Raw genomic sequence first — 57,671 nt, forward strand, 5'->3', positions numbered from 1 at the left:
TCCGCAGATGCTCATGCTAACACCCGCCAATATGAGGCTGACAAGCCTAGGAATCCGGCTGACAAGCATAATATGCTGTTGTTGTTCTGTCATCGAGAACAATTGCAGTGGCGAGATATCTTTAACTCCAATAAATAATGAGATTATCGAGAGTACCACAACGGCTGCAAATAAGTATCTAATCTTCATGGCTCTTCCTTCTATGCGTATGTCTCTAAGTATCCGGGATCTTGCAATTTTCGTCATCATTCTCATTGAGATTGATTATCAATCGCGTTCTGATATGCATTATATCATCCTCATACTGGCTCGACAAGTATAATTGAGAATCAAAATCAATTAATTGGTTCATACATGTATATTTTGTTCATGAATTGTTCATAATATGAAGTTTCAAGGAAGCATAGCTCATATCCTCAGGAAGAACCACTCTTTAGTTAAATCTCCCTTTAATGTGGTTACTGTCATAATGAGACTTCTCTAAAAACTACACGGTTTCAATTCTTATTAAATGGATAAGAAAAATAATATTAAATATTAAAAGTCGTTGACAATCCCTCTAAGTTATATTAATATCCTAACATAATTATTATTTCTAACTAAACGTAAGTTAATATGGAATGATAATTGAAATTATGGCTAATAACGTAAAATGCATATTTGCTTGTAGTAAGGGACATCTTCTTATCAGGCGTATGCAAATTCGATTACACCAGGAGGTTTTTTTTCAATGTCTAAAGATTTTTCAGCTGCACTCAAAAATCGCCGTTCTTATTACGGGATTAGCAAAGAATCCGTTATCTCGGACGAGCGTATTCAGGAAATCGTAAACGAAGCGGTTAAGTATACTCCGTCTTCTTTCAACTCCCAAAGTGCACGCGTCGTTGTATTGCTTGGCGAACAGCACGATAAACTGTGGAACATCACGGAAGGCATCCTGAAGGAAGTTGTTGGCGATGAAGAAGCATTCAAATCCACTGCCGACAAGATGGCTTCATTCCGCGCTGGTTACGGTACGGTATTGTTCTTCGAGGACAACAACGTCATTGCCGGGCTGCAACAAAACTTTGCCGCTTATGCCGACAACTTCCCGGTTTGGTCCAACCAATCCAACGGCATGCTGCAATTTGTAGTATGGACATCCCTTGAAGCAGAAGGTCTGGGCGCATCCCTGCAGCACTACAACCCGCTGATCGACGAAAAAGTAAAATCCGAATGGAACATCCCGGAAAGCTGGAAGCTGATTGCTCAAATGCCTTTCGGCAAGCCGGTTGCTGAACCAGGCGAAAAAGAATTTGCACCGCTGGAAGATCGCGTGAAAGTATATAACTAATCAAACAGATGAAATAAGCCGCCTCCCTAAGTTCCTGCAACTGGGACAGGCGGTTTTTTTTATAAAGCAAAGATTGAAAATCCGATCGCAAAACGATACAATTACACAGGTAAGAACCCATGAACTTCTACGACAACATGAAGTTCGGGGGCAAAACTTGCGGTAACCAACTACATAAGATGTTGGCTGTACTAGGGGTGCCATGTGCTGAGAGACGGCGGGCTGCCGTTAACCCTTATCACCCGATCTAGGTCATACTAGCGTGGGGAAGTGTAGCATTTATGTTTATTTCCTTTCGTAGGCATAACTGCACTTTCTTCATGGGGTGCGGTTTTTTTGCGTGGACTTATATAATGGGGAGGAAATGACAATGAATGAGCTTGCTTGCGGAACCAGCCGGATCGTCGGATGCCGGTTCTCGGTATTTCCCATGACAGACCGGTTTGTGGAGGTCATCATGGGCGCGCTGCAATCTGTGGATACGGGGAAGGTGTGGATTCAGACTGATGATGTGAGCACCTGTATTCGCGGACGTGCGGAGCATGTCTTTGATGTTACAAGGGCGATATTCGCCCATGCTGCGGCGAGTGGCGTGCACACTGTTTTTAATGGTACTTATTCCATTGGCTGCCCTGGAGATACGGACGCCGATGTATATATGACTGAGGATTCGACCCTCTTGAACAACGACATTGGAGAACTTGCCGATATGGAGACTGCCTGCCAGTTCGCTCTTTACCCCATGGGTACGGATAACTACATGGATGTCATCTACGGTGAAGTAAATCGTGCGAAGGCAGCCGGTACATTCGCCGGAAGCGTTCATTACGCCAGCCGGTTGGACGGGTCCTTATCCCGGGTGTTTGGGTCTCTTGAAGAAGCGTTTTTGCATGCGATCCAATCCGACAGCAGTCATCTGGTCATGACTGCGGTTGTGTCTGCCCACAGCCCATCGGTCAAAGCCGCATCGAATTGAGTTATATTGGGGCAGACAAAAGCCCGGCAAGAGCCGGGCTTTCCTGTCACTAGCTGCCAAGAATCTTGACGGTTTAAACCCAAGCACTCAAGATGATTACGAGCAGGATAAAGAGAACCAAAATAATTCCTACTGAATTGCCCCATGCGCCGCCGTATTCTCCGCTCATGAAGATCCCCTCCTGGATTTAAAAAATGACGTGATGTAATCACACTATTATAGTATTTCCCGATTTGTGCTAGCGTCACGGCTAATGTACCTCTCTTTATCTATTCGCAAGGAAATTTTATTCCTCGTAACCAATGAGAAGTTTCCCTCCATACGGACGGAGCATTTCCTCGGTGAATGCCATCAGAGCTGAAGGATCATCCTGGCGATACATCGCCGCAAGCGCTGCTTCCAATCGTTCTCCCATGATTGTGTCATAGCGGCTGAACAGCCGGAACAGCGTTTTCCCTTCACCCGTCCACTCCCGGTTCACCCTAAGTACAAATTCACAGAGAATCGCCGCTATTTTGTGCACCGTAAACCATTTTTCGCCATCCCTTCGTGGACCCTCCAAGTCCAGCATGTACTCGGTTAGCATATAACGGTATTGGTTAATGTCGGTTAGCGTCAATGGCATGGGTCCGTAATTCAAATCGCTGTGGGCTTCCGTCCGCACCTCTTCTCCCTCGGGCAGCGCGCACAGCACCGTCCCTTCTGCGATCATCCGTTGAAATGACGGATTCGCCGCGATCACTCCCTCGTCAAAATATTCGCGATAGGAGGATAAAGACAATATAAAGATTTCCGCGATCCACCCATGCGCCTCTATCGTCTTCCTGCTGAAATCATAACCGTCTCGTTCAATGACCATGATGTCCAAATCGGATTGTTCATTATATTCGCCTCTGCTCGCGCTGCCGCCAAGCACGGCAAGCAAACAGTCGGGATAATCGTGTTGAATGACGCGTTCCGCTGCCTCTACCGGTTCCATCCTCATGACGTTTCCTCCATTATGACTCTGATCCTCCCGAAAAAAGGGCTCAAAATATCTAATTCAGCTAAAACCCTAAACGTACCTGAATCATATGGTAAATAAACGATTACCCTCATGTTGATGACAAGGAAGAAGGGATAGATAAGATGAACTACATTCATATGCTCTCCAAACTAGGCATGGGCAGTGCCCACCCGGGAGGATTCGAGGCAACCCTCAGAATGCTGAAGAATTATCCCATTCAACCGGGCAGCCGCATTCTGGAGGTGGGGTGCGGAACTGGCAGAACCGCATGCCATCTTTCGGAGATGGGGTATCAAGTGACAGCTATTGATCTGAACGAAAATATGATCAAAAAAGCACGGGCACGAGCCGAAGCGATGGAAATCGACGTACAGTTCCTTCAAGCGGATGTATGCGCATTGCCTTTCGAGGACAACCAATTTGATCTGATCATGGCCGAGTCTGTTACCGTATTTACGGATACTTCGAAATCGCTGCCCGAATATTACCGCGTTCTGGATCGCGGAGGCGTCCTGCTGGACAGAGAATTACTGCTTGATATGCCCATGCCGGAAGCAAAGCTTCAGGAACTGCTCGAATTCTTCGGAATACCTAATCTGATGATGAGAGAAGAATGGGCGGAATCCCTCTTGGCTTGCGGGTTTAAACAGGAAGAAATTCTGGAGTACAACCACTTCAATGAGCAGCTAAAGGAAGAGCAGACACGTCATCTGGATTCATTTGAACAGCGCGATAAAGGACTCCTGTTCGATGTTGCGCTCTGGGAAACGCTGTTTAAGCATGACCGCATGATTTTGGATAATACCGATTATCTCGCTTCCGCCTTATTCCGGGCAGTAAAATAAAATCATTTCATATTTGCGCATCAAGTGGGGATTCGCTTATTTGCTACGTATCCCCTCTCCCTTCTCATTTTCAGTTCTTTCGACCTAATCCAACACTTTTAGTCAATTCGTTCTATCTAGTTTTGCCCGTCGATGCTATAATTGCGGTAAATATATCCTATGTTGTTGAGGAGGACTCATTCTTATGGCATGGTTCAACAGACTCCCTATCTCACGAAAAATTACTGCAGCCTGTTTTCTCATTGCCGCTTTGTTTGCGGTACCAATGCTGCTTGCATTTATTCTGATGGGTAAAGCAATCATTGGCGTGGTCATCGTAGTGGTACTAATCGGTCTTACTTTTCCTCTTTCTCGTCTTATTGAGAAAACGCTTACTAACTCCTTTGCGGAAATCTCCAGCGTTTCTGCCAAAATCGCTAAAGGCGACTTCACCTTCCAGGTAGAAGAGGTTGGGGGCATGAACGATCTCAGCAGAACATTCAACAGCATGGTGGACAAGCTTCGTAAAATATTGCAGGAAACCTCGGATATTACGCGTCAGGTCATGACCTCAAGCTCCAATATCTCGATTAAAAACCAGGAGCTCATTCAAGTGATGAATCAAGTCTCCTTATCTTCCAATGAGTTGGCCGTCGGGGCTAACGAAATTTCGGATGACGTAGCCGAAATGACGCATTCCATTGGCGAGATCGAGGAGAAGGTCAGCAACTATACGCATACAACCCGGGAAATGAATACCCGATCGATCGAAACGCTGGGACTGGTTGAGCAAGGAAGGGACTCCGTCGCCAAACAGTCTGCAGGAATGCAGCGTAATATTGACGCAACGGCCAAAGTCGCGGAGTCCATTGATGCACTGGCCCGGAGTGCCAGAGGAATTACCCAGATCACGGAGACGATCTCGGAACTTGCCGATCAGACCAACTTGTTATCCTTGAACGCATCCATTGAAGCGGCAAGAGCAGGCGAGCACGGCGCCGGCTTTGCCGTTGTCGCCCAAGAGGTGCGTAAATTGGCCGAAGAATCCACGTCATCAACAAGGGAAGTATTCAATCTCGTACGGAGCATCGAATCGGACGTGAAACATGCGACCCAGAACATTAAAATTAATGAAGAGGTCGTCAGGCAGCAAACCGAAATGATCCGTGAAGCTGAGCTGGTGTTCATGGAGATTGTAAACAGTGTGCAGTATATTTCGGAACAGATCGCCGCTTTCTCCAAGGAGAGCGAATCCATGCTCGAAAGTGCGAAGAGCATTTCTTCCGCGATTCAGAATATATCGGCGATTACGCAGCAATCCGCCGCAGGAACGGAGCAGGTGTCGGCCTCCATGAATGAAGGCATCTCATCGATCCAGAAGATGGCCGAGGAGGCTGAAGCGATGAATAATGCTGTCTTCCGGCTGCAAAAAACGATCAACATTTTCAAATTTTAAGTAAGGTACAGTCTACATAATGTATACGCGCTTTCGAAGCGGCAACGAGCCGAAATGTAAGAAGTGGCTGTGCTAGGATAACATCCTGAGCACAGCCATTCTTCATTGGACACAATTTCGAGTATGACGAATCGTCCGTCAAGTGAGCAAACCTTCATAGGAGCAGCCCCCTTTTTTATCATATTGAGTGCTCCAGCATTATTGCTCGCTCCATAACCGAGCTATATTCACTAGCCGTCCTTCTTCAAACTCGACTCGGTATATATCCGGCAGCGTCGTTCCTTGCCAGAAATGATAGTCATATCGTTGATCATAATGCTGCAGCATGAGTGTCATAATGTCGCCATGCGTGCCAATCACGACACGCTTTCCGATATGCATATTCAGGATTTCCTCCAGCACCTGGACTGCTCGGCTTTGCGCGGTTTTGCTGGATTCCCCTCCGGGGAAGGAGGTAATTGGATCCTGAAAAAGGATCTTTTTGGCATCGAGGAATGAATGCCCCTGAAAATCTCCGACATTCCGTTCCCTCAAGTCCTCTTGTTCCGCAATCGGTAGTCCTAAAGCGTCCGCCAATGGTTGGACCGTATCCTTGGCTCGCTGATAAGGGCTTGATATGATAACGTCAATCCCTTCCCCCAGGAGCAATTCCTTGACTCGAACCGCTGCGAGGGAACCCTCGGCAGACAATCCCCTCGACCTTTCCTTCCCCTCGATAAATGGAGATTCCGCATGTCTCACAAAATATAAAGTCGTCATCTTTCAACCTCTGCTACTTTAGAAGTCTCACCTTTTAATACGGGTTCCATCATCATCTCTACAAACGGAGTTAACGGTAACAGCCCCAATGACTCCAAGGGAATCCATTTTGCTCCTAATGAGTCTTGACCGTCTCCGCCCGTTTTGATTACGGCGTTACCATTCAGCAGCTCGACATCATACATGATACCGATGTGATGCAGCTCTTCCATCTGATTCGCTTCATACTGGTATACGATCGTGTAGGATACGGCCGTCCGTATACTGCCCTTTATTGGTGAAAGCCCGGTTTCCTCTATAAATTCGCGCTGCAGCGTATGCTCCGGCTCTTCTCCGAACTCAATGGAGCCGCCCGGTAAATCCCACTTCCCCTTGTGCGGCCCTCTCGCTTTCTGGATCAACAGGATATGATCATGCTGAATCAATACTCCATAAACGCCGAGATGCGTATGTTTCACCACACTTAACACACTCCTTTTCTTGCAGTGAAGGTGATCCATTGACTTCGAAAAAGCACGTCTCTCCCACCCTTCACTTCTTGAATATCCTGCTGCACCTGCCGCCTCGTTAAGATCTCCCATTCCGAATACAGCTCATCGAGCATGGAAAAGGCTCTGTCCGAAGACAGATTCAACTCGATTAAACCTTCCTCCACCAAGCCCGTTTCCTGATCGATTTCCTTCACCTCTGTGCTCATCATGATGCAGTGTATGCCCTGGTGCACGGTTCCTGCCTGCATCTGTTCGATCTTGGATACGAAGGCATCCTCGGAGCTCATATGCTCCAGGCATGAGCATGCGATGACGTAATGATAAGTATCCTCGGCAATTTCATAGTGCTCAACGTCTGCCACAATCGCCTCAAGGTTTGAGCTTACGCCATGTAATACCGCATACTGCCGCAGCTTCTCGACTGCCGATGGCAGCAGATCCACGCAAACGACCTGCCCGTTCGCCGCTTGGATCCGCTGCGCAACCGGGATACTATTACGCCCGACGCCACAGGCCAGATCCAATACCCGCGTCTCATGAAACGATAATAATTCCAGATGATCCAGAACCGTCTGCACGGGCTTGGCTAACCAGCTCCCAGGCTGAAACAATACGGCTTCTTCGTACAGTGTCTCGTGATACAATATTTCCTTTTGACGTGCGCGGTTGAATATGTCCATGCGATAGCCCCTTGTTCCGGCCGTTATAAGGCCTACCTATAAATTCAATACGGTCAAGCTCATTTCCTATCTCACTAAAGCTTCTGGTTGGATGCCTTTGTCTAATCCTCGTTTATCGTTAGCTGCGGCCACTGATTCTTCCATTGCTTCTTCCCTACCCGTTCCAAATAATAGCTCCGCTTATGGAAATTAGGGCTTCTGCGAACCCGAAGCGCAAATAAATCCTCTAACCCGTAAGGACAACAGAGCTCAAGCTCTCCTTCGGCGTTCAGCCTTGCCCCGACCGCGGTAGCCGTCTCCGGCCAATAGGTTAACGCTGCATGGGTCGAGTCATAAGGCTCATCTCCATTCTTCACATGCATTCTGGCCTGATTCTTGACCGACCATTTCAGGTTCCCCGTTGTTGTTCTAAGAAGCTCTTCCAATCGAATGTCCCGCGCTTCAGACACATCTTCCGGATCGAAATACACCACATCAATATCCGTATGTCGATCCGTCCCTTCTAACCCATGAAGCAGGTCCCACACATAATTTCGAATGTAGCCCGCAGCAATATAGCATTGCGGCAGTCCTAAGTCGCAGACGCTGCCTAAATCCGTCATCAATTGCTTATGCTGGCTTATGTATTCCTTTAACCGCTCCTCTAACATCCATCCACCTCCAGTAACTTGATGTTTTTCCCCGCCTCTCGCCATTCTTTTTCCATAGGTTGTTACATTTGGTAGCCGCAACTGAATATGAGCGTAACCCTATAATCCTGTATCCGTGTAAGAAAAACCTCTATCGACGTACTTTTCTCAGAAGACAGACCGCATTTAGCGGAAGTTTTTCTTGCGAGATCAGGATGCTAAGCCTCGGATGTTTATACTTTCCTATCTCTTAAAAAAGCATAGACCGATTCACGAGGAATACGGTCTATGCACGCTCTTTGGTAAAACTATTATATTCCAAATAATCCCTGAACGGCAAGACAGGCAGGGATTATAGGGCGCAGCGGGTGCCACCCGAGCTGCATGCCGGACAGAAACCTGAGCATGCGCCCTAACAGTTGCGACTTGAGCCGGTTTGACTTCGGTATGTTCCTGTGAGGGAGCTTTATAAGCCGGATTTCGAAAAGCTATGCACGAGATGCACAAGATTATCCCATCGTTCGTGCAGTCAAGGCCGCTGGTATAACTACACAGCCGCGTCCACCCGCTCCTGCGAAGCGCCGTCACAGCGCTTGCACACTTTCAGGGCAGTCCCGTCCGATTTGGTCCGGGGATACAACAGTTTAGTCCGCGTACTCTTGCACACCGGGCATGTACCGCGGGCGCGAGTTGGTAGGTTCCACAAGGATTTGCCTCTTTTTTGTTTTGCCATAATCCAGATACCCCATTTCATAGATTCATTATCATCACTCTTACATATATGAAAGGGTTCGGCAGAACATGTCGGGCAGCTCCATTTAGATCTCACATGACATTGGTTCACAATCACTGCAGCCTCATCAAATCCGGAATGAATGGGGATCGCTGTTATGGTACGCCTGTGGCGCATATTCGCAATGCTAGGGGAAAATGACAAAAGCGAGAATGCATCGAAGACGCCCTCTCGCTTTTTGCAACGAATTATTTGTTTATAAAGTCCATAATCTCTTCCTTGGACGGTATGGAGGCTTGTGCGCCTGGCCGGGTTACCGTCAGTGCAGCCGCTGCAGTTGCAAACTGAAGGGCCTCTTCCGTTTCCAGTCCCTCCGTGCAAGCCGCCGCATAAGCACCGATGAAGGTATCTCCTGCCGCCGTGGTATCCACGGCTGCGACACGGAAAGCCGGAACGGTGTAACGGACGCCTCTGACATTCCCATAGTAGCAGCCTTGCTCGCCCAGGGTGATGATCACGTTGGAGGTGCCTCTGCCGATGATCGACGCTGCAGCTGCATCCGCTGTAGCAGCGTCCTCCACCTTCAGGCCGCTTACCACTTCTGCTTCGGTCTCGTTCACAATTAATGTATCGATCAGCGGCAGCACGTCATGAGGTACCTTTCGCGCAGGTGCCGGATTCAGCCAGACGCGAACGCCTGCCTTGTTGGCCGATTGGATAACGTACTGCGTCGTCTGCCACGGAATTTCATTCTGCAGCAGCACAGCGTATACTCCATCCCATTTCGCCTCTGTCGCTACGTCTTCTTCAGTCAACTGCCCATTGGCTCCTTCCGACAGCACAATATAATTCTCGCCTTCCTCGTTGACCGTGATAATCGCCATCCCCGAGGTGCCTGTCTTGGAGAGGACGGAAGCAACGCCAACGCCTCGTTCCTCCAAAGAAGCAACCAGGGTCTTCCCAAATGGATCAAGACCAACCGCGCCGACCATGGCGCAATCCGCACCTGCCGAGGCTGCCGCCACAGCCTGATTCGCCCCTTTCCCCCCGGGAAAAAAAGATGTGCCCCTGCTATGAATCGTTTCCCCCGGCCGGGGAAACTGCTCTACAGTACTCACAACATCCATATTAATGCTGCCAATGACAACCAGCTTCCGCAAAGCCAATCCGCTCCCTTCTCTTATACCGACTTCGGCTCTGATGTACGAATGCGAACATCCTTGATCTCATTCTCGCCGTCATCCAAGCAGCCAAAGCCGAACATGCCATGACCATAAGCGGTTTCCTTGCATTCCAGCACATTCTCTCCATTAATATACAGGATGAACCGATCTTTCTCGGAAACCAGCTTCAGGCGGTATTCTTGGCCTAATGCCCAATCGTATCTTGCCGTAATCAGACGCTTGATCCCGAAATCCTGTTTGATAAACGATACGGAATTCGGGCCGTCGAACCCGGCCAGATAATGACGCATAACGCCCTGTGCTCTTGTAATCAGACAATGGCTGGTGCCGGATATCGGTTTGATGGTCGCTTCAATCTCCATATCTTCGGCATAGTAATTGCCGGAATAGGACGAAGTATCACCTACCGAAGTACAATGCAGCGCTCCTTCACGCAGCTCCCATGTTCCTCGATGATGCGAGAATGGCGTGATCGAAGCGAATTCTTTGGCCTGCTTGGCAAAATCGATCGTATAATCCGCAGCTCCCGTGATTCGGAATTGCCCGACGAACAAACTTCCGATGGCACGATTCAATAGCGGCGACGGGCTCTCGAGTATCCAGCCGATCTCATCAATCATGGCACCTTCCGTATCCGGAATGACGAATTGAACAGGGTTCCACTCTCCGCACATAGGAGTAAACGGAGCCATTCGCACGTCCTCCTGCGTATAGGTATTGCGTACATACGGAGTCAAGGTAACCGGTTCGCCTTCCCACTGATCCACATAAATGCGGGCGGATACGGTCTGCCCGCTGTAGGCCAGAGGGGCAAAGGTCGGCTTATATTTCTCATCGTTAAACTCCGCCCGGCGATAGAACGGTTTATAATAAATCTTGCTGCTGTCCCCTTCCACCAGTCGATCAAAGACGACTTCCAAAGATCCTCTGCCATCATAGGCATTCTTGATGGAGTGGCGCAAGACAGGCGTCTTGAACGAATTACTCGTCCGAAAGCCGTGCGTAGATCCCGGCAGGTCGAAATCGAAGTACACCTCGCCCTGCCTCACCCGACGAGCCAGCTCTTCAGGTGCTTTCTCTCCGTTGAGGCGATAGCCAAGCAGTGCAAGCTCTTTGGCGAATGACGGAAAATCCACCAGATTCAAATAGCCGGACACGCTGGAAGCCACGATGAAGTCATTGATCGGCTTGCGGTAATGATCCGGGATCCCCGCCAGGCCGCAGTAAACACCGAGGATCGTTCCCACATTGCCTGCGTTGCAATCAGTGTCCCAGCCACACATCGAGGCGATTTCGACCGTGCGTGCAAAATCTCCCTCGCCATACAGAAGGGCAAGCACGCACACGCCCGCATTCGGGATAATGTGGCATACGCCCGTATATTTATCGTATCCCCAGTGGTCCTCCAAATACTGGCGGCAAGCGCGGAAATCGGAAGGCTGCTCCCGATGGAAGTCCATCACCGCATGGACCACGCGCGCATAGGTGGAGTCATCCGGAATCATGCGCAGGCCTTCCGCGATAATCTCATCCATGGACGAAGCATCAAAGGCTTTGGCGATGCAAGCGGCCATGAAGCGGGCGCCATACAGCCCGTTGCCGTCATGGGAGACGCTTGCCGCTTTTTCCGCGTAATCCGCCGCTTTCTCCGCCTGACCCGGGAACAGCAGACCCCAGGAATCGATGAAGATCTGGCCGCCGATCTGCTCCGCCATCTCCGTGCCGTTGACCTCGATCGAACCGGAACGAGGGGCCGGGATGCCTTTGCGCAGATTCACATAGGCGCGGTGCTCGGTGCTGATATCCTCGCCGCCCCACCAGAACATGCCGATCCCTTCCCGTGCGTAATTGAGCCATGCTTTGCCCACATCCTCCGGCTCAAGTTCACGGTCTGTCGCATCGTCATACAGCGCGCGGATAAAGAAAACCGGACCGTTGGCGTCATCGTCCGCGGCAAAGGTTGTATATGGCTTCACATAATCCCGGATATCGCCGTATACATCACGAATGCGTTCATACGTCCAAGCCACCGGTTCGATGGGAGCACCGAGCCTTATGCCAATGTTCATGCCGATGAATCCCGCATATACCGTCTCTACATAATGTTTAGGTATCATTTGCTCTCCCTCCTATTTAAAGCATTCTTCTTTATCCGTTGTGGTTCTCATTGCTTGTTTAACGCTAACGACTCAATATGGTCTTCCGAGACTCATTGATGCGAATATCCTCCTCAATGATCTTCGCGGCAATGCCGCTGAACCGGTCGGCGATAGCGCACAACTCCAAGCGGTTCACCTTATTCAGCTGTTCGATATCTTCCTTGCGGATAACCTCGCTGCCATACATGGCGCCCAGGATCACCCCGGCCATGACGCCGATGGAGTCGGTGTCACGTCCGGAGTTAACCCCGTCCAGAATCGAACGATAGTAATCACCGTCATTGAGAACGATAAACGCCAGTGCCATCGGCAGCTCTTCAATCGACCATAAACGGCTCGGCGTATAATGGTTGCTCGGGATACCAACCTTGTCGATATGGCGGCTCACGTCATCGCCCATCGGTGAATATTTGAGCATGATCGTCTGAAACACTTCGATCACTTTGTCCATGTCATCCCGCAGATGCCGCAGTTCGCGGGCAGCTTGCGTCATCTCTTGAATGGCAGCTTTCGTGCCGTCTTTCGCCAGGCTGATGGCGGTGCGGACAATATCGTCCACACTTACCCCCGGCACAAAGGCCTTCGCCACGCAAGCGGCCAGAACGCCCGCGGCTTCCAGGCCGTAGCTGCTCTGGTGCCCCATCGCAAACAGGATGGCCTCATCATAAGCCGCCTTTGGATTGCCCGCATTGACGATCCCGATCGGGGCGATGTACATCGCCGCCCCGCAGTTCACCATATTCCCGATGCCGCCTTCTCTCGGATCGCAATTCGCCAGCACATGACGCATAAAGATATATTTTTCCGGATAGAACAACCGGTCAATGATCAACGTTTCCTCATTCAGCTCAGGGACAAACGTCTTGCGGAACGCAATCTCCTTCACGAACTCGTTGCCCATATCATACGCATCCAGATGCCTGCCCTCGGTAAGATACACGTTCATGAGCGCAATTGTCATCAGCGTATCGTCCGTGACAATGCCATCGCCTCTTACACGGCCAAGCCTGACGTCGGCAGGCAGATCCATCTTATGCCATCTTGTCATCAGGGATTCCACGCGTCCGTATTTGGACTTGATCTCCCCATACGTCAATTTCTCGATTGGAGCTCCCATTGCGTCTCCGAGCGCGGTGGATATCACCACGCCCCTCACCCGGTCACGAAACGAAGTCATAATTATAAGCTCCTTACTTGATGTTTTCGTTGGCGTATTTCGTTATCTCTGCTCCGCCTGCAGCATTCCAGGCTTCGACGAATTGGTCGAATTGGGACAAGTCCTTCTTGCCTGTAATAAAGTCCGTGGAATATTCCTTGTACAGGTTGTTCATCGCGTCCCAATTCGCAATGAACTGCTCCGGAATGATAAAGTTGTTGTCTTCCGTGTAGAATTCGCCAGCCATTTTCAGCGATTCGGTACCCGGCTCTCCAAGGAGCGGCGTTTTCAATGGTGTTTCGGATTTGATCTCGGTCGGCTCCCAGAAACGCGCATACCATTCGCTGTAGTATTTCTCGTTCAGCTCGATTTCTCCGTCAACCACCTTGTAATGCTCCTCTTCGAAACCGAGGCGGTCCAGCATTTGCCCCTTCGGACTTGCAAGGTAATCGAAGACCTTGAACGCTACGTCTTTATGCGGTGACTGCGAAGAGATCGCAAGTCCTCTGGATTCCTTCGTCACATCGGTGGCCCCGAAGCCTTGAGCCTCGCCCTTGGCAGGCGGCAGCACGATCAGATTGGCGTCATCTCCGCCGAGTTCCTGCATTCTTCCGTCATACAAATCGATGATTTTGCCGGCCGTGCCCGTAATAACGGCAGCTTCACCTTTATAGAAGGCGTCTTCCTTCGTATCCCATTGCTTCGTAATGAATTGCGGGTCCAGCAGTCCTTCCTTGTAGAGCTTGTTGTAGAACGTCAACTTTTCTTTTTCCTTCTGAGAAACCTTGGAGTACTCATACGTTCCGTCTTCCTTCTTAAGCCAAGTCGTATCTAAACCGAAAGCCGTATTGAATATAAAGTTGATCTCGGCAATATCACCTGCTGCCGTCAGCGCGTAGCTCGGCTTGCCTTCACCCGGCTTCTTCTCCACCAGTTCCTTGAAGAAGGCATAATAATTGTCGACGGTCGGGTTTTCCATCAGGGCCTTGGAGCTCTCCATGGCATTAAACCAATCCGCCCGGATAACCGGCGTCTTCGGTGCGAGCGGTTTGATCCACAGCAGATACGGATAACTTGCCATCCGGGTCTTGTTGTGTGGCTCGATGATATTTTTAATGTAGGTTGAATTTTCAATGTAAGGCGTCAGATCTTCCAGCAGTCCTTGATCGGCAATTTGCTGGTCGCCGCCCTGGAAATAGATAATATCCGGAATGGTTCCGCCTAACAGCAAGAGATTCAGGTTCTCGGCATAACTCCCTTGAGCCAGATCCACAAGCTCGAATTTCACGTTCAATCCTTCGTCTTGAGCCAGGGATTTCTCCAAGGTCTCGAAGAATTTAACCGAAACAGGGTTCGCCGTTCCTTCATCCTTGTACACGATCTTCAGCGTAACGGGATCACCGCTTCCTTCAGGCTGCGCGGTCCCGGGTTCGGTTTGACCCGCTCCCGGCGTGTTTGATTTCGATGTGCATGCCGACATGACCATAACCAGCATGGCAACGATGAGTAAAAGGCTTAATTTTTTCATGTTCATCTTTCTCCCCTTTTTATGAATTTGAACATTCATGCCTTATAAGTAAGCTGACTTCGCCTTCCCGCTTAGTCCTTCACTCCGCCCTCCAGTTCGCCTTTGGCGTAATATTTCAAAATGAACGGATATAGGAATAACAGCGGCACAATCGCAATCATGATCGTACCTGCCTGCAGGGAAGCAAAATCAAAGTTGATCGAGCTGTCGAACATGTTCTGGTTGCCGATCAAGGACGTATTGTCCTTGCGGACAACGAATTGTCTAAGCACGACCTGCAGCGGCCATTTAGTCGGGTCCGAAATGTAAAGAGTCGCTCTGAAATATTCATTCCAGTGGTACACCCCGTAAAACAAGCCCAAGGTCGCCAGCCCCGGTTTGGACAGCGGCAGTATGATCCGGCTGTATAAGCGAAAATGACCTGCCCCATCGATTCGGGATGCCTCCAGAATCTCCTCCGGTATGTCCTGAATAAACCGCATGAGAATAAAGAGATAGTACACGTTGATCGCTTTGTACAGGATCAGTGAAGTTAACGTATTCATCAGTCCGAGATCCTTCACAAGCAGGTATTCGGGAATCATGCCCGGCTCAAACACCATAATGACGATCAGAAAGAACAACACAACCTTTTTACCGATAAAATCGGTTCTGGCCAGCACGTATGCCGCCATGGAGGTCAGCAGCAGATTCAGGAATGTGCCCGCCACGGTAATCCATACGGAATTCAGAATACTGCCCGTAATCAAGGGATTGGACAATAACAGTTGGTAATTGATCGTTGAGAATCCCTTCGGAAAAATGTCCAGTCCGCCCATCAGATGGGCTTTGCCGGGATCGGTTAAGGACAGCGCCAGCAGATTCAGGAGAGGAACCAATACCATGAGCGTAAACACAAACAACATGAGATAAATGACGATTTTGGATATTTCCAGCCGTCTCATCGTAAATCCCTCCTTTACCAGACGCCCTTGCCCGAGAAGCGCTTCGATATGAAATGCGTGCCCAGGATGAGGATGATACCGATCACGCCCTTGAACAGACTCGCTGCAGTTGCGTAAGCAAACTGTCCGTTCCCGATACCGATTCGGTACACATATGTGTCCAGAATATCCACCACACTGATGATGGAATCGTTCATAAAGTTAAACACCTGATCAAAACCAGCATTCATGAAGAAGCCCAGATTCAGAATGAAGACGGTTACAACTGTGCTGTATAAATGAGGAAGCGTAATGAACCTCATCTGCTGCAGCCGGGTCGCCCCGTCAATCTTGGCTGCTTCATACAATCCTGGGCTGATCTTCATGATGGCTGCCAGATAAATGATCGAATCCCAGCCGGCGCTTCTCCAGATTTCGGAGAATACGAGCACCCAACGGATATGCTCCTTGCTGGTCATGTAATCCACGGATGGCAGTTGAAAGAAATTCGCTATCAGATTGACTCCGCCTTCGGCAGGGTTCAAGAGACTGATCCAGATTCCGGCAATCACGACCCAGGACAGGAAATGTGGCAGATAAACCACGGATTGCACATATTTGCGGTATTTCGTGCTCCGAACTTCATTAATCAGAAGCGACAGCATGATCGGAATCGGGAACACGAATACGATTTTCATCAAACTGATGATGATGGTATTCTGCAGCACGCTTGTGAAGGCGGGCGAGCTGAACAACGTTTTGAAGTGCTTCCACCCGACCCATACATGATCCCCCAGGATCCGGTAATCCTGGAAGGCGAGTTTCATGCCGTACAGCGGAATGATGTGAAAGATAAAAAAGTAGAGCAGAGGCAGCGACAGCATCGCGTACAGTACCCAATCCTGCCTTAATCGCCTTAATACCTTCATGGCTTACCCCTCCTCCAAATGTTCAATGGATAGTTTCATGAGGGGAGCATGCTGCTGGGCACCATACACGTCGCGGTCGCCGACACTGCCCGACGATATGTCCCGCGACATCGTGATTTTGAAACCCAGCGCCTGGTCGAAAAATACCAAATGATGAATCTGCTCCTCCCGTATCTGATACAGCTCGCATATCGTCCGTTTCGTAATGATACCGGACTGTTTCACTCTGTCATATTGCTCCTTGGAATCAAACAACACGTCTAATGTAATTTCGAAGGGGCCCGAGTTTTTGCTTCGCAGCACCTTCGCTAAATCGCCGAGTTCAGTCATGTTTGATCCTCCTTATCGATGCTCTATACGAAAAGCATTATTTTTCATTTCCATCAGGTGGTAGACGGAGAATTCATAGACAGGACCGAACTCAATATCGCTTGGCGCGAATGGAAATGCCAGATTGCCTGCCGTTGATTTCCGGCCTTCATAGCCATAATGCAGGAAGGTGGAGCGCACCGTCGCGCAGATGCTGTTCGCCAATTCCTGTGTCTTAGCCACCACTTCGAACATGACACCGACCTCATGTCCGGCATAAGACTCAGGCTCCTTGCTTCCGAGAACGCCATTCTTGCCATAGTTGTAAAATTGGATCCGATAATCCGATTCCGGAATTTCCCGGTAATATTCCCGCGCCTGGTTGCGAACATATTCCTCAACCTCTTCCAGCTTCCCGATCAGGAGCGGATCCCGAATTCCCGCCACCACGAAGGTCCGATAAGCGACGCGCCTAGCGCCTTCCAGCTTAATGAAGTATTTCTCCGCCGGAATGAACCGACTGCCGGTTACGCGAACGACGCCTTTCTCCTCTTCCTCGAAGCGGCAGTTCTCCAAATCGAGCGTAAAGCCGGGACCATGCAGAATATACGGATGTTCCTTCTCATAAAAGGTATGTGCCGCAACACTGGTCGGGCTGCACGTCCTGTTCGGGTTAAGCGACTGAACGGTAAACGAATGGTCGCTGATCGTGCCAAGAATGCTGTCTTTGGTTGTTCCCGGTTCCGCGCACAATGCGCCGCATTCCAATATTTTGCCCAGATGATAGGATAGCCCCGGGTCCTTGCCGTGATAGATCCCGATCGCCGCGAATGGGGACGGATCGTACGCCCGGCCGCAGACGATGATATCCACACCTTGTTGAAGCGCTTCCACAATAGGCTCGTGTCCCATCTGGGCAACGATGCTGTTGGTGGAGTCAATCAACTCACTGGTGAGTGGCGGAATATTCGGACTTAGTGCCTTAATCCGCCCTTCTTCCTTCGCCTGATGGATTTCCTCCCGGGTGAAGTCGGCCCATATGACGGACACCTTGGCCTGAAGCCCCCGCTCTTCCAAAATCTCATCAATGATTTCCAGCGTCCAGTTCACATGGGTCCGTGCGCCCGAGCCACCGGCCGAGCCGATGATGATCGGAATTTTCCGAGGCAAACCGTTCGTGAGCATAATGTCCAAGTCCTTCTTAACCGCCCGCTTGCTAACGATCGATACGCCGGCGCCCAGCTTATGCGGTCCCCCATCCGTTGAGCCTGCATCAACGACGATGCCGTGCAGCTCAAACTCCAGTCCGTTCAGGAAGGAGTCTTCAGGAAAACCATATCCCAGCATGCCGCAGGGTGATAGAATTCGAATGTCTGTATTCATCTGCAGTCCCTCTTTACCAACATATTCACCCATGACCATTGGATAATTGGATTATCCAATTTGTGCTAAAAGGGGTGCGTTTCTCCCCTCTTAAACATGAATGTAGTTTTTCTGTATGTTTTCTTTAACCCTTCTAAGATGGTTCAGCAAAGCCAGCTTCGCTTTTACCGGGTCACGCTCCTTAATGGCTTGCAAAATAAGTAAATGTTCTTCGTAGACCTCGCTCTTGCGACCCGGGATCTGAGCGGTTTTGCTCAGTGTCCGCTGCAGCAAATCCATATGCAATTCAATCATATTGACGAGGACAACGTTATGCGTAGCTTTGGCAATCGACAAGTGGAATGCTTGATCCGGCTTCGATCGATCCTCTGCATTCTGATCGATCTCCCCCCAAGTCGCGAAGGCTGCCTCAATCTCGGCGATATCCTCATCGGTTGCGCGCTTTGCCGCCAGCTCCACAATTCCGGTCTCAAACAATTCACGCGCCTCTAACAGCTCAATGATGGTTGCGCGTTCGATATTATCCAGGATGCGGCTGCGATCCTCGGCAACATCCAGTGCCTTGCTCAGGAAACGCCCGCCTCCGGGCCTGGCTTCTATCAGTCCTTCGCGCTCCAGAATGCGGAAAGCTTCCCGCAATGTCCCGCGGCTAATGCCAAACGATTGGGCCAGCTCCCGCTCTGTCGGAAGAACGTCGCCCGGGGCCAGATTCCCTTCCAGAATCAGATTCTTGATCTGTTCGATAACATCCTCGTACACACGATGATATTTAATCTTCTTAATGGTCATGTGACTACCCTCTCTATCCCTACTTAAGCAAACGATAATTGGGTGACCCAATTAACCGCATGTTTAGCATAAACGCATCCGAAAAGGCTGTCAAGCATAAAAATAGCGCTTACATAACGGTTTTAAAGGCTTGTAGCACCTAATTTACAGATACACCGGATAATTGGGTTACCCAATTATCTTCGTCCTGTCCTCTTTTTCCGCACCCTTTAGAATGGATTACTTCCAATATGAGTAAGGTCTTTAATCCAACATCGACTATAAAATTCAAGACAAATAACCCTGGCTTGGATAGGAATCCATGACAGGGTTTATGCTCACTAGAAAATCCAATGTTAGGATTGCGGTCTTCGTTTTGCCAACATCCATCTAACACTTCCATATAAGCAGCCTAATACAATAAAGCCTCCAATTGCAGCCACGGTAAACCATTCGCTATTCCGCTCAATCATTCCAAAAGCTGTCTGAGCCGGCAGGGATTGCGTCTGTTCATATTGCCTGCTCAGATCCAGATCCCGCACAAATCTCTGTGTTAGCACCATGCCTTGCAGCATCATAAAAACAAAATAGCCTATATATATCGCTGCAGCGAACAGCACGGATTCCATCACTACACGTTTACGCGTCATCACGAATCTTCCTCTCTCCTTCTGGCTTTCATGCAACAAGCACAGTCCTTATATCCACTTCACAATCTCGCTGATCACATAAGCGGCCGGAATGATCACCAGCTGTGCCAGCATGGTCCCAAAAAACCTTGAAACCATCAGCATCGTATATACTTTGCCAAGCTGGTCCCTCGCTTCCTCGTTCCGAGTCGCCTTGTCAGTAATCAAACCAAGCTGGGGATCGATAAATATCGTTAAAATAATCGTCGCGATTCCGTTGATTAACCCGGATGCCTGAGACGCTGTGGTGCTGTACTGAGGGATGAGATGAGCTGCGTACAGGGACGACAGGACACCAACTGTGTAAAAAGCCGTGACCACAATATTCAGGATAATAAACCGTTTAGGTACCCCTAAGTAACGAAACTGACTCCATTTCAAATTGGGCTTTCTTATGTAATGCCTTGTGTTCTTGAGCTGTCCAATGGTTACACTTGATACCAGCTTCGGAATCGATCCGGCAACCTCCAGCTTGCTGATGACTCTGCTGAACAGATTGACGAACGTGGGAAACAATGCGATTGCGACAATCGTTCCGATCGAGGCGGCTAACAGAATCGCCCTGAAATAAGAGAGCACATCAAATGAAGGATCCACCTTCGCATAATCAACAAACTTGGCTGTCAGCGGAGCTTGAACTAAGTTGGACGTTCGGGAAACCAGTACAATAATCCCCGTCAACGATAATGCAACAGCGATCTTGTTTAGCTTCACCCCGGCATATCTAGCGGAGTACGACAAGGTTTCCGCCGTATGAATAATCATGGTTAGCACAAACACAACGATCAAGCTCTGTAGCATAGAGGGTTCCTCCCCACCTGGTGTTCAGGTCAAACACCGTACCCTATATTGTGCCAATTGGGTCTGCATGCTCTGCCCACTCTTTATATCTATCCGATTTTCTACCGGATTAGTACGTGCCCTCCCTGCTCTTCCAGCATCACTTTCCTATTAGCCATTTCGAATCATGGATCCATAATCAACGCTGACTCGGCTGTGTGTAACGGACGAAAGACGAATCGCATCCAGAACAGCTTGTACCTTGTGGCCATCCTCGAAATTCGGCATACTCATCGATGATTGGTTTGCAGTTATGCTGTGGTATATGCCATCTATCATCTGGTAGAAGCCGTTATAATAGTGCACTGCCGGAGCCTCCAGGTTTGCTGGAGGGTCAAACCGATCAATATCGATAGATTCAAACGCCCCGCCAAAACTGCATTCGAGGGAACGGTCATCTCGCATGATCAGTGTTCCCTTGGTCCCGTAAATCTCCAACGTCCAACCCATGCCACGGATTCCTGGAAAAAATACATCCGCAAGGAGAGAGGCTCCGCCCTTAAAACGCCCCGAAAAGGTAAATGCATCGTCAGCGTTCCTGAGCTCAAGCCCTGCGTCTCCGTTATAGGCCGGGATCTGGGTTCTCAAGTCGCCGTACACTTCCGTAATCTCTTCATCCATCCACCATAGGAGTGAATCTACCATATGCGAACCAATCGCAAACAGGAATCCACCGCCATCCTCGCTGCGCGCTTCCCATCCCCGGTAAGAACTAGACAGTACGGAGTGGCCGGGGAAGCTCCCTGTATATTTGATATGCTGAATGTCTCCCAGCTCTTTACCTTGCAGCATGTGCTTTATTCGTTGCCGAATTGGCGTCCATCTCCACTGAAAATTAACGAAAGCTTGTCGATCCACCCGTTCCGACTCTTTTAGCATCTGTAACGTTTGCTCCGCATTCATGCCCAGAGGCTTCTCCGTCAGGACATGATGGCCGGACTGCAGGGCGAGCATCGTCATTTCATAATGATGGACGGGCGCCGATACGATCGAAACCATATCCAACTGTTCACTCTCCAGCATGTCACGCCAATCCCTATAATACGGAATCCCATTCCACGAGCGGTCCTCCGTGCGTTGTCGATGCACACTCGCAATGGACTTCACCTCCAACCCTGGGTGCAGCTGAACAATAGGAGCATGAACGGTACCGCCAAATCCGGTCCCTATAATCCCTACCGACAATGTCTTCATTTTATGGAACCTCCTAACGTACATCGAGCTACCTGCCTAATGTTATTTTAACATTATTTCCCTCTCGCGTATCCAGCTCAGTTCCACTCCTGCACACTCGTCGATGTATTAAGTTTAAACGGTGGTTGCTTAGATAATAATGGAATTATAGAGACTTACGCTTAAACGGCGCTAATGCTAGCTTAACAGGGGGATTAACATGTGGGGAATGGTGCTTTCCTACCTTCCGGATTGGAAGGTTTTTATGCAGGGTTTCATTGCATTTATGGTTCCATATATAATCTCAAGGTTTTTTAAATGGGTTCATGACTCAAAGGAAGACTGATGAAATGGCGGGGTTCAACAATGAAACAACATGACCATGAAAACAACAAAACATTGGATCCTGCTGAAACCTCAATAAACCGTTTTTCGGGGAACTTCGCCTTGGATCTTGAACTGGTGAGAACAGAGATCGGCCATAACTCGGATGTGCAATTTAGGGAGTTTTACATTGGAGGCACAGGCATTGGCGCGGCCATCATTTTCATAGACGGACTGTCGGATAAAGAGCTCATCGACAAACACATTATGAAATCGCTTATGGCGAGCTTCTCCGAAAAAAATAATCAAGATCCATCTCTTGTGCAAGGGATCCTTTCTAAAGAGTTTATTAAAAATCAAGTTCTTACCATTAGTGAAGTAACAGAAACACATCATGTTAATGACTTAACGTCCAAGATATTGACAGGTTCGACTGCACTGTTAGTGGATGGATTGCAGCATGTGCTCATTCTCGGTACGACCAAAGGGAAATCGCGCAGTATTGAAGAACCGTCTTCGGAACCGTTGGTAAGAGGCCCACGGGTAGGTTTCACAGAATCGTTACGCGATAATACCGCCCTTTTACGACAGCATGGTGACAACAACAACTTATCCATCATTAAGTTTCGAGTAGGGCAAAGTTCAAAAAAAGAACTTGTCATCGCTTATATCAAAGATATGGCTGACCCTGCTTTGGTGGAAGAGGTCCAGAAAAGAATCCAAAAAATAAATATAGATGATGTACCGGAATCAGGCTATGTAGAGCAGCTAATCGAGGATAATTACCTCAGTCCTTTTACACAAGTACAGAATACGGAGCGTCCCGACCGCGTTTATAATGCCTTGATGGAAGGAAGAGTTGCGATCTTGTTAGATGGGACGCCTTTCGCTTTAATCGTTCCGGTCTCATTCAGTATGATGCTGCACTCACCAGAGGACTATTATGATCGTTGGTTACCGAGTTTTCTCATCCGCCTGTTGCGTTATTTCGCGGCCCTTATATCGCTTTTTGGACCTTCCTTGTACATTTCGTTTGTCTCGTTTCACCAGGGATTGATCCCTACCAAACTCGCCATGTCGATCATGGGCACGAGGGAAGGCGTTCCGTTTCCTGCCATAATCGAAGCGCTGATCATGGAAGTAGCGATCGAGATTCTGCGGGAGGGTGGGCTGCGATTGCCTAAACCCATTGGTCCGGCCATGGGGATCGTCGGAGGTCTGGTCATAGGGGAAGCTGCCGTACAAGCGGGGATTGTCAGTCCCATTATGGTAATTGTGGTGGCGTTAACTGCCATTTCTTCCTTTGCCATTCCTCAATATAGCGCCGGAATTACGTTTCGGATGCTTCGTTTTGTCGCCATGTTTTTCGCTGCTGTGTATGGATTGTACGGGGTCGTTCTGTTTTTCCTTTTCCTTTGCAGCCATTTAGTGAGGTTGAAGAGTTTTGGTGTACCCTTTATCACTCCGATCGTTCCATATCGAGTAAGTGATTGGAAAGACTTTATGATTCGTATGCCACTTGTGAAGATGAGACGCCGTCGGAAGGCGATCCACAGGAAAGACTCCATTCGTAAAGGATAGCTCTCCAAGAAAGGAAATAACCAGCTATGACAGGTAGTTCCAAAGACCAACTTACGAATTCGCAAGCAGCGGTTATCCTGGTGAATTATATTCTTGCAGCCGGGATCCTCACACTGCCCCGAACATCTGTGGAGAAGGAGAAAACACCCGATGTATGGATTACCGTGATTTTGGGCGGAATAATCGCGATGATTGTGGGGGTGATCATCGTAAAATTAAACCAACGATACCCCGAAAAAACCTTTTATCAATACAGCCAAGAAATTGTAGGCAAATGGCTGGGCGGGTTCCTTAGTTTACTTATTATAGGCTACTTTTTTACCATTTCTGCATATGAAGTCAGAACGATGGCAGAAGTAACAGGCCCTTTTTTGCTTGAAGGCACCCCCACTTGGGCCATCATCTTGCCTTTTATGTGGATAGGTCTCTATCTGATCATAGGCGGAATCAACACGATCGCCCGTCTGTTTGAAATCATATTCCCTATTACGATTGTCATTTTTTTACTGGTTGCCCTTTTGAGCTTTGGCATATTTGAGATGGATAATCTCCGCCCCGTATTGGGGTTGGGAATAGCCCCCATGTTGGACGGATTAAAGACAACCACTCTCGCTTTTTTAGGTTCTGAAATTATGTTGCTCCTTGTAGCATTTATGAAACAGCCGGATAAGGCCGTAAAAGTTGTTTTTGTCGGAGTATTTATCCCCATGCTCTTTTACGTCATCACCGTTGTCATGGTCATAGGAGCCTTGTCTATCGATGGAGTGGTTATGAGCACATGGCCTACACTTGAGCTTATGCGAAGTTTTGAAATCCCCGGTTTGATCTTTGAGCGGTTTGAATCTTTGCTGCTTGTGATATGGATTATGCAGATATTCACTACGTTTACCATCACCTACTATGCGGCCGCTTTAGGGCTGGCTCAACTTTTCAAAAAGAACATACATCCATTTATATATGGTTTAATACCGATCATTTACATCATTGCCATGGTTCCAAAAAATATCAATGACCTCTTTACGTTTGGAGATATCATCGGCAATGTCGCGTTATTGTTATTTGCGGTACTACCATTAATCTTACTTCTAGTATCGAGAATGAGGGGTGGAAAAGCTTGAAGCATACAACGATACGGATCCTCTTAAGCGCGCTGTTGCTTCTTATACTCCTACCTCTCGCAGGATGCTGGAGTAATAAAGAAATTGAAGATTTGGGGCTTATCGTAGGTACTTCATTGGATTTAGAAAAACAGGAAGAGTCAGCGGGACAAGCAGGTGGGCCTCCCCGCCGGGATCGAATTACGATAACCAATCAATTTGTCACCGCAGAGACAACAGGCAAGGGAACAAAAAGCAGTTCATCACAACAAAAAGCTTATAATAACGTTTCTGAAACAGGAGAAGCGATCCTGCCAACTTTACGTAATATGATATTAAGAATCGACAAACGCGCTTTTGCTGAGCATTCAAAAGTGATTGTCATTGGAGAGGATCTTGCACGTACTTTGGACCTGCAAAAGATTTTGGATTTTTATATTAGGGAACAGGAGATGAGACCAAGCGGCCTCCTTCTTATCGCTCAAAACCGTGCGAGTCAAACACTAGAATCGAAAAAGCCAACAGATATTCCAGCGTTTCAACTCGTTGAAATGACACACGGTCACGGAAGAACCACCAAAATTTTGCCTCCTACTACGCTTACCAAAATAGAGGGGAAGCTGCATTCAGGAGCCAGCTTTCTTTTGCAAAATATCGTCTCGACGAAAGGAGAAATAAAATTCACCGGAGCTGCCGTCATTGAAGGGAGAACTAGAAAACTGCGCGGTATTTTGAATGAAAAGGAAATGGAGGGCTTAACGTGGATAACCGGAAAGGGGAAAGGCGGTTTGGTTAAAAGCGTTGATAAAAAGACAGGTGAGCCCATTATATACGAGGTGTTGTCCATGAAAAGTAAAATTAAACCTCATGTTGCTGGAAACAACATCTCGTTTAATATAGAAATCGAGTCTGAAGGAAGAATTGCCGAGCATTGGGTGGTTTCAGAGAAAACCATCGAAACTGACTTCTTGAAAAGAGTGGAAAAAGCTGTTGAAGAAGAGGTGGAGCATTTAGTTGAGAATGTACTGGATAAAATTCAACACGAATACAAAACGGACGTTGCCGGCTTCGGAAACAAATTGAGAATCAAGTATCCTCATCTATGGAAAACAGTTAAAAAAGATTGGGATCAGACCTTTAGCGAGGTTCCGATCCAGTATGAGGTTAAAATAACGATCAAAGATTATGGGACATCCGTTGAATGAGTTCGCTGTATATCCTTCTTCATCCCAATGGTAAATCGCTGAAAACCCAGCTTCTCATAATACGGTTCCAGCCCTTCTTCACACATCAGTTGCGGGAAGACCCGGGACTTCTCGCAATGTTCAACCAATCGATGGAGGATCTGCCGGCCTACCCCCTTAAACTGATAATCCGGATGCACGCCTAGTCCGCAAATAACGCCCGTAATAACCCCATCGGAAATCACCCGCCCCATGCCCACCAGTGTATGTTCTTCATATGCATAGATGGCATACCAGCTCTGCAAACACATGGTTTTCAATTCGGTGACGGATAGTCGAATAGAGTTCCAGCCAAGCGAAGCGTACAATGCTTCCAGTTGACGAAAATCCTCAGGCGGCTCTGAGGTATATAATACATCCTGTACCATTCAATCACCTTCCTTAGGATCGGGTTACCGGATACGCCATGACACTCATCAAGGCATTCTCGGGCTGAGTCGAATCGAGACGGCTGTATTGAACAAATACGGGTGCACTGCTCGTAACTTCCATCGCATAAGGAATACCTGGAGGAATACCGTGCCCGCCGTCCGTTTGAAGCGAGCTGGTTCGTATGTGCTTGGTTCTTCTTGCTGGTACGATGGTTTCCATTCCTAGCAAAGGATCACGATCCTCGAAGTAAGCATGAATCGTAACCACAACGTCCTGCTCGGTTAAGTTCAACACACAGACGGATTCATGACTGGTTAGTTCTCCGCTGCTTTCAGGAGGGATATACCCGTCCGGAATAATCCATTGTTTTTCACCTTTTGACATGTGTTTCACTCCTCACAACTCATAATTTAAGGAATTTGAATAGATACTAGATTCGCTATCAACGCAGAAAGTTCCTTTAATCCACGTTCCGACCCATCATGCTAGCGCAGAAACAGTGACAACGGCTGGAGTCCAAGTGCCTTCAAGCCGCCAACCACCATATCGGCCAATCGGGCCGCACCGCGCTCTTGAAAATGAGTGTTGTCCATTACGCCCTGCGGAAACAGAAGATATTCCCCTGGCCTCCCCCACATAAACACGGATTTGGTCCCTTCGGGACCGAGCTGGTTAAAATACTCCAAACTCAGCGCCGCCAAATCGACCAAGGGAATATGCTCCTCCTCAGCAAGTTCGCGCACCGCCGTGATATAATCGCCATGCGTGTCCTCCAATAGCCCCTTACTATCAAAATAGCGACGATGAACGGGCGTTACCAGGATCGGCGTCGCCTGCTTCTCCCGGCAAACATCCACGTATTTCTTTAAAAACTCCTTGTATGTCGAAAAAGGCTCCGTATACCTCTCCTCATCCCGCTTTTGATCGTTATGGCCAAACTGAATCAGCATATAATCACGAGGCTTCATCTTCTCGCGTATTTGCTCCAGAAGTCCCTCCGTAATAAAGCTCTTGGAGCTTCGGCCGGAACGCGCATAATTGCTCACAGCCGCATCCGCTTTAATATAAGCGGGCAGCATTTGCCCCCACCCGGCATAGGGATAACCGTCCGCAGGCTGGTTCGTTACCGTTGAGTCCCCTGCCAAAAACAAGTTGCATGCATGTGGCGCAGGTGCCACTTCCATTGCATTAATCCGGGGAGCCCGGCCCGAGAAGGTCAGTACGATTTTGCCTTGGACGGCCGGCACCGTGATGCTAAATCGTTCAAAGTGGCCTGCCGGTATCCGTTTCCCGTCCAGCAGCATCTGACCTTCCGTTCCACGAATCGTGGTTTCGGTATCAAACCAGGCATCACCGATCAGCAGATGCAGGGTGTACAGACCATCGATCACATCGACTTGAAACGCAGCATTCAGCGGTATGATAAAATCTCCCGTTAATGCCTCTTCCCCTGCCCGCTTCAAGGCAGAGATGTTGGATAAGGAATGGAATCCGTAGCCAAGGTCGGGATTATATAAGGTTTCAGCGTTTATTTTGATATGTTCTTGGCGCGGCGTTCCCGTGCCAAAATCAAATTTATACATCCATTGCAACGTACTTCACCTCTCCTGTTCAAATTTCATCTAAATCCATTATGGATTGGGAGCCTCCGAACATAAATTAAAATAACCGTTCTCCTTGTTCAAATAACCGACTACATAAGCATAGTTTCTATAATTATTCCAAGTGCTGGAATAACAGCGCTTGTATTGACAGCGTTTACAGCCCGGTACATAATGTGTACACAATATTTTGGACCAGCGCAAGGAGACGTTGCCGTGCAAAAATGGATAACAATATATAAAAATATGAAAATCAAAAATAAGCTTTCCCTTCTTATCAGTTTAATCGTTGCCATGGCATTCACGTTCGCCGTCATCGTCCAGCAGTATGCCTTCTCCATCTACGACGAGCAGCTGTACCTCAAATCATCCCAGGTCCTTCACCTGTCTTCCTCCGCGATTGAGGCAGAGCTCGAGCGGATCGAACAATTATCTTTTAATATCATTACCGATACCCAGATCCAGAATATATTACGTTCCATCGCCGGAAGCGAATCCGACTATGACAGGCTCATCCTCCGGCAGCATTTGGTGGACCGCCTCCTGAATTACGTAGGCTCCGAGCCCATGCTCTACTCCATTCACCTGATCGATTCGTATGATCATCAGCAGGACGTCGGCAGCGTTGTCCCGATTGATCCTTCCAAGAAGGAGTTGATTCTTCAGCTTGCGGGGGACGCAGATGGGGAAGAACGCTGGATTTACCCGGACGAAACAGATTCGGCCCTTCTACTTTCCCGGGAAATAAGATCATATTCCGGCACATTATTCGATCTTAACTATTTGGGTACCATCATCATACGCATCAATATGGACAAAATCGTCCGGAAATCCGCCGGTGGGGAAGGCGACCTGATCATGACCTCGGGTGCGGACGTGATCTATCCGGCAACGCCACACTTTGATCCGGCGGTCATTCAATTCTCCCTGTCATCCGGAAACGGGTACCTTACCCGCGAAATCGATGGCCATACCTACTTCATCGCACATAACCGATCGGGCAACACGGGTTGGACGTATATGAATGTCACGCCTTTTAACCAAACCTTCAAGCAAATCATATTCATTAAAGAGCTTGTCATCATCGTGTTCACCGTAATTTTTGCGGTTGCGATTCTGCTCGGCATCCGGTTCAGCCGGGGCTTGACACGTCCAATCGAAAGTCTCATCTCTCGAATGAAGCTCGCAGAAAAAGGAAACTTTGCGGAAGCCAACGTGCTACCTCAGGACGCCGCCCCAGTCGCCATGAACGAGCTGGGCCTGCTGCATCGAACATTCCGCCTCATGATTGAGAGAATCAACGCGCTGATTACCGAGAACTATTCAAACCGGCTGTTGATCAAAGAGACCGAGTTCAAAGCGCTGCAAGCGCAAATCAACCCCCACTTTCTGTATAACACGCTGGAATCCGTGAACTGGCTGGCGAAGATGAACAAGCAAACCCAAATCTCCGACATGGTGCAAGCTTTAGCCTTTCTTCTCCGGAACTCCGTCAGTCTGAAGGAGCCGATTCTGACACTGGGAGAAGAACTGGAGATTGTCCGAAACTATGTTATCATTCAGAAGTTCCGGTTTGAAGACCGACTAGAATTTACGCTCGATGTTAAGGAGCAGGATCTGCACCGCAAAATCCCAAAGCTATCCCTTCAGCCCCTGCTCGAAAATGCGATTCATTATGCACTGGAGCCGTCCGTTGACCCTTGCCGAATTTCGTTATTCTGCAAGGAGACGCCTTCCGCGTTCTGCGTCATCGTGGAGGATGACGGTCCCGGCATGGCGCCGGACACCTTGACGCAATTGCGAAACGGCGACTTGGCCACCAGCGGCAACGGGATTGGACTGTTAAACATCGATGAACGAATCAAGCTGGCTTTTGGCGACCACTACGGTTTGTCCATTGACAGCGGATCGGGTCTTGGGACCCGTGTAATTCTGTATTTACCCAAATAAGGGAGGGATTCGGATGTACAAAGTTCTGCTTGTGGACGACGAACGGATTATTCTCGATGGCATATCTCAGATGGTGGACTGGCGGGCATACCGAACCGAGCTGGCAGGTACGGCCCAGAACGGAATTCAAGCATATGAAAAAATCATCAGGGAGAATCCGGATATCGTCGTATGCGATATTCGCATGCCGGGACTGGATGGGCTGGAGCTCGTAGCCAAGACCCACGCCTCCCACCCCCATATCAAATTCGTGCTGTTGTCCGGCTTCGGCGAATTCGAGTATGCCAACCGCGCCATGCAATACGGCGTGAAGCATTATCTGCTGAAGCCGACCGACGAGGCCAAGATCGGAGGAGCGCTGAAAGAGGTCATCGACGAGTTGACCCAGAACCGGAACAAGGAATCGTTTGTCCAGGAAATGAAAGACCGGCTCCGAAAGGTGCTGCCCCATGTCAAAGAACAGGTGCTTAAGGAGTTTGTCACCAATAAAACCTATGGACGCCATGACTTGGAGGAGTATCGCAGCCTGTTCCAATATGATTTTGATCAGCCCGTACGGCTGCTATTGTTCCAGCTGGAGGGCACCGTCGAATACGAGCATCAATTTGCCGTGAAGAACATTGCCGAGGATCTGTTGGACACAACGCTGCTGAGTACGACGATCGGACAGCATGTACTGGTGCTAATCGAGAACCATAATGATCAGCAGCGGCTCCATGAGCAGCTGCAGGATATCCGGTGTACTTTTAAACAGTATTACAAGATGGACGTCACGATCGCGATCAGCGATCCCGGACCTGTTACCCTGGCGCGGAAGCTGTACCGGGATACGCTGCAATGCTTGAACTACCGTTTCTATCTGGATGAGAGCGGGATGATCACGACGGAAGATACGCTGCACGCCGGCGACCTGGAAGGAGCGTTTGTCCTCGACGAGGAACGCATGTGCATGCCGGTTCGATCCGGCCACCGCAACGAAGCGGAGCTTGCCTTGGCCGAATTTGTTCAGGAGCTGAAGCAGGCGCAGCTTAGTATCGACATGACCAAATCCTATGTCATTCAGCAATATGTATCCCTCATCCGTCTAACCGACCCGGATCAGATGCAAGAACGCTATGCACGGATTCCGGAAATCGTCGAGATGAATACGCTTCAAGCCATTCAATCTTTTTTGGAGAAAACGGTACGGGAAATCACGCTGCGAAACTTCGAGCAGAACAAAGTTAAATATAATGCCATTGTCCGTAAGGTGGTTGAGATTATCGAGGAGCAGCTCGGGAACTCGGAGCTTACCCTCAATCTGGTGGCAAACGACATGCTGTATATGAACGCCGACTATCTCGGCAAGCTGTTCAAGAAGGAGACCGGTGAGAAGTTCTCCAATTACGTGATGAAACTTCGAATGAAGCGCGCAACCGAAATGATGGCAAGCGATCCCGATATCAAAATTTTTGAAATGGCAGAACGACTCGGTTTCGGTGATAATCCTCAATATTTCAGCCAAGTGTTCAAGAAACAGATTGGCTGTACACCCTCTGAATATATGAAAAAGAGTGATTAACTTGTACGTACATCTCTGCTTTTTAAACAAATTGCACGGTTTTTTTCCTTACTCTTTCCCCGCGAAAACAAGATAATTGGGAATGTAAGCACTAACATTTGAAGCGACATGAAATGGTTGATTAACAAAGGGGAGGAAATGGAATGAAAAAAGTGTTAAACGCGGTTCTGATGTTTTCCCTGATCGGAAGTTTGATTGGCTGTTCGGGCGGTGGCGCTGCTGAACCGCCGGCAAACGGCGGAACCGGAACGGAAACGCCGCCGGCGGCTGCAAGCGATAGCAAGGATCCGATCAAGCTCCGTATTGCGTGGTGGGGCGGTCAGTCCCGGCATGATTATACCTTGAAGGTCATCGAAATGTATGAGTCCCAGAATCCGCATGTCACCATTGAACCGGAATATGCCCCATTCGATGACTATTGGAAGAAGCTTGCTCCCCAAGCGGTGGCCGGCGGACTTCCGGACATTATCCAAATGGACATCTCCTACCTGAATCAATATGCAGGCCGGAATCAGCTGGCTGATTTAAAGCCGTTCACCGAGAGCGGCGAGCTGGATGTCGCTGACGTCAGTGAGAATGCGCTGAGCGGCGGTGAGGTCAACGGCAAGCTGGTTGCCATGAACCTTGGCGTGAACGCACTCCAAACTACATTCGACGTGGAGACGATGAAGAAGAACGGCATCGATATTCCGTCCAAGGAATGGACCTGGGACGACATGGACAAAATGGGGGCCCAAGCCAAAGAAAAAGGCCTGCAAATCGGAGGCTTTGCTTACCGGCATGATGTCTTCTTCCCGTACTACCTAAGAACCATCGGGCAGAAAATGTACAGCGCTGACGGTAAAACGATCGGATACAGCGACGATCAGCCTTTTATCGATTACTTCACCCGCTACCAGAAATGGTACGACAACGGATATATCCTGTCCCTGGACAAGGAAGCCCAGAAGAAAGGCGTAGCCGAAGAGGATGAAATTGTCCTTGGCAACTCTATATCAGGCACCGGCTGGTCCAACCAATTCCTCGCCGTGGCCAATCTGGTAACCGATCGTCCATTGGAGCTGAATCCGATGCCGGGACCCGGAACAAAAGAAGGACTCTTCCTGAAACCTTCGATGTATTTCTCGGTCACCGAAACCTCCAAGCATAAAGAAGAAGCCGCCAAATTCATCAGTTTCTTCATCAACGACATTGAGGCCAACAAGCTGATCAAGGGTGAACGCGGCGTTCCCGTATCCGCCAAGGTGAAGGAAGCGCTCAAGCCGCTCCTCTCCGAGAACGAAGCCAAAATTTTCGACTACGTTACTTGGGCTGAGGCCAACAGCACGCCAGGCGATCCGCCTAACCCGATCGGCGCGGTAGAGATCGAGAAGCTGCTGCGAGATCTCAGCGAACGCATCCTGTTCAAGAAAATCTCGATCGAAGATGCCGCGGCCGAGTTCCGCAAGGAAGCGAATGCCATCTTGGCCAGATCTCAGCAATAACCAGGACACGGCTAGACAAGGCATCTCCGGCACGTCTTTCCCGTGCAAGAGATGCCTTTTTACATCAGTGACCCCTGCACGGGGCGCAACCAAATCTGAATCGTAGGGGTTGAAATCTATGAAGAGGTTCCGTGAGAACGAGCACATCACCGGTTACGTATTTTCAGCACCGTTCGTTCTTGGTTTTCTCATCTTTACCTTATATCCAATCCTGTCGTCCCTGTATTATTCGTTTACCAATTATAATCTGATGGAAGCGCCAAGATGGCTGGGCCTGGGGAATTATGAACGGTTGTTCCTGGAAGACGACAAGATCGGCAAATCATTCCAGGTCACGTTCACCTATGTATTTGCCAGTGTCCCCCTCCGCCTCATCTTCGCCCTCTTCGTTGCCATGATCCTGAATACCGCAACCAAGGCCGTGGGGCTGTACCGCTCCGCCTTCTACCTGCCCTCTCTGATCGGCGGAAGCGTGGCCGTGGCTATCATGTGGCAGCAGATTTTTGGCGACAAGGGACTCGTGAACTCTGCCCTTTCCCTCTTCGGGATCCATTCCACGACCTCTTGGATCGGGAATCCGAGCACGGCGCTATGGACACTGATCGCCTTATCGATCTGGCAGTTCGGCTCCTCGATGATCATTTTTCTGGCTGGTTTGAAAAATATCCCGAAGGATTACTATGAGGCTGCCAGCGTGGACGGTGCCAATGCGGTCCATCGCTTTTTCAAGATTACGCTGCCGATGCTCAGCCCCATTATTTTGTTTAATTTGACGCTCCAGACGATTTCGGCGTTCCTGACCTTCACTCCGGCCTATATTATTTCGCGCGGAGAAGGCGGGCCCCTGGACCAAACGCTGCTCTATTCGCTCTATTTGTACCGCAAGGCGTTCTCACATTTTGAGATGGGATACGCGTCGGCGCTTGCCTGGATCATGCTCATTATCGTTGGTGTCCTGACCCTGCTCATCTTCAGATCATCCACCCGCTGGGTTCATTACGAATCGAAAGGAGATTGACGGTTATGACCAAATCCAGACGTGTTCTCTACCATACCCTGGTCGGATTGTTCGCCCTCTGCATGACTTATCCGATTCTGTGGCTGGTCGCCAGCTCGCTTAAGCCCAATCATGAAATATTCACGACGGCTTACAGCCTGATTCCGAGTCGGCTGGAATTCTCGAATTATGCTACAGGCTGGAAGGGTTTTGCCGGGACTACCTTCGGCACCTTCTTTAAAAATTCATTTATCATTGTCATCATATCCACCATCGGTGCCGTCGCTTCCTCTGCGCTTGTCGCCTTCGGCCTGGCTCGGACCAAGTTCTTCGGCCAGCAATTCTGGTTCGCCTGCATGATGATTACGATGATGCTGCCTCATGATGTCGTGATTGTTCCGCAGTATGTGATGTTTGCCAAATTCGGCTGGCTGTCTTCCTTCAAACCGTTGATTGTTCCCCAATTCTTCGGCATTCCGTTCTTCATCTTCCTGATCATGCAATTTATTCGCACCATTCCGAAGGAACTGGATGAAGCCGCCAAAATTGACGGATGCAGCAAATACGGGATATTTTTCAGGATCGTTGTGCCATTGATCGTACCCGCTCTCATTACGTGTTCAATTTTCTCCTTCTACTGGAGATGGGACGATTTCATCAATCCGCTCATTTACTTGAACAATCCGGAGAAATACCCGGTATCACTTGCCCTGAAGCTGTTCCTTGACGGGGAGTCGCTTAACAACTGGGGCGGCATGTTTGCTATGGCTACCTTATCGCTGCTGCCGGTCGTCGTCGTCTTCTTTATCTTCCAGAAATATATCGTGGAAGGAATCAGCACGACGGGATTGAAAGGGTAATCCATACACATAGATTCAATTGAATATGAAGGGAGTTTCTCATCATGCCAGTACTTGTATTTGATGATCAACAGATTGAGAATGTCATAGACCGCGTGGTTGACCGGACCTTTCGCATGGATTTTAGCTGGGATTGGCCGGGCGGAGTCGCCTTTTACGGAGTATGTGAAGCCTATAAGGCCACCGGCAAACAGGAGTATCTGGAACAGCTGAAAGCCTGGGTCGATGAAAATATGGAAGAGGGGCTGCCGAAGCTTTCCGTCAACGGCGTCTCCATCGGCCACTCCCTCCTGACCTTATACGAGGTTTTTGAGGATGAGCGATATATTGAAACCGCCAAGGAAATGGCCGAGTTTCTCACGCATGATGCGCTGCGTTTCGGCAACGGCATCTTTCAGCATACGGTGAACTCCGAAACGTATAACTTTCCGGAGCAGGCGTGGGTTGATACGATGTTCATGGCAGGCTACTTCCTGCTTCGGATCGGCGTGATGCTGGACCGGGAGGATTACTTCGAGGATGGCCTAAAGCAGTATCATGGCCATGAGGATTGCCTGCAGGATCCTGTTACGAATCTCTATTACCACGGATGGGACAATATTGCCGGCAACCATATGTCAGGCGTCTTCTGGTGCCGGGGCAATGCCTGGGCCGCCATCACGATGGCTCGTGCGCTGGAGCTCGTGCCTGTCACGCATCCTTCCTTCATGATTATCGAAGGTTCGCTGCGCGACCAGCTCAGCGCCCTGGTCCGTCTGCAGCATGAATCCGGCCTGTGGCATACGATTACGACCGATCCGAAGTCTCCGCTGGAAACGTCCGGCTCGGCCGGCATCGCCGCCGCCCTGCTGACTAAAGGACGCATCTATAATAAATACACGCAAAAATCGATCGAGGGCATCTTGTCCAAGATCACCGAAGATGGTACCGTAACCGGCGTATCTGCGGGAACCGCCGTCATGAAGGACGCCGCAGGTTACAAAGGCGTGCCCGATAAGCGAATCCAAGGCTGGGGCCAAGGCCTGGCCCTTACCTTTCTCGCCGAAGTGCTGAAGATCAAGGACAATCCTTATTGATTAAATGAGTTACAAAAAAGGCAGGATTGGAGAGGATAAGTTCGCCTCTACAGCCTGCCTATAATGATTTGCACCTCACAAGCGAATGGTATTGATTAATAATCGATTAACAGCACCCGATATACTTTCATCCACTATCATTGGTTTAGTCTCCTCGTCTCCCATCGCTAATCTTCACGATTCTGCGTCTACGCTTCTTATCTATTGTCCCCTGTCTCGTCCTCGTCGCTATCCTTCTTCTGCTCTTCAGTCTTCTTCGGATGCGGCGTTCCGTCAAGTCCGTAGACTTCATCATAAGCGTCGAATATTTTCCTCGCAATCGGCGCAGCGCTTTGCGAGCCGAAGCCGCCTTCCGGCACAACGACGGCAACCGCCAGCTTCGGATTATCACGCGGAGCAAAGGCGATGAAGACCCCGTTATCAATCTTTTGCCACCTTCCATTTACTTTAGCCTCCTGCTCGGAGGTTCCCGTTTTGCGGGCAAAATCATATTTAAAATCATCGAATGCTGCCAGCCCCTGGGTATTCATCCCCCGCTTAATGGTCTGCCAGTATGTTTTAGGAAATTCGACCTCGTTCAGGACCTCGCGCCCGAATTCCTTGACCACCTTGCCTTCCTGATCCGTGATTTTGCTGACCAGCTGTGGCTTGACCCGCTTGCCTTCATTCGCCAGCATGACGGTGTATTGAGCAAGCTGCAGCGGCGTGTATTTCCCCATCTGTCCGAAAGACGCATAGGCTAACGCAGCGAGATTACTTCCCGCTGCCTTCGTATTGGTATACTCCCCACGGCCCTCTAGTTCCCCTGGCAAACCGCTTCCCGTTTTGACGCCAAGCCCAAACTCCTTCATATATCTACCCCAGACCTCAACGCCCTTCTCCCCACCATACTTATTGACTAGCTTTTTGCCAATCATATCGATCATAAAAGCATTTGAGGATTGCTGGATTGCTAACTGCGGCTTGATAGGTCCATTTCGATGGCCGCTCGAGTTGGAAATTTTCGTTTCGCTTCCTTCTCTGCCAATTGATGCATAACCCTGATCAGGATACGTTTCGTTCAAGCCAAATAATCCCTCATTCAGTCCGATTAATACCGTCAGCGGCTTTATAACCGAACCGAGATAGATCATGGATTCAAACCCGTTTCCCGAGCGACCTGATCCATAAATCGTTATCGTGCCGTTACCTGACGCGTCCACGATATCCGGCGTAATCTTGCCACCATTTACCCGCACATTCGAGTCGTAATCCGGCATGCTCGCCATCGCGACTACATTACCGGTATCCACCTCCATGGCGACCGCATATCCAGTTAGGGCATCCTTATGCAGCTTACCCGATACCGGATGGGTATGAAGGTATTGGAGTTGATCCATAATGGCCTGCTCCGTGGCAAGCTGAATGTCTTTATGAATCGTGGTATGAATATTATGGCCTTTTTCGGGAGCGACCATCGTCGGTACGCCGTCCACCATATTCTGCGGATTGATCGGAATACTGAGATACCCGCTCTTGCCGCGCAGTTCTTCCTGAAACATCCGCTCCAATCCGTCATAGCCAATCCACTCTTCTTCCGTGTAGATCAAGCCGGGATTCTTCTGATCCTTGTTGCTTTGATCAATAGCCTCATAATCCTTAAGGTCTTTAGAGCCTCTGAACTTCTTTAGAAATCCAATCGTCTGAACGGCCACCGTATCCGGGTCATAGTGCCTTACATTCTCCTCCACGATCTGGATGCCGGGAAACTTGGCTCGGTTCTCCATGAAATAAGCGATCTCTTCCTTCGTCAAATCGGATTTAATTCGTCTGGGTTCATAACCATGCTGCTTAATATATTCCAAATCTAGGTCGTCCATCACTTTTTTGACGGTCATCGGCTCCAAGTTCGGATCCCCATACTTGTTAAACGCCTGGACCAGCCGCTTCGCCATCGCCTCCGCTTCCGGCCGGTTTTCTTTTCCTTTGTCCGTCTTTTTGCTGTAATCTTTCATGAGCGTGATATATAAAGAGTTCGAAGCCGTAGAGTAGGCAAGCTTGGTGCCGGACGCATCGATAATGGATCCCCGGATCGGCTGCAGCGGGAAGTGCTTCTGCTCTCCTCCGGTTTCCTGACTCGCAAGCTCGGGTCCCTCCACGAACTGCAAAATGGCCATTCTAACGATAATGACGCAAAAGATAAGAAAAGCACTAAAAAAGAAAATATTGATCCGTCCATTGAATCTGCGTTTCATTTCCGCTTCATCCGGCACGTCCTTATAAGGTTTAAAGCCCTTCACATTGTCTACGCTCCTTTGTTATATGGTTTAATCCAGCCAAGTTGGCAGATGCGGCTGTTTCTCGAATTCGAAAATTCGCTGCAATTGTTCCTTCGTATTCCGTTCCTCAGACAACGGCGGCAGTTCGTCCTGCCGGAAAAAACCAACCGCGGACGTCTCGGTCCCCACGCCTGCAGCTCCGCCCGTAATGTCGCACTGAATGAACATTTTGTACACGTGGAAGGCCGAAGGCGGATGGTTATGAAACTTTTTATCCAATACGGCCAGCAGTCTTCCTGCACGCACGTCGTAACCCGCTTCTTCCTTCACTTCCTTCACAACAACTTCGGCAGGCGATAGACCGATGTCCGCCCATCCTCCCGGCAGCGCCCAAGCCCCGTCGGCCTTTTCCTTCACCAGCAACAGCTTCCCGTCTTGAAAAATAACGCCCCGGACGTCCACCTTCGGGGTTTGGTATCCGGTTTCACTCGCAAACAGCGTACGGATCTTCTCGTCGCCTGCTTCGGTATACTCCTGCATGATCTTGATGCTGAGCTCCCTCAGCTGCTCAAACCGTTCCTTGTCATAGACATCCCTCGTATATTCCAGTCCGGCCTGGCTGATCGCCTGTATCTCTTTTGCCCAATCCAACCATTTCAGTGTCATAGATTCATCCCTCTTCGATATCTTCTCTTATATATAACGCCTGCAACCCACGATTGGTTTATAATGGAAATGCATGATTTCAAAATTATAACATATTTCCCGACTAATGATGAGACGAGAGATATATAAGGAGGCTTTATTACATGAAGAAAACCCGATCGGTTCTATATGTAATTCTGCTAATCGTTGTATTTGGTACAGGGTATTATGTTGGATCGAGATCAGAGAATTTAAAACCGATCTCAAAGGAAAATGCCCGCAAAGCCATCCAAACCTTGTGGGTGCAATCCGCCGAACCTCCGATGCCCAAGGTGACGATCGACGGCACCGAAATCGAGGTGCAGCGAAGCGGGTACCTTTATTCATGGTGCGACGGGGATAAGTGTTCGATGACGGATGCAGTCCGGCCGGAACTGAAGGATATAACACCTGTTGTTGTCAAAGGCGGCGTGGACATTAAAACAACGCCACCCCAAGGAATACATGGTTTCACCATTCAAAACCTGACGGATCCCGATAACGACGGATATACCGTACCCGCAGTACCCGGCTCGTACCTGTACGAAATTCAATGTACATGGCCTTTGGATCAGGGACGCGCCAGCTTTTATTTTGCGGTAACGGTCCTATAGGGTAAGCGGCTCATCTAAGCGATACCCGCGAAAATTAAAAAAGATGACCCCTGACGAATTCAGAGGTCATCTGCTTGCTAGTTAAGTCCAGGACTCTTTTCTATGAACCTTCCACATAGCGGGTTACAGCTCAATCGCCTGGACGTTTCCTATTTTCCATTCGGAATTCTTTTAGTCTTACTCATCCCTTTGATTCGTTCGGATTAAGGCATACGCCAATTGTCCGGCCATCCCCAGGAATAAACCCGTACCGACGACAATATACACCATCGTGAATGTTTTACCTAGCGGCGTCTGCGGCACGAATTCCGGATGTCCTACCGTGCTTAAAGTCACTACGCAGAAATACAGTGCATCCAGCACCGATAACCCTTCTTGCCTGGTATAAAACATCGTACCCGATATGAGCATAATGACGATCAATACAAACAGCGCTACAAAATACCGCTGCTTAAACGCTCGAAACAGACCGCTGAAAAGACGTTTTAACGTTAGTAAAAAAGATATCATCCCGGAAACCTTCCTATTCTATAACTGGAGTATACGTTACATCAATCACATACAGCTATTATATCAGCGTTTATGTTCTGCGCCCATCCAGCTAAGGTTGAACGGAGAGAATATTCCCTTCGGAATCGATACTTCGAAATATAAAACCTCCGATTTGATCGGCAGGCAGCTGTTCATAATGAAGGGCATATCCTTGTTCGACGTCCATTTCAATGTAGATCCCGGACAAGGCTTTGATCTGATCCAGATCATCGATCGGCTCATCATCCCATGGCTCATTGGTCACGATGATCCTCCTGCTCTCGTTCTCTGGAGTCTCGACCGCCAGTAAGGTATCATACATACCCTCCCCGCGATGGCTAGCAGACCAGATCCGAGTAAAGGGTTCATCTTCGGATCCTCGTTCCAGAACAACCGAGTTCGAAGCACGGTGCAGCAGTCCCCATTTATTTTCCATGACTGTGACCATCTTCACATTGCCATCATGCCAGACGATCAGCTTATGATGATCCCCTGTTCTCTCGTATAACTTATCCCCGGTATATGCAGGATGGAAGCGCCGCATGGCCTGCTCTTCATTGTATACATATCCGCCCAGGAACAGCGGCATGTAACTAATGACGATCAATACGACTGCCAGCATGAGAAACATGGTTTTCTTCAAAACAACAACTCCTTGTCACCCTTTTGGAAGCGAGCACCATCTATACCCAAAAGGCTAGCTCTGAAGCGTCAGCAGCTCCCGGATTTCCGCCTCTGTCCAGCTTGGAAATGATTCTTCTCCCGATTGAACCAGTTCCTCGATCAGATTCTTCTTCTTCTGCTGCAGAGCGACCATTTTATCCTCGATGGTATCCTGAGCAACCAGCCGTATCACCTGCACAACCTTCTTCTGTCCGATGCGATGTGCCCGGTCCGTCGCCTGCTGCTCCACAGCCGGATTCCACCATAGGTCATACAAGATCACCGTATCGGCCCCGGTCAGGTTCAGCCCCGTTCCGCCTGCCTTCAGCGAGATGAGGAATACTTCCCGTTCTCCCTCGTTGAAGCGTTCGCACAGCTCCACGCGATCCGATGCCGGAGTCTGTCCATCCAGGTAGAAAAACGGAATCCCCCGATATCCGAGCTCCCCGGCAATCAAATTCAGCATCCCTGTAAACTGGGAGAATACCAGCATTCTTCTTCCTGCAAGACGACATTCTTCAATGGTTTCCAGGAGCTGCTCAAACTTGGCCGAACTGCCCTCATAGCCTTCCACGAATAGGGCCGGGTGACAGCAGATCTGGCGCAGACGGGTAATGCCCGCCAGGATGCGAATTCGGCTTTTCTGAAAACCATCCTGCGCCAAATGCTTGAGCGTCTCCTGCCTTAACTTCGCAAGATAGGCGGTATAGAGCTTCTTCTGTTCGATCAGCAGGCTCGATGCCTGAACCGTCTCGATCTTCTCCGGCAGCTCCTTGAGCACATCCGATTTCAGCCTGCGAAGCAGAAAGGGACGCACCCGCCTCACCACGGTTTCTTTCGGCAATTCCTGAAACGCTTTTCGATCTCCAAAGAGTGCCGGGAAAACGGCGTCATATATGGACCACAGCTCCTCCAGTCGGTTCTCGACCGGGGTGCCTGTCAGCGCAAACCGATAACGGGCATGAAGCGTTTTGACAACCTGAGCCGTTTGCGTTGTGTAATTTTTGAAGAATTGGGCTTCATCCAGAATTAACGTTAAGAACGGCAGCTTCGCATACCGCTCAACGTCCCTGCGGAGCAGCGGGTACGAAGTAATGATGACATCTGCGTTCCCCGCATTCTGTATAATCTTAGTCCGCTCGGTCTGCGTGCCATCGGCAATGACGGCCTTGATCTCGGGCGCAAACTTCTGGAGCTCGTTAAACCAGTTATAGAGCAGTGATGCTGGCGCCACGATAAGTGCAGGTTCGCTACGCTCTCTGATCTCCGGGAGCACCGACAGAATGAAAGCAATGCTCTGAATGGTTTTACCGAGCCCCATGTCATCGGCCAAGATGCCGCCAAAGCGGTAGTGGGCCATCGTCTTCATCCATTGGAAACCAAACTTCTGATAATCCCGGAGGACCGTTTCGAGGCTCGGCGGCACGGCAAAATCCAAATGATCCGGATTCTTCACGTGCTGCAGCATTCGGCGCAAGGATCGGCCAAGCTGGACCGTTGATCCCGCTTCTTCCCAATCCAGCAGCTGAAGTCCTTGGACTGCCGGCATTTTGAACTGCGTGCCCTCTCCTTCGTATAACCAAGGCCCTACCCGGTTCATTAAGGCAACCATGGCCTGGAACTCGGCGCTCTCCAGCGGAAGCAGCGCTCCGTTTCGCAACCGGTGATACTTGCGTTTTTCTTCAAGCGATTTGACGATTTCCCGAATTTCGGCTTCCCGAATCCCCTCCATGTCAAACTTCAATTCGAGCCAATCCGTCCGTTCGTCGACCTCCACCCGCACCTTGGCTCCCATCGGTTCAGTAAGCACCCGTTCCTTAACGGCTGTCGTTGCATAAACAACCAGCAGCTTCTCCAGCTGAGGGATCGTATGATACAGAAAATCGTATTCGGCATCCTCATCGTTCATGAAGAAACCGCCATCCGTTTTGGCAAAGGAGGCGTTCTCCATGAGCTCAAGAATCCGCTGCTCCTGCTCTCCGTCGCGAACGAGGATTGAGCTGCTGCTTCGTATAGCGCGATGACCCTCCAACGGATTAATGGTGATTTCTCCGTATTGAAATTCGAGTCCGGCCAAAAGCCGGCCGCGCACCCGGTCCAGATAGAGCTTCGCTTTTAAAGGCGTTTTGACAATGCGGTCCGATACAGTCTGTGCCACATGGACACTTCCAAGCTTCATCAGTCCCGGAACCACCCGTTCCATAATGGACTCCATCATCTCAGGTTGAATCCGGATATGCGGTTTATTCGAATTCTCAAGCAGCCGTTTCATCTCGGAGAGTCTTCTGCAAGCATCCAATTCAAGCTGAATGAGCTTACCGTCCACAATGACGAGGCCGTAGCCTTCCAGAACGATCATTCGATCCAGTCCCTCGATCTTCATCAGGTAATGATCGTCCCCGGCTTCATCAAACTCGAATTGAAGGGGGATCGGATCTTGAACGAATTCCAGCTTATCCGTAAGGATCCCGTCCAAAGACAACAGGGAATGGTTCGAATGGGATAATCGTTCCCTTACCTGTGGCCAAAAAGTGGGAGGAATCATCAGCATTCGGTCACCGCTTCCGTTCTTACCATGCTGAGTGTACATGTCCAGTGATTGTTTAAACATGCTTTCATGCTCATATATACGAATGAGCTCCTGGAGAATATCATCATCCTCCTTTTGAAAGCTGTGTTGCTCCGGATCGTACGTGAAATTCTTCGTGAACATGCAGGTCTCGCCGTGTTTTACACACGCCAGAAACTCTCGGATTCGCTGCACGATATACAAGCGTTTCTTACCGATTCGCAGCTCAACGCCGAACAGGTATTTCCGATTTCCATAAGGAGTTAACTTGAACATGCACTCCATCTCCAACACCTCTCGGGTGTCAAACCTCGACGCCGCCGTAGCCCTCCGGATTGCAGAATAAGAGAACAATCCGAGCAGCTGGCTGCTGAGCTGCGCATCCTGCTCCTCTTCGTCCGAACTTCTGTCATGCTCTGGGGAGTACCGAGGCGTTAATTGCCCGTCTCCGGCATTTCCGCTCCCAGAAGGATGTAATAACGATGGATAGGGGCGCATTGGAGCTTCTACCGTTTGCTCAATATCACGGATGTTCAAGAGCAGAGCCGCAATATGTCTGCACCGCTTCCGGGAGAATCCATAATCGATACAGCTGCATTCCGTGAATACATCCCCGTTCGAGTCAATCTCGGCATAGGCGATACCCGACTCCTGATCCGTCACTCCTGCCTCGTATTTTCGAGCGTCCGGATCTTGTTTCAACATCGTTACATGTCCATCTCTATATAAAACCCCGCCGCGATCGTAGGAGGTCTTTCCGCATAATAGTTTGATCACCCGTTCGGTCAGCTGGTAACCCATAACCACAATCCCTTCTCTATTTACTGCTAAAAAACAGTATACCATGTTGGGCGGAATGGCTAGTAATGCCGACGGCCGATATTAGAAAACGTCTATCGATGTCCATTCTCAGAAGACAAAAAGAACTCGCTGCTACGGCAAGTTCTTCTTCCGCTGTTTCTCATAAGACCGGGTCAAATTGCCATAACGGGTGTTTTAGCCTCTCCATGCTCTCCCCTTCTCCCGAATCGCCGTCCATTTGCGATAGAACCGCTCATCTCGATCCATCCACCCCCTCCGTTTCGTGGCTTAGATACGTTTGTAATACAGCACCGTCCCGTCCATTTCACCGTTAGAGGATATGGCATAATCGGGTATGACTCCAGCTTGAATGTAACCCAGAGACTGATACAGCTTGTTGGAGGGGTCCCCCTCCCGGGTATCTAATACCAACAACGTTCTACCCTCTGCCTTGGCTTTCGGCTCCAGATGAAGCATCAACGTTCTGCCGATACCTCCGCGACGAGATACAGGATCCACCATCAGTTTTGCTACCTCGGCCCGGTGTCTGCCGTTTGCCTTCATGGCACACTGCAGCTGAACCGTGCCGATCACCTGCCCATCCTGCACGGCAACCCACAGGGTAACCCCTGGGCCAAGCACATCCTCCCAATAAGCGGAAGCTTCATCGTAAGACAGCGGAGCTAAGAATCCTACCGATGCCCCATCTTCTACTACCCGAATCAATAATTCCGTTAATTGATGATGCATTTCGGTTTCTAATTGGTTGACCTCCATAATCGTAAACGCAGAATTCATTATTGGACACTCCCTCTCTCATCTACTAAATTCATTCTATCCGTTCCGTTTCCATATGCAATCATTTTTACAATGAGCAAACCACCAAGCGTTAAAATCCCCTTATCGCTTCAATATGTCAGCAAGCGCTTTATTCAGCGTATCATATGTAAAATGAAATCCTGCTTTGCAGAGTCTGTCCGGAATGACCCATCGGCTCTTCAGCACGAGTTCCGTTTCGGTTTGGATCAGCCGGGCCCCCAGTTCAAGCAGCCATTTGGGTGATGGCAATCCCATTCTGCGATTCAATGCAAGCCGAAGCTGCTCCATTAATTCCTTGTTCGTAACCGGATGAGGGGATGCACCATTGAATATCCCGCTCAGCTCTGCCCTCTCTTTTAAAAACAGGATCATGCGATACAGATCCTCCACATGAATCCAGCTGAACTTTTGCTTACCCGTACCTTGAACGCCACCGAGTCCGTATTTTACCAAGTTAACATATGGCATCATGACGCCGCCCCCCGGTCCCAGCACGATGGCAATACGTAAAGCGATTTGTCTTGTTTGAGGCAGTGAGAACGAGAAGAAAGCGCGCTCCCATTCCTTGACAACCTCAACGGAGAAACCCGTCCCGATTTCGCCCTGTTCCTCCGTCATCGGCTTATCTTCCGCATGGCGATAAATCGTGGCCGTACTGGAATTAAACCATGTACGAGGAGGAGTAAGGCATGCCTCGATAGCAGTGCCGAGTATATTCGTTGTATCTATTCTTGATTTCAGAATTAGCTTCTTATTTTCCTCATCGTAACGGCAATTGACCGATTTACCTGCAAGATTAATCAGCATATCCGCCCCCTCCAGAGCAGCGACGATCGCTTCTTGATCGTTCCATGCGATATGGCCCTTCCGTCGGGATATCATAAGTACTTGTGCTTGCTGCTCATCCGTGAATTTTTTCGCAAGATAAGTTCCGATAAAACCCGTTCCACCAGCCAGAACGATCTTTTTCATAGAATAGAATCAGCTCATTTCTCTATGTTTTGTCTCATTATAAATTTCCATTTTATCTATTTGTTTCTTACAATATATCATTTTTTCAATAAAGAATAAAAAGAAAACACCTTCCTAACGGAAGATGTTCCATTCATATAAAACTCGCGGAATTGTAGGATGATTTCAGAAAAACACCAAACTCCCTCTTCTTCCCGGTTCCCTCGGTATCCCCCAATTTCTTATATCTGTCAAATTGCGTTCCACTAAGCAAAATAGCCTTCTCCTTCTCCGGCTCAGCCCCGGATTCCCAAAATAAAACGCCTGTAACACTCCTGTCTAATTTCCTCAGAAATGCTTCCCGTACCGGCAGATCGCCCATCACATGATAGAATACGGTTAGAAGCAACCCGATATCGTATGTTTCCGTAAGACTTGAGCGTTCAAACCGCTCCTCCTTAAGGTCAAAGGAAACTCGTTCGAGAACGTTCAGTTGCCTCGCCAGCTCGTAATGCTCAGCCATTGGCTCATAACCTGTGACGATAGCCCCCTGACGCGTAAAGTGCCTGGCATAATATCCGATGTTACAGCCGATATCGATTACCCTTTTTCCTCGAATGGATGTAGAACCCAAATACTCCATAATCAGATCCATACGGGTCGGATAGACATCATCCCGTTCACTTTTCAAATGCATGAAGTGAGGATTCAGAATTGGCGTATAAATCAAGGTTCGAAGATGACGGGAAAAGACCTCGGTTACCTGGTTCACGGCATCCGTATTCTTCCAATCCTCATAATCACGAACAGTCATTCGGGCGGGAATCCGTCTAACTCCGCTGCAGTACTGAAAAATGGCCCGATGGTGGCCGTCTTTCACACGAAAATAACCGCCTTTTCTGTTGTATTCGACCAAAATCGGATCGTCATTGAAATGATCCAGGTTATTGGCAAATAGGGCAGCCATCGTGCTATATTGCAAGCACCGCTGTTCCAATAGATCATAATCCGAGATAGGTACCTTCATATCACGGGTGGTATATATGGAGGTATGCCAATCCAGATACAACTTCGGATCCCCCCCTTGATTCATAAGGTAACGGTACAATTGCAAATGGGGTGACAACCGAATAATTGGAAGATCGGCATATCTAGTATGAACTTCATACCAGGCTTCCGTGTAGTTTGGAATTTCGGCTTTATGTTCCTCTTCTATGAAATCCGTAAATAACAATTCCAGCGGTACTTTCGTGACCATGGTCTGCAAATGTGATTCAGATGACATCGCGCAAGCCTCCCTTCTAGCTACTTACCTGGCATCGAAAACAAATACGTGGAGAAATCACGGTTAATGTAATCCTTAAAATGCCTTTTGTCGACTACGGGAAACAGATCCAGTTCCTCCGTTGTCCATGTGCTCAAATGGGTTTCGAAATCATTACCGTACACTGCTCCCTGCGGCCAGTCTGTTCCAATCGGAACATTCAGCAGAACGAAACGGGATTTTTCAATACAGGTCTGCAGCAGGATAAGCGCCCGCTCCTTTGTAAAGTGCTCCAGAACGTCACCGAGAATGATCAGATCGAATTGTCCTGGCTGAACCTCCGCTTGTATATGATCGAACGCATCCGCAACATGGATGATATTGTAGAAACAGGAATGATATGAATCAATATTGACCGGATAAATTTCAATCCCTTCGATTCGCGTATCCCAATATGTGCGGAATACGCGCCCTTCCCAAACATCCAAATATTCGCGGCAGATCATTCCCCAACGGCCAAATCCAACGCCGACATCCAGTACGGACTTCGGAGATACATACCGGATCAGATCCACACAAAAAGATAAATTCTGCCAGTTTGATGTTCCCATTCCCATACCTCCATTCGATCATTCTATTTCATATTCATCATCATGTTAATAATCCGGTAATCCGGTATGAAATAATCCTTAGGAAGCCGGCTTACTGTTTGCTCCCACACCATTTGATTCACCATTAAAGACGAAGGGAATTGATTGACCAGAAACAAATGACTGTACTGGTCTCCGGGTACCTCTATCAAATGCATGGTCCTTCCTCCCTTTCCTAGGTTACTGGGCCTTGCTTATCTCTTTTTGATAAACTTCCAATACTCGCTTCACCATGCAATCCAGACCACGATGAGCCAATGCCCATTTCCGCGCTTGTTTACCTAGAAGCCTACGGTACGCTTCATCTTCCAGCAACATATTCAGACGTGCAGTAAGCATATCGTCATTCCCGTTCTGAAAGAGAAGGCCGTTCACCTCATGCTGTACCGCTTCCTTAAGACCGCCCGCATCCGAAGAAACGATCGGCAATTCGGCAATCTGCGCCTCCATCACAGAATAGGAGAGGGTCTCCATCAGACTTGGCATAACAAAAATATCTGCCAGCCCTAACAACGCAGGAACATCGTCACGCGAGCCCCAAAAACGGACTGCCCCCGCCATACCCAACTGACCAACGCGATCTTCGTACAATGAATGCTGATCACCGTCTCCAACTAGCCAGCACTCCCAGTCCTGACGAAAGGCATGGAGTTTGCCCAAGGCTTCCAACAACACGTGAATACCCTTTTCATGACTGAGTCTGGAGGTGCAGATGATCACTTTCTTGTCTACGGGTCGAGTCAGTTCGTGCTCTTTCTTCAACCTGTCTTCGAAGCTTGGAATATCCATCGCATAGGGAATCAATGAGATCCGGGATACCGGCAGACCAAAGTACGATACCACGACATCCCTCAGCCATTCGGAAGCCAGAAGCACCTGATCGCTGGATGAGCCCCCGATATTCTCAATCGATTTATAATAATTCCAGACGAGTAATGGGCTGGAGGGTTTAATCCCTTGATCATTTTGGATCATATTCAAAATAGTAAGTGCCACTGAAGCATGAATGCTGGTTACCAAGGGTATGCCCGCAGGCTTCACACGACTGACGGCTGCCGCAGCCAGCACATCCTGTGCATGGATGACATCGTATTGCTCCAAGTCCAAATAAGAAAGCGTTAGCTCCAAACATAACCGCTCAGATTCAGCATGCCTGACCCAATTATCCGAGAATATAGGGGATGCTGCTGGGAGATTCGCCTCCAACATCGGTTTATAATGACTCTTGAACACCTTCCGGTTATCATCTCCATACACATAAAAGCAATCAATTCTGTCACCGACCATGTCGACCTCATGCCCCAGTGCCTCAAGCCCCTGCTTGATCTGCAGCATATACTTCCATAGTCCACCGACATGAGGAATCAGGAATATCGTCACGAGCAATATCTTCAAGCACCCCACCCTTTCCGAAAAAACCTCGTCATAAACAGCTTCTAATACTGCGAAATTATTTACAGGATCGGCTCCCCTATTCGGCAGTTGTGGAACTCTTCACTTGTTAAATGAACAATCTCTTCAACTCTCCACCGATAGAAAGCAAAGATGGCGGGTCCTCCGATTTTTCGCAGCATATGCCGCTCCCCATAGTAGATCAACCCATTCGGAGCGCTGTACACTCTGCCGTTAATAAGAAAAGACGTGAGCAAGGATGCATCATGAATCATATCCCCTTGAGGGAGTATAGCGATTAGTTCGTCCGGCAAGATGACAAAGCTGGAATAATTAAAATGGAGCCTGTGATACATTTCGTGGGAAATAATCGGATGAAGACGCCGATCGCTCCACAGATAGATTTCCGATCCGCTGTTTTTTACCAGAAGGGTTGAAGGACTGTTCAGGATGAAATCCCCGGATATATTCACGGGTGACCCGGTCTCCATTTCTTCGAGAACCAACTCATTCAATTCCACCATACTTTTCGCGGTAAATCCGTACGAATGGAAAGTCACCATATCGCAAATGGGCCGTTTCTTGCCATGCTCAACCAAATAAACAGCAGAATACAAGCCCCTAATTAGAATGCCATCCGGTACACGGCTCCTTACCCGATCGGTATGATGCATGACGTTCCCACCCTTCAACTTAACCTAGTCCATTATATTCTTGGCCAATCATTCTGGACTCGTCAGTTAACTATTCCGATTCACACATTTCTCTCATAAAAAAAGATCCCCGCAGGGATCTATCGATTTAATAGTGATATAATTTTGTCTTTCATAAACTGATAGCTGTGGGGATCATCCTTCTTCGCATAAAAACGGAGTCCGTCCAGCGCTTTGAACAGTTGATAGCCTAACAGTCTCTCCTCAAAATAAGGAATACTTACGCCTTGCTGCTCTAGGGCTTGCTGCAGCCTTCTCGGAAACTCCAGCATCGGGTACCACATATGAAGAACAGAAACATCCAACATGAAGTCGCCGAACATGGCCATCTCCCAATCCACGATCCCCGTTACGTTCTCGTTCTCTCCAAGCATATTACCCAAATGGAAATCTCCATGTACAAGATATCGCTCTGGAGGCGAATAGCGAACCCGTTCGATCATCGTTTGGTAGATTTCTTCAAAAAACTCTTGTTCCAGAAAGCTGTTCTCATACAGATTGTGCCATCCATGGTAGAAGCCTTCCTGCTCTTCATCGAAAACAGACGTGATGTAGTCCAGCCATGAACGATGGACTGCCTTGCCTTCCGGAGTAATCCAGCCGTAACCCTCATGGGAATCCGCGACATATACCTGACGGATCCGCATGAATTGATGGACAATGTCGGGGATGAGCGCACGAATCTGCGTCGGCTCAAGAGCACTGATCGGCGTTCCGGATACTCTGTCCGAGATGGAAAAATGAATATTCTCCACTCTCCCTACCTTGTGGATACGGGGAATGGGCACGGATTGTTCGCCGTACATATCGTAGATTTTGAACACTTTATGTAGGCTATCCTCATTATCCTTAAAATGAATGACATAATCGGCATCGCCCTTGCGGTAACGGAACACCTTGCTCAGTTCCCCCATCTCGATGGGGGTGACATTCATTACCGATTCCCCTTCAATATGCTTCAGATGGCTTACCGCCATATCCAAAGTCATTTCCGGCTTAAATGTTCTCATAACATATTCTCCTCCTTCAGCATCTGATCCGGGCTAGATTTGGACGCATTCCATCTTCGATACAGCAAGGGGAACAGCTCGTATACATTAGCGGAGATACTCGATGCAGAAATATGAATCGTAGCGCCCGTCATGCCCTTATTCATGCGCATGAGCTTCCGCTTCCAGGCAGGGTGCCGGGACATCAGATGATCAGGATCATAAACTTCAATTCCTATGAATTTCTCATTCTTTATCTGATAGATATGAATATTTTTAATTTCGTCCCACGCAACGGCTCCTGCGCTCACATAGGAGGATTTATCAACGATCCCCTCCTTATTGATCAAGAGCGCCGGAGCCGATTGGAACAGCTTTGTGACGGCAAACACCAGTCCCGCGCCAAAAAACAACGCACAGATGATGCCGACAATGGCGATAACCATGTTATCCGACGTCACCCCGCCGTATACCAATCCACTACCTAGCAGTACAAACGCCAAAGAGCCCACTAGCATTTTGGTTACCTTAGGATAAATCATTATTTCTTCTTGTTCCTGCATGAGTCGCACTCCTTGTATGAATTAACTTATGTCGATAATTCTATCATTCGATGGTCATCCATCAATAGCTAATCTGGAATTCCTTGACAAACACCGCCGTACCGGAAATATAGACATCCATAGTCTCTTTAATACGTTCCACATGAACATGCACTCTACCGTCTTTCCCCATTTCCTGGCCCTGTTCAACATTAAATCGAGCGGAGGATAACTCAGGGTTCAGGTAAGTCAAATAATAAGCTCCCATTACCCCCGATGCAGTTCCAGTTACCGGGTCTTCAACGGTACCAGAATACGGCGATGAGAAATGTCTCGCGTGCATGAACGAAGACGCATCCATCGTTTCCAGGCAAAAAGGATGCAGTGAAGCCTTGGGATTTTCGGTTAAAATGTCCGGAAACACTGCATTATCAGGCACCATCCGGTCAAAATGGTCCAACCCTTTTATCGGGACCAACAATGTCCAAATCCCCGTGCTTCCATAGACGATGGGCATACTTAAGTCCAAATCGTCACGTTTCAGTCCTATGGATGATGCCAAGCGGTCAACATCCCCCTCGAAGGATATGAATTGAGGGTGATCCTGCTTCATCTTCATGGTTAACCGGCCCTCGGCATTTTGAAATTCTATAGGCAAAATGCCCACCTTGGTCTCAATCCACACAGTTTCTTTTTCCGGCAGCAGTCCCCTGGTTTTCAAAGCATACATGGATCCCATGGTGGCATGACCGCATAAATTCATTTCATGGCCGGGAGTAAAATACCTCAATCTAATATCTGCTTGCTCTGATTGTAAGATAAAGGTCGTTTCATTGAATCCAACGCTGCGGGCGATGGATTGCATCTCTTCCTCCGTCAGATCATCTGCATTCAGAACCACACCAGCAGGATTCCCCTTGTTAGGCTGCACGGAGAATGCATCGTAATGAAGCACGTTTATGGATTTCATGTTCCTCTGCCCCTTCTTTTTGCACCGTCTATGATTTGCTATTCAAATTAGTGAAGATTTTACCATTAGGGAAATGTTAAATCCAGACCAAATTACAAACAGCTTCCTGCAAAAGGTTCATTTCGTAAGCTGACTTGAATATACATCTGGCATATTGTTATGAATCAAAACCATACATGGGGGTAATTTCATTGAACACTATCAGCCTGTGCATGATCGTAAAAAACGAGGAGCTCGTTTTAAACCGCTGTTTATCCTGTGTTGCCGACATCGTGGATGAGATCATCATTATCGATACAGGCTCTACCGATCGTACAAAAGAAATCGCTCAATCCTTTACAGAGTTCATCTTTGATTTTGAGTGGATTGATGATTTCTCGGCTGCGCGCAATTTCGCTTTTAGCAAGGCTACCCAGGACTATATCCTGTGGCTCGATGCTGACGACATACTATTGGAAGAAGACCAGCTCAAGTTAAAAGCGCTTAAAGAAAACCTTACATCCGGCATCGATTCCGTTACCATGCTCTACCATTTAAGTTCAGACGAATTTGGCAATGTCACCTTCAGTCTCCGGCGCAACCGTCTTGTGAAGCGTAACAGAGGCTTCCGATGGATCGGACACGTCCATGAGTATCTAGAGGTCTACGGCAATATTATCAATAGCGATATCGCGATTACCCATCTAAGCTCGAAGCATGATCCCGATACCGGCCGGAATCTTAGAATTTACGAGAAGCGTGAGAAGGCTGGCGAATCGTTCACGCCACGAGATTTATTCTATTATGCGAATGAGCTGAAGGATCACGGCCAATTCGAGAAAGCTATTGATTATTACGAACAATTTTTACATACGGAACAAGGCTGGATTGAGGATATACTCACGGCCTGCAGCAGGCTATCCGATTGCCATCACGAACTCGGAAACGGGCAAGCCTCTTTTGAATCCTCTATCAGGTCCCTGCATTATGCGCCACCGCGGTCCGAATTCTGCTGCCGCATTGGTTATCATTTTTTCGTGAAAAACAACTACGATACGGCTATCTACTGGTATAAACTGGCGACCGAGCTTGAGCTGCCTCCGGGTTATATGGGATTTCACAATCCCTCTTTCTCCACCTGGCTGCCTCACCTGCAATTGGCCGTTTGTTACGACCGGATCGGGGCCCATGCTCTTGCCAATCAGCATAATGAGCAGGCGCTTGCCTATCGCCCAGGTGATGAGACGATACTGGCGAACCAGGAATATTTTCAAAACAAGCTGCAGGAGCTTCAAAATGGCCAAGAAAGGCCGAGTCCATAGAAAAGACAGCAGCCCGGCTTCTATAAGCCGGGCTGCTGCTAATCTGTTGTCCTATTTGACAGAGACGGTGAGGGATACGGTCTTTGAATTGTACTGCCCTTTAATGCGGGCGGTTCCCTTCGCGATCGCTTCAATACGTCCGTTCGTTACTTTGGCAACGCTGGAGTTGCTGGTTGTCCATACGGCGGTGTCTCCAACATTGGTTTTCGCGCCGGTATCGAATTCGGCCGTAACCGTTACGGTCTTAACGTCACCAGGCTTCAGATTCAACTTCTTCTCGCTTGCCGTCAATTTCTTCAATTTCGGAACTACGTTTACCTTAACTGTAACCTCTTTGCCTTGGTAAGAGCCCGTAATCGTAGCCGTACCCTCGGCAGCCGCTTTAATTGACGATTTGGATACCGTCACAATCGCGCTGTCCGACGAGCTCCAATTCATCTTGGAGGAGAGCGAAACCGTCTTGCCGTTGCTGTAGTAGCCTGTAACTTTAATCGATTTGGATTTCTTAATGTTGAGATCGATTTTCTCAGGTTCTACAACGATCTTCACAACTTCCTGTTCAACCACGACCGGAATCTTGATGTCTTTGTTCAGGTAAGTTCCTTTCAGCGTTGTCGAGCCTTTGGTTAATGCCTTAAGCGTACCGTCCTTAATGACAGCTGCCGAGCCCGTCAGTGACCATTCAACGGATGAGGTCACATCGCTCTCCGTGCCATCTTCAAATACAGCATTTACTTTCGGCAGCGCAATGCTTCTGCCCATAACCAGCTGATACTCCTCTACATCCGGCAGCAGCACCAGCACTTTTTCATTGACGGTAACCGGCACCGTCGCTACTTCTCTGGAACCGATCTTACCGGTGATCGTTGCTGTACCGGCGTCAATGGCTTTGATTTTACCATCATCGGTCGTTACCACTTTCTCATCGCTGGAAGTCCAGTTAACCGCGCTGCTGAAATCCTCTTTCTCGTCGTCCAGCAGCGTTCCCGTCACTTTAGGGAAGGACTTGGACTCGCCTTTCAGCACATCCACTTCCGTATCGGCTGCCTCAAACTTGGTCACGGTCGGATATACTTTTACCGTGAATTCTTTGCTGATTCCCAAGTAACTCACTTTAATGGTAGAGGTTCCCGAAGCTCTCGCTGTAATCACGCCACCATTAACGGACACAGCCAGCGGGTTGGATGAGGTCCATTCCCCGGCCACGTCAATGGATTGCGAAGCCGCGTTGCGAACCTTGGCTTGTACCGTAATCGAATCATTCATAAACAGAACCGGATTCTTGACGAAATCCGTCTGATCCAGAATCAAAGCTTCATAAGGATTGCGCACATACACATCCAGTTTGGCCGTTGAACCCAGATAGCTTACGCTGATCGTAGATTTACCCAACGCAACCGGCTTTAGCTTGCCATCCTCAATTGTAGCTACGGAAGAATTGGACGATTTCAACTCTATTTTATCCGTTACGTCCATACCTGTATCGGTCTCCGACTGCTTGGCGAATACTTTCAGCTCAACAGGCGCATCGCCAACCAAGAGCTCCAGATCTTCGCCCGGAACGATCGCAAGCTTTTGGTAAGGCGCAATGACTTTGACCGTAAAGGAAGCCTTAAGTCCTTTGTATTCCGCAGTCACGGTTGCGCTTCCCAAACCCACAAGGGTCAGTTCGCCTTTGCTTACTTTTACAACGCTGTCATCGGAAGTGGTCCACTTCGCTTCCGTGGTTACGTCGTTTGTTCCGTCAGCCAATGCTTTAACGGTTAGACCTTCCGTTCCAAGCTTATGCTCCACTTTATCGGGCTGATCCAGTTTAAACTCGTCAATGGCAAATTTAACGTCGACGTCAATCGTCTTGATCGCGCCTTTGTATTTTGCCGTAACTCGGGCTGTACCTTTCTCCAGTGGAATGATGAGTCCACCGTCAACCTTTACAATTCTCGTGTTGGACGAAGTCCACGTCGACTCATTGGTTACATCCTTCTTCGTAGAAGAGCCTTCAATGTTAGCCAATATTCGAAGTTGTTCCGAAGTTTCATTAACGGTTAAGTAAATTTTGCTCTCGTTCGTATCAAATTCAATCGACGTTACGTCCCCGGAGGCGGCGAATACGCTGGTTGGAAAAACCATCGCCAACATCATCACAACGACAAGAAACATCTTCGTTGTCTTTCTGTTTAAGCTCATTTATTTCTCTCCTTTGTACCTTCTGTCTCTCAGGCTTTTTTTCAGTCTATCTCTATATCGACAGTCCCGGATGAAATCGTTACCTTCTGACGCCAAAATAGGCACAAAGTAGGATAATTTCCCAGCACCGGATTCCAAACAAATCCGGCGTGATGAAATAGACAGCTGTCCCTATCAGTCAAGCCGGGGTAACGGTCTTCCTGCTTAAATCAGTTCAATTTTATGAGTTTATAATTGTTCAACAGATAATGGATGCCCGAATATATCGTCAAGGCGACTGCTGCAAGCATGAGAAATTCATCCACTTGAATCATAGTGACGAGCTGAAACGGATAATTATCCAGCAATACCGCTGCAATGGCTATCACCTGAAGCACCATTTTCAATTTGCCGAGACTGTCAGCGGACAATGCGATTCCCTGCTCGGATGCGACCATCCTAAGCCCTGTGATCACAAATTCCCGCGCAATGATGGCAACGGCAATCCATGTCGCAACCATCCCTGATTGAACCATCATGATTAAGGCAACCGATATGAGCAGTTTATCCGCGAGCGGATCCAGTAGTTTTCCGAGATTCGTGATTTGATTGTATTTCCTCGCGATGTAACCGTCCAGCTTGTCCGTAGCCGAAGCAAGAATGAACACGCCCAGCGCAATGTAGGTTCCATAAACATGAATAAATCTGAAGAAGCGGCTGTTCTCGGTCAGCCATAGCGGATACTCAGCAAAAAAAAGAATGAATAATGGAATCAGCATTATTCTGGCTATCGTTATTTTGTTGGCAAGGTTCATCGGCTCATCCCCTCGATCTGCAATTGGAATCGTTCGTACCCCTAACTATTCGGCATCGTAAAAGGTCATATGTTCTTTATCCGCGCGGTAATAATCCAGCCTGTCTTTCAAGCAGCCCGTATGAAACTCGAACATATGCCCATCCGGGTCCAGGAAGTAAATCGACTGCTTGTCCTTCTCGTCCCTTGCCCTTCCCGGCAAAATCTCCACCTTGAGCGCTTTCAGACGAAGCAGCGTTGTTTCATATTCTTCCTCTTCCATAGTAAAGGCAATATGCGTATATGTTCTATTCGCGGTGCTTCTGTCGACATCTTCTTCATTTAAAGCAATCCACAGTCCGTTCAGATCAAAATAAGCCAGCTTTCTCCCTTTAACCAGAAGTTTGGCTTCAAATACGTCCCTATAAAAAGCGATGGACCGTTCCAATTCCGAAACAGAAAAACAGAGATGATTAATAGCCTGCAGTTTCATTGCTGGGCGACTCCTTTTTAATAGCATATTCGATAAGATCCAGCACTTGCAGCGGTTGATGGATCTTCTCATACTCGCTCTCAATAAACGTGTTGTACCAAAAGGCGTGATATGGCCTAAGACCGGCATTGCTGGCGCCTCTCAGCTCATCTGAACCGCCATCCCCGATAAACAGAGATTCCTGTGGTGTTACGCACAATCGGTCACAAGCCATTCGATAGATTTCCGGGTTCGGCTTGGCTATCCCAATTTCATATGAAAAGATAACGTCGTCGAAGTAAGGCGCCAATCCGCTCTGGCCAAAAGAAATCACCTCTTCTTCCGAGCAATTGCTGATCATGCCCACCTTCAGACCCCGTTTACGCAATAGCTCCAGCATCCTGCAGATCTCATTCGATATCGTATTGAAAGGGATTTTCTTCTCGCCGACTCT

Annotated in this window: 57 protein-coding genes and 1 riboswitch (2 of these 58 cut by a window edge); of the genes, 15 read left to right on the plus strand and 42 right to left on the minus strand. The window is 48.7% G+C overall.

Features of this window, described 5'->3' with window-relative positions; all coding sequences use genetic code 11:
• Nucleotides 1–189, minus strand: partial view of an ABC transporter permease gene (locus ACQKPA_RS02765; RefSeq protein WP_113057399.1) — the beginning only. Its footprint begins 765 nt before the window's first position; 189 of the gene's 954 nt are visible here — the first part of the coding sequence; the start codon lies at nt 187–189; its stop codon lies off the left edge, out of view.
• Between the two features lie 541 nt (nt 190–730).
• Here ACQKPA_RS02765 and ACQKPA_RS02770 point away from each other — a divergent pair.
• Together ACQKPA_RS02770 and ACQKPA_RS02775 are read left to right on the plus strand one after the other, a co-directional pair.
• On the plus strand, nt 731–1,333 hold the full coding sequence (locus ACQKPA_RS02770; RefSeq protein ID WP_427489167.1) for a nitroreductase family protein: 603 nt from the start codon (nt 731–733) through the stop codon (nt 1,331–1,333).
• Between the two features lie 183 nt (nt 1,334–1,516).
• Nucleotides 1,517–1,619, plus strand: a riboswitch (TPP riboswitch).
• An 84-nt stretch (nt 1,620–1,703) separates the two neighbouring features.
• Nucleotides 1,704–2,309, plus strand: coding sequence for a YkoF family thiamine/hydroxymethylpyrimidine-binding protein (locus ACQKPA_RS02775; RefSeq protein WP_427489169.1), 606 nt, complete (start codon nt 1,704–1,706; stop codon nt 2,307–2,309).
• A gap of 73 nt (nt 2,310–2,382) precedes the next feature.
• Here the strand turns inward: ACQKPA_RS02775 and ACQKPA_RS02780 are convergent, their stop codons facing one another.
• Together ACQKPA_RS02780 and ACQKPA_RS02785 are read right to left on the minus strand one after the other, a co-directional pair.
• Nucleotides 2,383–2,478 (minus strand): sporulation protein YjcZ, encoded by a 96-nt coding sequence (locus ACQKPA_RS02780; RefSeq protein WP_427489171.1) that lies wholly within the window; start codon nt 2,476–2,478, stop codon nt 2,383–2,385.
• Between the two features lie 117 nt (nt 2,479–2,595).
• Nucleotides 2,596–3,294 carry a nucleotidyltransferase domain-containing protein gene (locus tag ACQKPA_RS02785; protein ID WP_427489173.1) on the minus strand — a complete coding sequence of 233 codons (699 nt, stop codon included), beginning with the start codon at nt 3,292–3,294 and terminating at the stop codon, nt 2,596–2,598.
• Between the two features lie 143 nt (nt 3,295–3,437).
• Here ACQKPA_RS02785 and ACQKPA_RS02790 point away from each other — a divergent pair, with 143 nt between their 5' ends.
• Entirely contained in the window at nt 3,438–4,160 is a 723-nt protein-coding gene (locus ACQKPA_RS02790; RefSeq protein ID WP_427489175.1) for a class I SAM-dependent methyltransferase, read from the plus strand.
• 184 nt (nt 4,161–4,344) lie between these two features.
• A complete protein-coding gene (locus ACQKPA_RS02795; RefSeq protein WP_427489177.1) occupies nt 4,345–5,595 on the plus strand; it encodes a methyl-accepting chemotaxis protein in 1,251 nt (416 codons plus the stop codon).
• Nucleotides 5,596–5,793: 198 nt separating this feature from the next.
• Here ACQKPA_RS02795 and ACQKPA_RS02800 read toward each other — a convergent pair whose 3' ends face one another.
• The 17 genes from ACQKPA_RS02800 to ACQKPA_RS02880 form a co-directional block, all read right to left on the minus strand.
• Complete coding sequence (locus tag ACQKPA_RS02800) at nt 5,794–6,354, minus strand: histidine phosphatase family protein (protein ID WP_427489179.1); 561 nt, start codon at nt 6,352–6,354, stop codon at nt 5,794–5,796.
• The gene (locus tag ACQKPA_RS02805) at nt 6,351–6,815 is read right to left on the minus strand and encodes an NUDIX hydrolase (RefSeq protein WP_427489181.1); all 465 of its coding nucleotides are present in this window, start codon (nt 6,813–6,815) and stop codon (nt 6,351–6,353) included. The genes ACQKPA_RS02800 and ACQKPA_RS02805 overlap by 4 nt, the downstream gene beginning before the upstream one ends.
• A 2-nt stretch (nt 6,816–6,817) precedes the next feature.
• Nucleotides 6,818–7,525: a class I SAM-dependent methyltransferase gene (locus ACQKPA_RS02810; RefSeq protein ID WP_427489183.1), complete on the minus strand. Its 708-nt coding sequence runs from the start codon at nt 7,523–7,525 to the stop codon at nt 6,818–6,820.
• Nucleotides 7,526–7,626: 101 nt separating this feature from the next.
• Complete coding sequence (locus ACQKPA_RS02815) at nt 7,627–8,175, minus strand: nucleotidyltransferase family protein (protein WP_427489185.1); 549 nt, start codon at nt 8,173–8,175, stop codon at nt 7,627–7,629.
• A gap of 526 nt (nt 8,176–8,701) precedes the next feature.
• A complete protein-coding gene (locus ACQKPA_RS02820; RefSeq protein ID WP_074961828.1) occupies nt 8,702–8,887 on the minus strand; it encodes a hypothetical protein in 186 nt (61 codons plus the stop codon).
• A 248-nt stretch (nt 8,888–9,135) separates the two neighbouring features.
• The gene (gene rbsK, locus ACQKPA_RS02825) at nt 9,136–10,047 is read right to left on the minus strand and encodes a ribokinase (protein WP_427490240.1); all 912 of its coding nucleotides are present in this window, start codon (nt 10,045–10,047) and stop codon (nt 9,136–9,138) included.
• Between the two features lie 20 nt (nt 10,048–10,067).
• Nucleotides 10,068–12,188, minus strand: a complete 2,121-nt coding sequence (locus tag ACQKPA_RS02830) for an ADP-ribosylglycohydrolase family protein (protein WP_427489188.1) — start codon at nt 12,186–12,188, stop codon at nt 10,068–10,070.
• Nucleotides 12,189–12,252: 64 nt separating this feature from the next.
• Nucleotides 12,253–13,407, minus strand: coding sequence for an ADP-ribosylglycohydrolase family protein (locus ACQKPA_RS02835; RefSeq protein WP_427489190.1), 1,155 nt, complete (start codon nt 13,405–13,407; stop codon nt 12,253–12,255).
• Nucleotides 13,408–13,420: 13 nt separating this feature from the next.
• Nucleotides 13,421–14,914 carry an extracellular solute-binding protein gene (locus ACQKPA_RS02840; RefSeq protein WP_427489192.1) on the minus strand — a complete coding sequence of 498 codons (1,494 nt, stop codon included), beginning with the start codon at nt 14,912–14,914 and terminating at the stop codon, nt 13,421–13,423.
• A gap of 71 nt (nt 14,915–14,985) precedes the next feature.
• Nucleotides 14,986–15,858, minus strand: a complete 873-nt coding sequence (locus ACQKPA_RS02845) for a carbohydrate ABC transporter permease (protein ID WP_427489194.1) — start codon at nt 15,856–15,858, stop codon at nt 14,986–14,988.
• Nucleotides 15,859–15,872: 14 nt separating this feature from the next.
• A complete protein-coding gene (locus ACQKPA_RS02850) occupies nt 15,873–16,766 on the minus strand; it encodes an ABC transporter permease (protein WP_216531778.1) in 894 nt (297 codons plus the stop codon).
• Nucleotides 16,767–16,769: 3 nt separating this feature from the next.
• Nucleotides 16,770–17,096 (minus strand): DUF4387 domain-containing protein, encoded by a 327-nt coding sequence (locus tag ACQKPA_RS02855; protein ID WP_427489196.1) that lies wholly within the window; start codon nt 17,094–17,096, stop codon nt 16,770–16,772.
• A 12-nt stretch (nt 17,097–17,108) separates the two neighbouring features.
• Complete coding sequence (locus ACQKPA_RS02860; protein ID WP_427489198.1) at nt 17,109–18,458, minus strand: acyclic terpene utilization AtuA family protein; 1,350 nt, start codon at nt 18,456–18,458, stop codon at nt 17,109–17,111.
• A gap of 90 nt (nt 18,459–18,548) precedes the next feature.
• Complete coding sequence (locus ACQKPA_RS02865) at nt 18,549–19,247, minus strand: FadR/GntR family transcriptional regulator (protein WP_427489200.1); 699 nt, start codon at nt 19,245–19,247, stop codon at nt 18,549–18,551.
• A 335-nt stretch (nt 19,248–19,582) separates the two neighbouring features.
• The gene (locus ACQKPA_RS02870; protein WP_427489202.1) at nt 19,583–19,876 is read right to left on the minus strand and encodes a hypothetical protein; all 294 of its coding nucleotides are present in this window, start codon (nt 19,874–19,876) and stop codon (nt 19,583–19,585) included.
• Nucleotides 19,877–19,924: 48 nt separating this feature from the next.
• Nucleotides 19,925–20,716: a lipid II flippase Amj family protein gene (locus ACQKPA_RS02875; RefSeq protein WP_260065867.1), complete on the minus strand. Its 792-nt coding sequence runs from the start codon at nt 20,714–20,716 to the stop codon at nt 19,925–19,927.
• A 150-nt stretch (nt 20,717–20,866) separates the two neighbouring features.
• Entirely contained in the window at nt 20,867–21,949 is a 1,083-nt protein-coding gene (locus ACQKPA_RS02880) for a Gfo/Idh/MocA family protein (protein WP_427489204.1), read from the minus strand.
• Between the two features lie 324 nt (nt 21,950–22,273).
• Here ACQKPA_RS02880 and ACQKPA_RS02885 point away from each other — a divergent pair, with 324 nt between their 5' ends.
• The 3 genes from ACQKPA_RS02885 to ACQKPA_RS02895 are packed head-to-tail and all read left to right on the plus strand — an operon-like array spanning nt 22,274 to nt 26,135.
• Entirely contained in the window at nt 22,274–23,833 is a 1,560-nt protein-coding gene (locus ACQKPA_RS02885) for a spore germination protein (RefSeq protein WP_427489206.1), read from the plus strand.
• 26 nt (nt 23,834–23,859) lie between these two features.
• Nucleotides 23,860–24,951, plus strand: a complete 1,092-nt coding sequence (locus tag ACQKPA_RS02890) for a spore germination protein (RefSeq protein WP_427489208.1) — start codon at nt 23,860–23,862, stop codon at nt 24,949–24,951.
• Nucleotides 24,948–26,135 carry a Ger(x)C family spore germination protein gene (locus ACQKPA_RS02895; RefSeq protein ID WP_427489209.1) on the plus strand — a complete coding sequence of 396 codons (1,188 nt, stop codon included), beginning with the start codon at nt 24,948–24,950 and terminating at the stop codon, nt 26,133–26,135. Before ACQKPA_RS02890 ends, ACQKPA_RS02895 begins: the two co-directional genes overlap by 4 nt.
• Here ACQKPA_RS02895 and ACQKPA_RS02900 read toward each other — a convergent pair.
• The 3 genes from ACQKPA_RS02900 to ACQKPA_RS02910 form a co-directional block, all read right to left on the minus strand.
• Nucleotides 26,114–26,542: a GNAT family N-acetyltransferase gene (locus ACQKPA_RS02900; RefSeq protein ID WP_427489211.1), complete on the minus strand. Its 429-nt coding sequence runs from the start codon at nt 26,540–26,542 to the stop codon at nt 26,114–26,116. The two genes, ACQKPA_RS02895 and ACQKPA_RS02900, sit on opposite strands and share 22 nt — an antisense overlap.
• Nucleotides 26,543–26,555: 13 nt before the next feature.
• Nucleotides 26,556–26,930, minus strand: coding sequence for a sensory rhodopsin transducer (locus ACQKPA_RS02905; protein ID WP_427489212.1), 375 nt, complete (start codon nt 26,928–26,930; stop codon nt 26,556–26,558).
• A 101-nt stretch (nt 26,931–27,031) separates the two neighbouring features.
• Nucleotides 27,032–28,129, minus strand: a complete 1,098-nt coding sequence (locus tag ACQKPA_RS02910) for a rhamnogalacturonan acetylesterase (protein WP_427490242.1) — start codon at nt 28,127–28,129, stop codon at nt 27,032–27,034.
• A 234-nt stretch (nt 28,130–28,363) separates the two neighbouring features.
• Here ACQKPA_RS02910 and ACQKPA_RS02915 point away from each other — a divergent pair, with 234 nt between their 5' ends.
• The 6 genes from ACQKPA_RS02915 to ACQKPA_RS02940 all read left to right on the plus strand — a co-directional run bounded on the left by ACQKPA_RS02915 (nt 28,364) and on the right by ACQKPA_RS02940 (nt 36,075).
• A complete protein-coding gene (locus tag ACQKPA_RS02915; protein WP_427489213.1) occupies nt 28,364–30,097 on the plus strand; it encodes a cache domain-containing sensor histidine kinase in 1,734 nt (577 codons plus the stop codon).
• Between the two features lie 13 nt (nt 30,098–30,110).
• Nucleotides 30,111–31,658, plus strand: a complete 1,548-nt coding sequence (locus ACQKPA_RS02920; protein ID WP_427489214.1) for a response regulator — start codon at nt 30,111–30,113, stop codon at nt 31,656–31,658.
• 143 nt (nt 31,659–31,801) lie between these two features.
• The gene (locus ACQKPA_RS02925) at nt 31,802–33,142 is read left to right on the plus strand and encodes an ABC transporter substrate-binding protein (RefSeq protein ID WP_427489216.1); all 1,341 of its coding nucleotides are present in this window, start codon (nt 31,802–31,804) and stop codon (nt 33,140–33,142) included.
• A 118-nt stretch (nt 33,143–33,260) separates the two neighbouring features.
• Nucleotides 33,261–34,160 (plus strand): carbohydrate ABC transporter permease, encoded by a 900-nt coding sequence (locus ACQKPA_RS02930; protein ID WP_427489218.1) that lies wholly within the window; start codon nt 33,261–33,263, stop codon nt 34,158–34,160.
• 62 nt (nt 34,161–34,222) lie between these two features.
• Nucleotides 34,223–34,999 (plus strand): carbohydrate ABC transporter permease, encoded by a 777-nt coding sequence (locus ACQKPA_RS02935; protein WP_427490244.1) that lies wholly within the window; start codon nt 34,223–34,225, stop codon nt 34,997–34,999.
• Between the two features lie 44 nt (nt 35,000–35,043).
• Nucleotides 35,044–36,075 (plus strand): glycoside hydrolase family 88/105 protein, encoded by a 1,032-nt coding sequence (locus tag ACQKPA_RS02940; RefSeq protein ID WP_427489220.1) that lies wholly within the window; start codon nt 35,044–35,046, stop codon nt 36,073–36,075.
• Nucleotides 36,076–36,272: 197 nt separating this feature from the next.
• On the opposite strand, the gene ACQKPA_RS02945 is transcribed toward ACQKPA_RS02940, so the two are convergent.
• Nucleotides 36,273–38,354 (minus strand): peptidoglycan D,D-transpeptidase FtsI family protein, encoded by a 2,082-nt coding sequence (locus tag ACQKPA_RS02945; protein ID WP_427489222.1) that lies wholly within the window; start codon nt 38,352–38,354, stop codon nt 36,273–36,275.
• Nucleotides 38,355–38,381: 27 nt separating this feature from the next.
• Nucleotides 38,382–38,999, minus strand: coding sequence for an NUDIX hydrolase (locus ACQKPA_RS02950; RefSeq protein WP_427489224.1), 618 nt, complete (start codon nt 38,997–38,999; stop codon nt 38,382–38,384).
• A 143-nt stretch (nt 39,000–39,142) separates the two neighbouring features.
• On the opposite strand from ACQKPA_RS02950, the gene ACQKPA_RS02955 reads away from it, so the two are divergent.
• Complete coding sequence (locus tag ACQKPA_RS02955) at nt 39,143–39,631, plus strand: hypothetical protein (RefSeq protein ID WP_427489226.1); 489 nt, start codon at nt 39,143–39,145, stop codon at nt 39,629–39,631.
• Between the two features lie 177 nt (nt 39,632–39,808).
• On the opposite strand, the gene ACQKPA_RS02960 is transcribed toward ACQKPA_RS02955, so the two are convergent.
• From ACQKPA_RS02960 to ACQKPA_RS03020, 13 genes are all read right to left on the minus strand, one after another.
• Nucleotides 39,809–40,141: a potassium channel family protein gene (locus tag ACQKPA_RS02960; RefSeq protein WP_260065890.1), complete on the minus strand. Its 333-nt coding sequence runs from the start codon at nt 40,139–40,141 to the stop codon at nt 39,809–39,811.
• Nucleotides 40,142–40,232: 91 nt separating this feature from the next.
• Nucleotides 40,233–40,805 carry a hypothetical protein gene (locus ACQKPA_RS02965; protein WP_427489228.1) on the minus strand — a complete coding sequence of 191 codons (573 nt, stop codon included), beginning with the start codon at nt 40,803–40,805 and terminating at the stop codon, nt 40,233–40,235.
• A gap of 54 nt (nt 40,806–40,859) precedes the next feature.
• A complete protein-coding gene (locus ACQKPA_RS02970; protein WP_427489230.1) occupies nt 40,860–44,195 on the minus strand; it encodes an SNF2 helicase associated domain-containing protein in 3,336 nt (1,111 codons plus the stop codon).
• A 288-nt stretch (nt 44,196–44,483) separates the two neighbouring features.
• Complete coding sequence (locus ACQKPA_RS02975) at nt 44,484–44,993, minus strand: N-acetyltransferase family protein (RefSeq protein ID WP_427489232.1); 510 nt, start codon at nt 44,991–44,993, stop codon at nt 44,484–44,486.
• A gap of 102 nt (nt 44,994–45,095) precedes the next feature.
• Nucleotides 45,096–45,986 (minus strand): TIGR01777 family oxidoreductase, encoded by an 891-nt coding sequence (locus ACQKPA_RS02980; RefSeq protein WP_427489234.1) that lies wholly within the window; start codon nt 45,984–45,986, stop codon nt 45,096–45,098.
• Between the two features lie 133 nt (nt 45,987–46,119).
• The gene (locus ACQKPA_RS02985; RefSeq protein WP_427489236.1) at nt 46,120–47,250 is read right to left on the minus strand and encodes a class I SAM-dependent methyltransferase; all 1,131 of its coding nucleotides are present in this window, start codon (nt 47,248–47,250) and stop codon (nt 46,120–46,122) included.
• Between the two features lie 20 nt (nt 47,251–47,270).
• Nucleotides 47,271–47,840: a methyltransferase domain-containing protein gene (locus ACQKPA_RS02990; protein WP_427489238.1), complete on the minus strand. Its 570-nt coding sequence runs from the start codon at nt 47,838–47,840 to the stop codon at nt 47,271–47,273.
• A 23-nt stretch (nt 47,841–47,863) separates the two neighbouring features.
• Nucleotides 47,864–48,037, minus strand: coding sequence for a hypothetical protein (locus ACQKPA_RS02995; RefSeq protein ID WP_260065904.1), 174 nt, complete (start codon nt 48,035–48,037; stop codon nt 47,864–47,866).
• Between the two features lie 22 nt (nt 48,038–48,059).
• Entirely contained in the window at nt 48,060–49,274 is a 1,215-nt protein-coding gene (locus tag ACQKPA_RS03000; RefSeq protein ID WP_427489240.1) for a glycosyltransferase family 4 protein, read from the minus strand.
• A gap of 59 nt (nt 49,275–49,333) precedes the next feature.
• Entirely contained in the window at nt 49,334–49,945 is a 612-nt protein-coding gene (locus ACQKPA_RS03005; protein ID WP_427489242.1) for a hypothetical protein, read from the minus strand.
• A 119-nt stretch (nt 49,946–50,064) separates the two neighbouring features.
• Nucleotides 50,065–50,994 (minus strand): phosphotransferase family protein, encoded by a 930-nt coding sequence (locus ACQKPA_RS03010; protein ID WP_427489244.1) that lies wholly within the window; start codon nt 50,992–50,994, stop codon nt 50,065–50,067.
• Nucleotides 50,991–51,536, minus strand: a complete 546-nt coding sequence (locus ACQKPA_RS03015) for an STM3941 family protein (RefSeq protein ID WP_427489246.1) — start codon at nt 51,534–51,536, stop codon at nt 50,991–50,993. The genes ACQKPA_RS03010 and ACQKPA_RS03015 overlap by 4 nt, the downstream gene beginning before the upstream one ends.
• A gap of 61 nt (nt 51,537–51,597) precedes the next feature.
• Nucleotides 51,598–52,485, minus strand: a complete 888-nt coding sequence (locus ACQKPA_RS03020; RefSeq protein WP_427489248.1) for a PhzF family phenazine biosynthesis isomerase — start codon at nt 52,483–52,485, stop codon at nt 51,598–51,600.
• 191 nt (nt 52,486–52,676) lie between these two features.
• On the opposite strand from ACQKPA_RS03020, the gene ACQKPA_RS03025 reads away from it, so the two are divergent.
• Nucleotides 52,677–53,786, plus strand: a complete 1,110-nt coding sequence (locus tag ACQKPA_RS03025; protein WP_427489250.1) for a glycosyltransferase — start codon at nt 52,677–52,679, stop codon at nt 53,784–53,786.
• Nucleotides 53,787–53,837: 51 nt separating this feature from the next.
• Here ACQKPA_RS03025 and ACQKPA_RS03030 read toward each other — a convergent pair whose 3' ends face one another.
• The 4 genes from ACQKPA_RS03030 to ACQKPA_RS03045 all read right to left on the minus strand — a co-directional run.
• Nucleotides 53,838–55,973 carry an Ig-like domain-containing protein gene (locus tag ACQKPA_RS03030; RefSeq protein WP_427489252.1) on the minus strand — a complete coding sequence of 712 codons (2,136 nt, stop codon included), beginning with the start codon at nt 55,971–55,973 and terminating at the stop codon, nt 53,838–53,840.
• A gap of 209 nt (nt 55,974–56,182) precedes the next feature.
• Nucleotides 56,183–56,767: a CDP-diacylglycerol--glycerol-3-phosphate 3-phosphatidyltransferase gene (gene pgsA / locus ACQKPA_RS03035; RefSeq protein ID WP_427489254.1), complete on the minus strand. Its 585-nt coding sequence runs from the start codon at nt 56,765–56,767 to the stop codon at nt 56,183–56,185.
• 45 nt (nt 56,768–56,812) lie between these two features.
• On the minus strand, nt 56,813–57,238 hold the full coding sequence (gene fosB / locus ACQKPA_RS03040) for a metallothiol transferase FosB (RefSeq protein ID WP_427489256.1): 426 nt from the start codon (nt 57,236–57,238) through the stop codon (nt 56,813–56,815).
• On the minus strand, nt 57,219–57,671 hold the 3' portion of the coding sequence (locus tag ACQKPA_RS03045) for an HAD family hydrolase (protein WP_427489258.1). Its footprint extends 261 nt past the window's final position; 453 of the gene's 714 nt are visible here — the last part of the coding sequence; the start codon falls outside the window, past its right edge — the gene reads right to left on this strand; the stop codon is at nt 57,219–57,221. Before ACQKPA_RS03045 ends, fosB begins: the two co-directional genes overlap by 20 nt.

The organism is Paenibacillus sp. NPDC093718 (assembly GCF_050279985.1).
Lineage (GTDB): Bacteria > Bacillota > Bacilli > Paenibacillales > Paenibacillaceae > Paenibacillus_AQ.

Bases quoted from the DNA above. Each gene is read 5' to 3' on its own strand.
- ACQKPA_RS02950 (WP_427489224.1), bottom strand. From the start codon at position 38,999: ATGACACTGAAATGGTTGGATTGGGCAAAAGAGATACAGGCGATCAGC.
- ACQKPA_RS03020 (WP_427489248.1), bottom strand. From the start codon at position 52,485: ATGAAATCCATAAACGTGCTTCATTACGATGCATTCTCCGTGCAGCCT.
- ACQKPA_RS02995 (WP_260065904.1), bottom strand. From the start codon at position 48,037: ATGCATTTGATAGAGGTACCCGGAGACCAGTACAGTCATTTGTTTCTG.
- ACQKPA_RS02900 (WP_427489211.1), bottom strand. From the start codon at position 26,542: ATGGTACAGGATGTATTATATACCTCAGAGCCGCCTGAGGATTTTCGT.
- ACQKPA_RS02815 (WP_427489185.1), bottom strand. From the start codon at position 8,175: ATGTTAGAGGAGCGGTTAAAGGAATACATAAGCCAGCATAAGCAATTG.
- ACQKPA_RS02925 (WP_427489216.1), top strand. From the start codon at position 31,802: ATGAAAAAAGTGTTAAACGCGGTTCTGATGTTTTCCCTGATCGGAAGT.
- ACQKPA_RS02800 (WP_427489179.1), bottom strand. From the start codon at position 6,354: ATGACGACTTTATATTTTGTGAGACATGCGGAATCTCCATTTATCGAG.
- ACQKPA_RS02835 (WP_427489190.1), bottom strand. From the start codon at position 13,407: ATGACTTCGTTTCGTGACCGGGTGAGGGGCGTGGTGATATCCACCGCG.
- ACQKPA_RS02850 (WP_216531778.1), bottom strand. From the start codon at position 16,766: ATGAAGGTATTAAGGCGATTAAGGCAGGATTGGGTACTGTACGCGATG.
- ACQKPA_RS02770 (WP_427489167.1), top strand. From the start codon at position 731: ATGTCTAAAGATTTTTCAGCTGCACTCAAAAATCGCCGTTCTTATTAC.
- ACQKPA_RS02780 (WP_427489171.1), bottom strand. From the start codon at position 2,478: ATGAGCGGAGAATACGGCGGCGCATGGGGCAATTCAGTAGGAATTATT.
- ACQKPA_RS02930 (WP_427489218.1), top strand. From the start codon at position 33,261: ATGAAGAGGTTCCGTGAGAACGAGCACATCACCGGTTACGTATTTTCA.
- fosB (WP_427489256.1), bottom strand. From the start codon at position 57,238: ATGAAACTGCAGGCTATTAATCATCTCTGTTTTTCTGTTTCGGAATTG.
- ACQKPA_RS02980 (WP_427489234.1), bottom strand. From the start codon at position 45,986: ATGAAAAAGATCGTTCTGGCTGGTGGAACGGGTTTTATCGGAACTTAT.
- ACQKPA_RS02840 (WP_427489192.1), bottom strand. From the start codon at position 14,914: ATGAAAAAATTAAGCCTTTTACTCATCGTTGCCATGCTGGTTATGGTC.
- pgsA (WP_427489254.1), bottom strand. From the start codon at position 56,767: ATGAACCTTGCCAACAAAATAACGATAGCCAGAATAATGCTGATTCCA.
- ACQKPA_RS02935 (WP_427490244.1), top strand. From the start codon at position 34,223: ATGACTTATCCGATTCTGTGGCTGGTCGCCAGCTCGCTTAAGCCCAAT.
- ACQKPA_RS02940 (WP_427489220.1), top strand. From the start codon at position 35,044: ATGCCAGTACTTGTATTTGATGATCAACAGATTGAGAATGTCATAGAC.
- ACQKPA_RS02990 (WP_427489238.1), bottom strand. From the start codon at position 47,840: ATGGGAACATCAAACTGGCAGAATTTATCTTTTTGTGTGGATCTGATC.
- ACQKPA_RS03015 (WP_427489246.1), bottom strand. From the start codon at position 51,536: ATGCAGGAACAAGAAGAAATAATGATTTATCCTAAGGTAACCAAAATG.
- ACQKPA_RS02795 (WP_427489177.1), top strand. From the start codon at position 4,345: ATGGCATGGTTCAACAGACTCCCTATCTCACGAAAAATTACTGCAGCC.
- ACQKPA_RS02810 (WP_427489183.1), bottom strand. From the start codon at position 7,525: ATGGACATATTCAACCGCGCACGTCAAAAGGAAATATTGTATCACGAG.
- ACQKPA_RS02880 (WP_427489204.1), bottom strand. From the start codon at position 21,949: ATGAAGACATTGTCGGTAGGGATTATAGGGACCGGATTTGGCGGTACC.
- ACQKPA_RS02775 (WP_427489169.1), top strand. From the start codon at position 1,704: ATGAATGAGCTTGCTTGCGGAACCAGCCGGATCGTCGGATGCCGGTTC.
- ACQKPA_RS02870 (WP_427489202.1), bottom strand. From the start codon at position 19,876: ATGACGCGTAAACGTGTAGTGATGGAATCCGTGCTGTTCGCTGCAGCG.
- ACQKPA_RS02970 (WP_427489230.1), bottom strand. From the start codon at position 44,195: ATGGGTTACCAGCTGACCGAACGGGTGATCAAACTATTATGCGGAAAG.
- ACQKPA_RS02905 (WP_427489212.1), bottom strand. From the start codon at position 26,930: ATGTCAAAAGGTGAAAAACAATGGATTATTCCGGACGGGTATATCCCT.
- ACQKPA_RS02785 (WP_427489173.1), bottom strand. From the start codon at position 3,294: ATGAGGATGGAACCGGTAGAGGCAGCGGAACGCGTCATTCAACACGAT.
- ACQKPA_RS03030 (WP_427489252.1), bottom strand. From the start codon at position 55,973: ATGAGCTTAAACAGAAAGACAACGAAGATGTTTCTTGTCGTTGTGATG.
- ACQKPA_RS02845 (WP_427489194.1), bottom strand. From the start codon at position 15,858: ATGAGACGGCTGGAAATATCCAAAATCGTCATTTATCTCATGTTGTTT.
- ACQKPA_RS02830 (WP_427489188.1), bottom strand. From the start codon at position 12,188: ATGATACCTAAACATTATGTAGAGACGGTATATGCGGGATTCATCGGC.
- ACQKPA_RS02975 (WP_427489232.1), bottom strand. From the start codon at position 44,993: ATGAATTCTGCGTTTACGATTATGGAGGTCAACCAATTAGAAACCGAA.
- ACQKPA_RS03005 (WP_427489242.1), bottom strand. From the start codon at position 49,945: ATGCATCATACCGATCGGGTAAGGAGCCGTGTACCGGATGGCATTCTA.
- ACQKPA_RS02955 (WP_427489226.1), top strand. From the start codon at position 39,143: ATGAAGAAAACCCGATCGGTTCTATATGTAATTCTGCTAATCGTTGTA.
- ACQKPA_RS02855 (WP_427489196.1), bottom strand. From the start codon at position 17,096: ATGACTGAACTCGGCGATTTAGCGAAGGTGCTGCGAAGCAAAAACTCG.
- ACQKPA_RS02890 (WP_427489208.1), top strand. From the start codon at position 23,860: ATGACAGGTAGTTCCAAAGACCAACTTACGAATTCGCAAGCAGCGGTT.
- ACQKPA_RS02860 (WP_427489198.1), bottom strand. From the start codon at position 18,458: ATGAATACAGACATTCGAATTCTATCACCCTGCGGCATGCTGGGATAT.
- ACQKPA_RS02865 (WP_427489200.1), bottom strand. From the start codon at position 19,247: ATGACCATTAAGAAGATTAAATATCATCGTGTGTACGAGGATGTTATC.
- ACQKPA_RS02960 (WP_260065890.1), bottom strand. From the start codon at position 40,141: ATGATATCTTTTTTACTAACGTTAAAACGTCTTTTCAGCGGTCTGTTT.
- ACQKPA_RS02910 (WP_427490242.1), bottom strand. From the start codon at position 28,129: ATGTATAAATTTGATTTTGGCACGGGAACGCCGCGCCAAGAACATATC.
- ACQKPA_RS03010 (WP_427489244.1), bottom strand. From the start codon at position 50,994: ATGAGAACATTTAAGCCGGAAATGACTTTGGATATGGCGGTAAGCCAT.
- ACQKPA_RS02885 (WP_427489206.1), top strand. From the start codon at position 22,274: ATGAAATGGCGGGGTTCAACAATGAAACAACATGACCATGAAAACAAC.
- ACQKPA_RS02985 (WP_427489236.1), bottom strand. From the start codon at position 47,250: ATGTCATCTGAATCACATTTGCAGACCATGGTCACGAAAGTACCGCTG.
- ACQKPA_RS02820 (WP_074961828.1), bottom strand. From the start codon at position 8,887: ATGGCAAAACAAAAAAGAGGCAAATCCTTGTGGAACCTACCAACTCGC.
- ACQKPA_RS02790 (WP_427489175.1), top strand. From the start codon at position 3,438: ATGAACTACATTCATATGCTCTCCAAACTAGGCATGGGCAGTGCCCAC.
- ACQKPA_RS02920 (WP_427489214.1), top strand. From the start codon at position 30,111: ATGTACAAAGTTCTGCTTGTGGACGACGAACGGATTATTCTCGATGGC.
- ACQKPA_RS02875 (WP_260065867.1), bottom strand. From the start codon at position 20,716: ATGCTACAGAGCTTGATCGTTGTGTTTGTGCTAACCATGATTATTCAT.